Annotated in this window: 62 protein-coding genes and 2 pseudogenes (1 of these 64 only partly in view); 37 read left to right on the forward strand and 27 right to left on the reverse strand. The window is 42.2% G+C overall.

Going from position 1 to position 56376, the window contains the following annotated elements; genetic code table 11:
* Window positions 1-513: 513 nt before the first annotated feature.
* The 9 genes and pseudogenes from IM475_RS09490 to pdxH form a co-directional block, all read right to left on the reverse strand.
* A pseudogene (locus tag IM475_RS09490) lies at window positions 514-684 on the reverse strand (nucleotidyltransferase domain-containing protein); the annotation flags it as partial.
* Window positions 685-869: 185 nt separating this feature from the next.
* Window positions 870-1091: a hypothetical protein gene (locus tag IM475_RS09495; protein WP_012267989.1), complete on the reverse strand. Its 222-nt coding sequence runs from the start codon at window positions 1089-1091 to the stop codon at window positions 870-872.
* Between the two features lie 27 nt (window positions 1092-1118).
* The gene (locus IM475_RS09500; protein ID WP_287727391.1) at window positions 1119-1613 is read right to left on the reverse strand and encodes a PIN domain-containing protein; all 495 of its coding nucleotides are present in this window, start codon (window positions 1611-1613) and stop codon (window positions 1119-1121) included.
* Window positions 1597-1887, reverse strand: coding sequence for a UPF0175 family protein (locus IM475_RS09505; RefSeq protein WP_002780147.1), 291 nt, complete (start codon window positions 1885-1887; stop codon window positions 1597-1599). The genes IM475_RS09500 and IM475_RS09505 overlap by 17 nt, the downstream gene beginning before the upstream one ends.
* Window positions 1888-1969: 82 nt before the next feature.
* The gene (locus IM475_RS09510) at window positions 1970-2239 is read right to left on the reverse strand and encodes a type II toxin-antitoxin system RelE family toxin (RefSeq protein WP_002739840.1); all 270 of its coding nucleotides are present in this window, start codon (window positions 2237-2239) and stop codon (window positions 1970-1972) included.
* Window positions 2232-2480, reverse strand: a complete 249-nt coding sequence (locus IM475_RS09515) for a type II toxin-antitoxin system Phd/YefM family antitoxin (protein WP_002739617.1) — start codon at window positions 2478-2480, stop codon at window positions 2232-2234. Before IM475_RS09515 ends, IM475_RS09510 begins: the two co-directional genes overlap by 8 nt.
* Window positions 2481-2547: 67 nt before the next feature.
* Window positions 2548-6885 carry an NB-ARC domain-containing protein gene (locus tag IM475_RS09520; RefSeq protein ID WP_287727392.1) on the reverse strand — a complete coding sequence of 1446 codons (4338 nt, stop codon included), beginning with the start codon at window positions 6883-6885 and terminating at the stop codon, window positions 2548-2550.
* Window positions 6886-7003: 118 nt separating this feature from the next.
* Window positions 7004-7306 carry a trypco2 family protein gene (locus tag IM475_RS09525; protein ID WP_012267992.1) on the reverse strand — a complete coding sequence of 101 codons (303 nt, stop codon included), beginning with the start codon at window positions 7304-7306 and terminating at the stop codon, window positions 7004-7006.
* A 231-nt stretch (window positions 7307-7537) separates the two neighbouring features.
* Window positions 7538-8182: a pyridoxamine 5'-phosphate oxidase gene (pdxH, locus tag IM475_RS09530; RefSeq protein ID WP_002802042.1), complete on the reverse strand. Its 645-nt coding sequence runs from the start codon at window positions 8180-8182 to the stop codon at window positions 7538-7540.
* A gap of 51 nt (window positions 8183-8233) precedes the next feature.
* On the opposite strand from pdxH, the gene IM475_RS09535 reads away from it, so the two are divergent.
* Window positions 8234-9004, forward strand: a complete 771-nt coding sequence (locus tag IM475_RS09535) for a segregation/condensation protein A (protein ID WP_287727393.1) — start codon at window positions 8234-8236, stop codon at window positions 9002-9004.
* 95 nt (window positions 9005-9099) lie between these two features.
* Here the strand turns inward: IM475_RS09535 and tadA are convergent, their stop codons facing one another.
* Together tadA and grxC are read right to left on the reverse strand one after the other, a co-directional pair.
* On the reverse strand, window positions 9100-9594 hold the full coding sequence (tadA, locus tag IM475_RS09540; RefSeq protein WP_123229874.1) for a tRNA adenosine(34) deaminase TadA: 495 nt from the start codon (window positions 9592-9594) through the stop codon (window positions 9100-9102).
* On the reverse strand, window positions 9579-9896 hold the full coding sequence (gene grxC / locus IM475_RS09545) for a glutaredoxin 3 (RefSeq protein ID WP_002802035.1): 318 nt from the start codon (window positions 9894-9896) through the stop codon (window positions 9579-9581). The genes tadA and grxC overlap by 16 nt, the downstream gene beginning before the upstream one ends.
* Before the next feature lie 32 nt (window positions 9897-9928).
* On the opposite strand from grxC, the gene IM475_RS09550 reads away from it, so the two are divergent.
* The 4 genes from IM475_RS09550 to ccmS all read left to right on the forward strand — a co-directional run bounded on the left by IM475_RS09550 (window position 9929) and on the right by ccmS (window position 13023).
* On the forward strand, window positions 9929-10489 hold the full coding sequence (locus IM475_RS09550) for a 5-formyltetrahydrofolate cyclo-ligase (RefSeq protein ID WP_287703052.1): 561 nt from the start codon (window positions 9929-9931) through the stop codon (window positions 10487-10489).
* A gap of 306 nt (window positions 10490-10795) precedes the next feature.
* Window positions 10796-11113: a slr1957 family protein gene (locus IM475_RS09555; protein WP_002762345.1), complete on the forward strand. Its 318-nt coding sequence runs from the start codon at window positions 10796-10798 to the stop codon at window positions 11111-11113.
* Window positions 11114-11382: 269 nt separating this feature from the next.
* Window positions 11383-12396, forward strand: coding sequence for an aldo/keto reductase (locus IM475_RS09560; protein ID WP_287659350.1), 1014 nt, complete (start codon window positions 11383-11385; stop codon window positions 12394-12396).
* A 186-nt stretch (window positions 12397-12582) separates the two neighbouring features.
* The gene (gene ccmS / locus IM475_RS09565) at window positions 12583-13023 is read left to right on the forward strand and encodes a beta-carboxysome assembly chaperone CcmS (protein ID WP_287727394.1); all 441 of its coding nucleotides are present in this window, start codon (window positions 12583-12585) and stop codon (window positions 13021-13023) included.
* Here the strand turns inward: ccmS and nagA are convergent.
* Complete coding sequence (gene nagA, locus IM475_RS09570; RefSeq protein ID WP_287659348.1) at window positions 12979-14130, reverse strand: N-acetylglucosamine-6-phosphate deacetylase; 1152 nt, start codon at window positions 14128-14130, stop codon at window positions 12979-12981. The genes ccmS and nagA overlap by 45 nt on opposite strands.
* 364 nt (window positions 14131-14494) lie before the next feature.
* Between nagA and IM475_RS09575 the strand changes: the two genes are divergently transcribed.
* The 3 genes from IM475_RS09575 to IM475_RS09585 all read left to right on the forward strand — a co-directional run bounded on the left by IM475_RS09575 (window position 14495) and on the right by IM475_RS09585 (window position 16800).
* Entirely contained in the window at window positions 14495-15289 is a 795-nt protein-coding gene (locus tag IM475_RS09575) for a metallophosphoesterase family protein (protein WP_287659347.1), read from the forward strand.
* 78 nt (window positions 15290-15367) lie between these two features.
* Window positions 15368-16186, forward strand: coding sequence for a SirB1 family protein (locus tag IM475_RS09580; protein ID WP_287727395.1), 819 nt, complete (start codon window positions 15368-15370; stop codon window positions 16184-16186).
* Between the two features lie 149 nt (window positions 16187-16335).
* Window positions 16336-16800: a VOC family protein gene (locus IM475_RS09585; RefSeq protein WP_287727396.1), complete on the forward strand. Its 465-nt coding sequence runs from the start codon at window positions 16336-16338 to the stop codon at window positions 16798-16800.
* Here the strand turns inward: IM475_RS09585 and IM475_RS09590 are convergent.
* The 5 genes from IM475_RS09590 to IM475_RS09610 form a co-directional block, all read right to left on the reverse strand.
* Complete coding sequence (locus IM475_RS09590; RefSeq protein ID WP_287727397.1) at window positions 16797-17564, reverse strand: TspO-related membrane protein; 768 nt, start codon at window positions 17562-17564, stop codon at window positions 16797-16799. The two genes, IM475_RS09585 and IM475_RS09590, sit on opposite strands and share 4 nt — an antisense overlap.
* Before the next feature lie 3 nt (window positions 17565-17567).
* Window positions 17568-18047, reverse strand: coding sequence for a 3-hydroxyacyl-ACP dehydratase FabZ (fabZ, locus tag IM475_RS09595; protein WP_002734156.1), 480 nt, complete (start codon window positions 18045-18047; stop codon window positions 17568-17570).
* Window positions 18048-18140: 93 nt separating this feature from the next.
* A complete protein-coding gene (locus tag IM475_RS09600; RefSeq protein WP_287727398.1) occupies window positions 18141-19280 on the reverse strand; it encodes a SpoIID/LytB domain-containing protein in 1140 nt (379 codons plus the stop codon).
* Between the two features lie 383 nt (window positions 19281-19663).
* Complete coding sequence (locus IM475_RS09605) at window positions 19664-20317, reverse strand: Coq4 family protein (protein ID WP_287727399.1); 654 nt, start codon at window positions 20315-20317, stop codon at window positions 19664-19666.
* Window positions 20318-20387: 70 nt separating this feature from the next.
* Entirely contained in the window at window positions 20388-20678 is a 291-nt protein-coding gene (locus IM475_RS09610) for a YiaA/YiaB family inner membrane protein (RefSeq protein ID WP_008203804.1), read from the reverse strand.
* A gap of 159 nt (window positions 20679-20837) precedes the next feature.
* On the opposite strand from IM475_RS09610, the gene IM475_RS09615 reads away from it, so the two are divergent.
* The 10 genes from IM475_RS09615 to IM475_RS09660 all read left to right on the forward strand — a co-directional run bounded on the left by IM475_RS09615 (window position 20838) and on the right by IM475_RS09660 (window position 30595).
* Complete coding sequence (locus IM475_RS09615) at window positions 20838-21833, forward strand: hypothetical protein (protein WP_287727400.1); 996 nt, start codon at window positions 20838-20840, stop codon at window positions 21831-21833.
* 579 nt (window positions 21834-22412) lie between these two features.
* Entirely contained in the window at window positions 22413-24620 is a 2208-nt protein-coding gene (locus IM475_RS09620; RefSeq protein ID WP_287727401.1) for a tetratricopeptide repeat protein, read from the forward strand.
* A gap of 36 nt (window positions 24621-24656) precedes the next feature.
* Window positions 24657-24869 (forward strand): hypothetical protein, encoded by a 213-nt coding sequence (locus IM475_RS09625; protein ID WP_002760549.1) that lies wholly within the window; start codon window positions 24657-24659, stop codon window positions 24867-24869.
* A 305-nt stretch (window positions 24870-25174) separates the two neighbouring features.
* Entirely contained in the window at window positions 25175-25438 is a 264-nt protein-coding gene (locus tag IM475_RS09630) for a type II toxin-antitoxin system Phd/YefM family antitoxin (protein WP_002796475.1), read from the forward strand.
* The gene (locus tag IM475_RS09635) at window positions 25435-25821 is read left to right on the forward strand and encodes a type II toxin-antitoxin system VapC family toxin (RefSeq protein ID WP_002734288.1); all 387 of its coding nucleotides are present in this window, start codon (window positions 25435-25437) and stop codon (window positions 25819-25821) included. Before IM475_RS09630 ends, IM475_RS09635 begins: the two co-directional genes overlap by 4 nt.
* Before the next feature lie 874 nt (window positions 25822-26695).
* On the forward strand, window positions 26696-28324 hold the full coding sequence (gene hcp, locus IM475_RS09640; protein ID WP_287727402.1) for a hydroxylamine reductase: 1629 nt from the start codon (window positions 26696-26698) through the stop codon (window positions 28322-28324).
* A gap of 85 nt (window positions 28325-28409) precedes the next feature.
* Complete coding sequence (gene hoxU, locus IM475_RS09645; RefSeq protein WP_061430651.1) at window positions 28410-29126, forward strand: bidirectional hydrogenase complex protein HoxU; 717 nt, start codon at window positions 28410-28412, stop codon at window positions 29124-29126.
* A 6-nt stretch (window positions 29127-29132) separates the two neighbouring features.
* A complete protein-coding gene (locus IM475_RS09650; RefSeq protein WP_287727403.1) occupies window positions 29133-29531 on the forward strand; it encodes a hypothetical protein in 399 nt (132 codons plus the stop codon).
* Between the two features lie 4 nt (window positions 29532-29535).
* Window positions 29536-30000, forward strand: coding sequence for a hypothetical protein (locus tag IM475_RS09655; RefSeq protein ID WP_228009545.1), 465 nt, complete (start codon window positions 29536-29538; stop codon window positions 29998-30000).
* 46 nt (window positions 30001-30046) lie between these two features.
* Window positions 30047-30595, forward strand: coding sequence for an NADH-quinone oxidoreductase subunit B family protein (locus IM475_RS09660; RefSeq protein ID WP_002740992.1), 549 nt, complete (start codon window positions 30047-30049; stop codon window positions 30593-30595).
* 477 nt (window positions 30596-31072) lie between these two features.
* Here the strand turns inward: IM475_RS09660 and recG are convergent, their stop codons facing one another.
* Together recG and IM475_RS09670 are read right to left on the reverse strand one after the other, a co-directional pair.
* A complete protein-coding gene (recG, locus tag IM475_RS09665; RefSeq protein ID WP_287727404.1) occupies window positions 31073-33541 on the reverse strand; it encodes an ATP-dependent DNA helicase RecG in 2469 nt (822 codons plus the stop codon).
* A gap of 67 nt (window positions 33542-33608) precedes the next feature.
* Window positions 33609-34502 carry a hypothetical protein gene (locus IM475_RS09670; RefSeq protein ID WP_287727405.1) on the reverse strand — a complete coding sequence of 298 codons (894 nt, stop codon included), beginning with the start codon at window positions 34500-34502 and terminating at the stop codon, window positions 33609-33611.
* 246 nt (window positions 34503-34748) lie between these two features.
* On the opposite strand from IM475_RS09670, the gene IM475_RS09675 reads away from it, so the two are divergent.
* The 5 genes and pseudogenes from IM475_RS09675 to IM475_RS22970 all read left to right on the forward strand — a co-directional run.
* Complete coding sequence (locus IM475_RS09675; protein ID WP_287660394.1) at window positions 34749-35534, forward strand: Rpn family recombination-promoting nuclease/putative transposase; 786 nt, start codon at window positions 34749-34751, stop codon at window positions 35532-35534.
* Between the two features lie 131 nt (window positions 35535-35665).
* Window positions 35666-36736 (forward strand): hydrogenase expression/formation protein HypE, encoded by a 1071-nt coding sequence (gene hypE, locus IM475_RS09680; protein ID WP_287727406.1) that lies wholly within the window; start codon window positions 35666-35668, stop codon window positions 36734-36736.
* A 117-nt stretch (window positions 36737-36853) separates the two neighbouring features.
* The gene (locus tag IM475_RS09685; protein ID WP_002732104.1) at window positions 36854-37198 is read left to right on the forward strand and encodes a hydrogenase maturation nickel metallochaperone HypA/HybF; all 345 of its coding nucleotides are present in this window, start codon (window positions 36854-36856) and stop codon (window positions 37196-37198) included.
* A complete protein-coding gene (hypB, locus tag IM475_RS09690) occupies window positions 37189-38001 on the forward strand; it encodes a hydrogenase nickel incorporation protein HypB (protein ID WP_287727407.1) in 813 nt (270 codons plus the stop codon). The genes IM475_RS09685 and hypB overlap by 10 nt, the downstream gene beginning before the upstream one ends.
* Before the next feature lie 46 nt (window positions 38002-38047).
* Window positions 38048-38128: pseudogene (locus IM475_RS22970) on the forward strand (transcriptional regulator); the annotation flags it as partial.
* Between the two features lie 150 nt (window positions 38129-38278).
* Here IM475_RS22970 and IM475_RS09695 read toward each other — a convergent pair.
* Complete coding sequence (locus IM475_RS09695) at window positions 38279-39283, reverse strand: sulfate/molybdate ABC transporter ATP-binding protein (RefSeq protein ID WP_287727408.1); 1005 nt, start codon at window positions 39281-39283, stop codon at window positions 38279-38281.
* A 284-nt stretch (window positions 39284-39567) separates the two neighbouring features.
* On the opposite strand from IM475_RS09695, the gene IM475_RS09700 reads away from it, so the two are divergent.
* Window positions 39568-40365, forward strand: a complete 798-nt coding sequence (locus IM475_RS09700; protein WP_287727409.1) for a sulfite exporter TauE/SafE family protein — start codon at window positions 39568-39570, stop codon at window positions 40363-40365.
* Between the two features lie 10 nt (window positions 40366-40375).
* Here the strand turns inward: IM475_RS09700 and IM475_RS09705 are convergent, their stop codons facing one another.
* Window positions 40376-40810, reverse strand: a complete 435-nt coding sequence (locus IM475_RS09705; RefSeq protein WP_002782490.1) for a YidH family protein — start codon at window positions 40808-40810, stop codon at window positions 40376-40378.
* A gap of 132 nt (window positions 40811-40942) precedes the next feature.
* On the reverse strand, window positions 40943-41626 hold the full coding sequence (locus IM475_RS09710; protein WP_287727410.1) for a cadmium resistance transporter: 684 nt from the start codon (window positions 41624-41626) through the stop codon (window positions 40943-40945).
* A 146-nt stretch (window positions 41627-41772) separates the two neighbouring features.
* Here IM475_RS09710 and IM475_RS09715 point away from each other — a divergent pair, with 146 nt between their 5' ends.
* Together IM475_RS09715 and IM475_RS09720 are read left to right on the forward strand one after the other, a co-directional pair.
* A complete protein-coding gene (locus tag IM475_RS09715; protein ID WP_287727411.1) occupies window positions 41773-42693 on the forward strand; it encodes a LysR substrate-binding domain-containing protein in 921 nt (306 codons plus the stop codon).
* 244 nt (window positions 42694-42937) lie between these two features.
* Window positions 42938-44410, forward strand: coding sequence for a phosphatidylserine decarboxylase (locus IM475_RS09720; RefSeq protein ID WP_287727412.1), 1473 nt, complete (start codon window positions 42938-42940; stop codon window positions 44408-44410).
* A gap of 315 nt (window positions 44411-44725) precedes the next feature.
* Here the strand turns inward: IM475_RS09720 and IM475_RS09725 are convergent, their stop codons facing one another.
* Entirely contained in the window at window positions 44726-45082 is a 357-nt protein-coding gene (locus IM475_RS09725) for an iron-sulfur cluster assembly accessory protein (protein ID WP_002747572.1), read from the reverse strand.
* 344 nt (window positions 45083-45426) lie between these two features.
* On the reverse strand, window positions 45427-45816 hold the full coding sequence (locus tag IM475_RS09730) for a DUF8738 domain-containing protein (protein ID WP_287660383.1): 390 nt from the start codon (window positions 45814-45816) through the stop codon (window positions 45427-45429).
* A gap of 210 nt (window positions 45817-46026) precedes the next feature.
* Between IM475_RS09730 and IM475_RS09735 the strand changes: the two genes are divergently transcribed.
* Together IM475_RS09735 and IM475_RS09740 are read left to right on the forward strand one after the other, a co-directional pair.
* Window positions 46027-46368: a phage holin family protein gene (locus IM475_RS09735; protein WP_002762655.1), complete on the forward strand. Its 342-nt coding sequence runs from the start codon at window positions 46027-46029 to the stop codon at window positions 46366-46368.
* 301 nt (window positions 46369-46669) lie between these two features.
* Entirely contained in the window at window positions 46670-47596 is a 927-nt protein-coding gene (locus IM475_RS09740; RefSeq protein ID WP_287727413.1) for an RluA family pseudouridine synthase, read from the forward strand.
* Here IM475_RS09740 and bioU read toward each other — a convergent pair.
* Window positions 47593-48594, reverse strand: a complete 1002-nt coding sequence (gene bioU / locus IM475_RS09745) for a (S)-8-amino-7-oxononanoate synthase BioU (protein ID WP_287727414.1) — start codon at window positions 48592-48594, stop codon at window positions 47593-47595. The genes IM475_RS09740 and bioU overlap by 4 nt on opposite strands.
* 310 nt (window positions 48595-48904) lie before the next feature.
* On the opposite strand from bioU, the gene IM475_RS09750 reads away from it, so the two are divergent.
* From IM475_RS09750 to IM475_RS09785, 8 genes are all read left to right on the forward strand, one after another.
* A complete protein-coding gene (locus tag IM475_RS09750) occupies window positions 48905-49120 on the forward strand; it encodes a DUF2997 domain-containing protein (RefSeq protein ID WP_002752708.1) in 216 nt (71 codons plus the stop codon).
* A 44-nt stretch (window positions 49121-49164) separates the two neighbouring features.
* On the forward strand, window positions 49165-49551 hold the full coding sequence (locus IM475_RS09755) for a DUF1257 domain-containing protein (RefSeq protein WP_002762644.1): 387 nt from the start codon (window positions 49165-49167) through the stop codon (window positions 49549-49551).
* Entirely contained in the window at window positions 49551-49958 is a 408-nt protein-coding gene (locus IM475_RS09760) for a ferredoxin (RefSeq protein WP_287660379.1), read from the forward strand. The genes IM475_RS09755 and IM475_RS09760 overlap by 1 nt, the downstream gene beginning before the upstream one ends.
* Before the next feature lie 288 nt (window positions 49959-50246).
* The gene (locus tag IM475_RS09765; RefSeq protein WP_002801972.1) at window positions 50247-50549 is read left to right on the forward strand and encodes a hypothetical protein; all 303 of its coding nucleotides are present in this window, start codon (window positions 50247-50249) and stop codon (window positions 50547-50549) included.
* Window positions 50550-50939, forward strand: a complete 390-nt coding sequence (locus tag IM475_RS09770; protein WP_002794295.1) for a toxin-antitoxin system TumE family protein — start codon at window positions 50550-50552, stop codon at window positions 50937-50939.
* Between the two features lie 533 nt (window positions 50940-51472).
* Window positions 51473-51949, forward strand: coding sequence for a hypothetical protein (locus IM475_RS09775; RefSeq protein WP_002794296.1), 477 nt, complete (start codon window positions 51473-51475; stop codon window positions 51947-51949).
* Between the two features lie 264 nt (window positions 51950-52213).
* Complete coding sequence (locus IM475_RS09780) at window positions 52214-52483, forward strand: DUF4160 domain-containing protein (RefSeq protein WP_002773191.1); 270 nt, start codon at window positions 52214-52216, stop codon at window positions 52481-52483.
* A gap of 3 nt (window positions 52484-52486) precedes the next feature.
* Window positions 52487-52726 carry a DUF2442 domain-containing protein gene (locus IM475_RS09785; protein WP_002773190.1) on the forward strand — a complete coding sequence of 80 codons (240 nt, stop codon included), beginning with the start codon at window positions 52487-52489 and terminating at the stop codon, window positions 52724-52726.
* Window positions 52727-53852: 1126 nt separating this feature from the next.
* Here the strand turns inward: IM475_RS09785 and IM475_RS09790 are convergent.
* Both IM475_RS09790 and IM475_RS09795 read right to left on the reverse strand, forming a co-directional pair.
* Window positions 53853-54584 carry an undecaprenyl-phosphate galactose phosphotransferase family protein gene (locus IM475_RS09790; protein ID WP_002804603.1) on the reverse strand — a complete coding sequence of 244 codons (732 nt, stop codon included), beginning with the start codon at window positions 54582-54584 and terminating at the stop codon, window positions 53853-53855.
* Between the two features lie 530 nt (window positions 54585-55114).
* Complete coding sequence (locus IM475_RS09795; protein WP_287659555.1) at window positions 55115-55906, reverse strand: HpsJ family protein; 792 nt, start codon at window positions 55904-55906, stop codon at window positions 55115-55117.
* A gap of 323 nt (window positions 55907-56229) precedes the next feature.
* Between IM475_RS09795 and pgl the strand changes: the two genes are divergently transcribed.
* Window positions 56230-56376, forward strand: partial view of a 6-phosphogluconolactonase gene (pgl, locus tag IM475_RS09800; RefSeq protein ID WP_287659556.1) — the start only. Its footprint extends 576 nt past the window's final position; the window shows 147 of its 723 coding nt (coding positions 1-147); its start codon is at window positions 56230-56232; its stop codon lies off the right edge, out of view.

The following is a 56376-nucleotide window of genomic DNA, read 5'->3' on the forward strand; positions in this document are numbered from 1 at the left end:
CCAGATCTCAACAAAATTGAAAAGTTCTGGGCTAGATTGAAAAACTATGTTAGTCAGATTATCAATGATAGTGAAAACCTTGTGGATGCTGTGAGTAAAGCCTTCAGGCATCTGTCCTAACTAACTCGTTCTATGCCATATTTCAAAGGTAAATGCTTCTGATTAAGTGATTAAATATACAGATAATTTTGCCTGTTTATGGTTATGATGATCGAATATAAAGGGCATCTCAAAAGCTATTGACAATTGGCCAATTTTGTGATCCGCGTGGGCATTTTAAGTGATACCAGTCAATCAGAATAGTTACGAACTCGACCTATTTGGTCGATTGTTGCTTAACAATTGAGATGGCAAATTCTACTCAAATATGCCTGAATTGCCCTCTGGGTAGGCAACCCACATAAAGTTCATTTTGTCAAGGATTGTTAGGATGCGCTTACCCTGTTTGCTAGAGTGGGAGCATTCCATTTGAGATAATAATTTTTTTCAAGTAATAGGGTGGCCGCTTCTAAGGGAAATGGGCCCCTTTAATACGACCATAATATCAATATCTGAGTCCTCATTAGCGTTACCCCGCGCTTGTGAACCAAAAAGGATCAGTTTTACTAACCGTTTTCCATAAAACTTTGCTAATTCTTGGCGAAATTCTTGTAGTATAGGCATTAGGGTTTGTAATTGAGCCATGGTTTTATTACTTAGAAATTATTTTTTGTAATAAATTGTATTGATGGATGTCACTTATTCACTATTTTATCGGATTTTTGCGATTGCGTAGGGAGTGTGGAAAGATGGGGAGGAATGCGATCGCCAATGAAATGTGGATGGGTCATTCATTCGACGGCTCATAGCGTTCTAAACTTTTAATAAAATCATCGTTTTTCTTCTCGCCATGCTGCTTGACGGATAGATTCAGGGGTGATATTTCTGTTTTCCCACAGTCCTGCTAGGGCAAAGAAATCTTGCTCGTTATCAGATAATGTTGTTTGATCTTCGATGATTTCTACAGAGTCAACAAAATCTAAAGCAGTTAAAATTTTAGAGAGTGTTTCTGCTTTTTCTTGGTCACGAATGTGTACGATTAGTTGTTTCATGGTAGTTTATTTTGCATTAATTTGGTATTAATGATCATTGTCTAATTCTGTTTTTAGCCAATTAAGAATCGGAGAACTAATACGAATTCCATAATCAACTAACTGTTGTGATAAATATAAAATTTCTTGTTTAGATAGATAACCTGCATAAAAACCAACCAAGAGAATTCCTAATGTTCCTTTGACGGTTAATTCCATAGCTTTGGCAACTCTTCTTGCTAATTTCTCATCTATAATTACCCAGTCTGGTTTGATTGAAATTGCCAAGAGAATAACTTCTAATTCTCCTCGATCTAATCCTAGTAATAGCGGTTCAAGAGGAGATGATGATGCAACTTCTTGAGCTTGAATCCAATTGGCATTTTTGAGTTCTTTCGCCCCCGGTTTATTATCTCCAGCGATGACAATTTCTTGATAAACTGCCCAAGGAATAATCACTTCATTAAATAGCTGATTAAGAAGATCTAATTGATTAATCAAAGATAAGGCGATGATCGGTGTAGAATTAACAATTATCTTCATTCTCTTTGATTTTTTTGGCTAATTTACGGCTGGTTTGTATTTCTGATTCCCATTCTTCTGCTGTGTAATCAATAATGGAAAAACCATACTCAGAGAGAAGTGTATAAAATGTATATTTATCGCATCCTAATACTTGTGCGCCGATTCCTGCTGAAATTTTTCCTTCTTGATAAAGATGCCCTAATGTATAAATTATGACTTTACGAGAGAATGCTTCTTTTTCTTCTCTGGCAGCAATGAGGAGTTCTTCGGGAAATGTTACATTAATGCTCATGAGTGTTTAAAGATAATTTGTTTTTCTTGATTTTAGCAGGAATAATATCGCTAATTAATTGATGGTTGATAATTAAGATTCTCTATATTGTTCTCTTTAGTTGTTTATAAATTTCATCATCGTTTCGTTTGTCAATCAGCAAGATTTCTAGTGTTTGCTCCTCAACACGATAAACGATTCGATATTCACCAATATCGGCTCTATGATAAGAGTATCCTTTTAACTTTAGAGAATCTTGGGGATAGGGATTTGTTCTCAGTTCGGTTATTTTTGTGGCTACTTGTTTGGCGTGTTTATCTGGCAGTTTTTTTAAGCGTTTAGTTGCCTGTCGAGATAGGTTAATCTTAAGCATTTAAAATTTCTGACAGTAAAGCCTCACTTTCTGTTGTTCCGATAAAACCTTCTTGATGAGCTTTTTCTGCCTGTAAAGCCAAAAGTTGATTTTCTAACTCGGAAAATCTCTCAAATTCCTCGATTGACAGCACGACTGCAACATTACGTCCCTTTTTTGCTATCTTTACTGGTTCTCTTCGAGCCAAGTCTAACAGTTCGCCAAAGCGATTTTTTGCTTCTGAGGCTCCTAATGTTTTCATAACTAACCTTTATAGAAACTAGCCATTATGACCATTTTAGCTATTATAGCAATTATTGACAGGGCAATCACTTCCACCAGCGACTAACATCCCTAATACTTTGATACACTTCTCTTAAGGCGACCTCTCCCCCAAAATGAAGGATTAAAGGGACTAAGTTGGGAACCGTTTTGAGGAATTTAGGACGAGTGAGAGTACCCAAAGCCTGAAGGACATCTTGCCAGAAAGATAAGTCAACATTAGCAGGGGTTAAGGTGGCGGTTAATGCTTGTAATACCTCTGCACGGTGGTATTCAGACCCAATCCCTCTGGCCGCTTCTAAGGCTTCGGGTAACAAACTTTCCGGTAAATGGGGAGCTAACTCGGTCAATGCCAATGCACGGCTATCTCCATCCCCAATCCCTCTGGCAACCGCTAAAGCTTCGGGTAACACTTCCGGTAAATGGGGAACTAAATTGGTCAATGCTCTTGCACGGTTATCTTCATCCCTAATCCCTCTGGCAACCGCTAAAGCTTCGGGTAACAAACTTTCCGGTAAATGGGGAGCTAAATCGGTCAATGCCAATGCACGTTTATCTTCATCCCCAATCCCTCTGGCAACTCCTAAAGCTTCCGGTAACACTTCCGGTAAATGGGAAACTAACTCGGTCAATGCCCATGCACGATAGTATTCATCCCTAATCCCTCTGGCAATTTCTAAAGCTTCGGGTAACAAACTGACCGGTAAATGGGGTGCTAACAAGGTCAATTCGTATGCACGGTAGGATTCATCCCCAATCCCTCTGGCAGCTTCTAAAGCTTCTGGTAACACTTCCGGTAAATGGGAAACTAACTCGGTCAATACTGATGCACGGTAGGATTCATCCCCAATCCCTCTGGCAGCTTCTAAAGCTTCTGGTAACACTTCCGGTAAATGGGAAACTAACTCGGTCAATGCTGATGCACGATAGGATTCATCCCCAATCCCTCTGGCAACTGCTAAAGCTTCGGGTAACACTTCCGGTAAATGGGAAACTAACTCGGTCAATGCTGATGCACGGTCGGATTCATCCCCAATCCCTCTGGCAACTGCTAAAGCTTCGGGTAACACTTCCGGTAAATGGGAAGCTAACTCGGTCAATACTGATGCACGATAGTATTCATCCCTAATCCCTCTGGCAATTGCTAAAGCTTCTGGTAACACTTCCGGTAAATGGGAAACTAACTCGGTCAATACTGATGCACGGTCGGATTCATCCCCAATCCCTCTGGCAATTTCTAAGGCTTCGGATAACAAACTTTCCGGTAAATGGGGAGCTAACCCGGTCAATGCCCTTGCACGGTTGTATTCATCCCCAATCCCTCTGGCAATTTCTAAGGCTTCGGGTAACAAACTTTCCGGTAAATAGGGAGCTAACCCGGTCAATGCCCTTGCACGGTTGTATTCATACCCAATCCCTCTGGCAATTTCTAAGGCTTCGGGTAACACTTCCGGTAAATAGGGAGCTAACCCGGTCAATGCCCATGCACGGTTGTATTCATCCCTAATCCCTCTGGCAATTTCTAAGGCTTCGGGTAACACTTCCGGTAAATGAGGAACTAACTCAGTCAATGCCCATGCACGGTCAGATTTATCCCCAATCCCTCTGGCAATTTCTAAGGCTTCGGGTAACACTTCAGGTAAATGAGGAACTAACTCAGTCAATGCCCATGCACGGTCAGATTTATCCCCAATCCCTCTGGCAATTTCTAAGGCTTCGGGTAACACTTCCGGTAAATGGGGAACTAAATTGGTCAATGCTCTTGCACGGTTGTATTCATCCCTAATCCCTCTGGCAATTTCTAAGGCTTCGGGTAACACTTCCGGTAAATGGCGAGCTAACCCGGTCAATGCCCTTGCACGGTAGTCTTCAGACCCAATCCCTCTGGCAACTTCTAAGGCTTCGGGTAACAAACTTTCCGGTAAATAGGGAGCTAACCCGGTCAATGCCCTTGCACGGTCAGATTTATCCCCAATCCCTCTGGCAATTTCTAAGGCTTCGGATAACAAAGTAGAAGTAAGATAGGGACTAATTGCTTCTAATCCTTCGGCTCTCCTAAAATCATCCTGATTTTGCCTTACATAAGCTAATCCCTGGGCAGGTGTCCAGATTTCATGCTGAATCAGTGCCGCAATCAATTTTGATGGAATATTAGCCGCCAAACTATTAAGAGAAGTGGTGATTAAAGCATAACGAACCTGTAACCCAATCGACTCACTGGGATTCTCAATAAAATGCCCCTCCGCCAATTGCCACGCCCGGGAAACATCCTTAATAAAAATTGCCGTTTTCCCTTCCCTTTCACACTGACTATACCAACCATTATGACCTTCTGCCGTTTCTTCCCTCAGTAATAGATGAATCTGGGCTATCTGTCCCGCTTTTTCCAAATGCCAGAGCAATTGATTATAAATGTAGCCATCATCCTCTAAACTGTGCCAGTTTGATCCCCCTAAATCCCCCTTAATAAGGGGGACTTCCACCTCTTTTCCCCCCTTTTCAAGGGGGACTTCCACCTCTTTTCCCCCCTTTTCAAGGGGGGTTAGGGGGGATATCTTAATTTGTTTTTGATACCGTTGTAAAAGCTGATGATGTGCCTCAGCCATTGATAACCCTAACCCCGGTAATTGATAATCCGTTTCAGGATGAGGAGACGCTAGGATCAGATTTCGGGCTAAATCATGTAACAAATCATGGACGCGATAACTCGTTAATAGTTCACTAGAAACCCCCGTTAATAATAAAGCTTTACCCCGTAAATATCTTAAAGTTTGTCTCGCTTCTCTAACCTGACAATCCCATAAAGTCGCCGCCATTTTTTCGGTAATGGTAACATCATCCGGTAACACCCCTAACCAGCTAAATTGTCTCAATCTTTGCCGATTTAACCGCTTTAAACTGAGATTAAAGCAAGCAATTAAACTATAATGTTTTCGTTTTTCTTCATTGACAGTATCTCCAGCTTCCAAGCGATCTAAAATTTCTAAATGAGCGATTTCTGCTCGTAAATCTTCGATTAATTCAGCCCAAAGAATCCCATCTTCAATTTGTGCCGCCGTCAACTCCAATGCTAAGGGTAAATAACCGACAATTTTGGCTAATATTTTGGCTTGTTTCTGATCTGCTAAATTTAATTCATGCTTTAAATAACCCGTTAATAAGGCTAAAGATTGGCTTTCCGTCATCACATCCAAATCATAACGAATTGCCCCTTTAACGGGAACTTCCCTAGTGGTTACTAATAATTTACATTGATTTACTGCTACTCTAAAAGGATCAATATCTTCTACATTCCAGAGATCATCTACTACTAATAAAGCCTTTTTATCTGCCAATAAAGTCCTCAAGTGTAAGGATGCCGCATCAATACCCGTCGGCTTAAAATCATAATCTCCTAAAGCTTGAATCCAGCCATGAAGAAAGGATAAAATATCTGGTTGTTGTCCTAATGTTGCCCAGAAAATGCCATCAGGAAAAAAAGCTTGAACTTCTTTTTCTTGTGCTAATGCCGCCGCTAAAGTGGATTTACCAATCCCTCCTAATCCATAAATCGCACTAATAACTAAAGTTCCAGTTTTTTCCGTTGTTTCTGACAATAAAAGTTTTTTTAACTCAATACTAACCTCTGGACGTTCGACAAAATAACTCGGTTTAGGAGGAGCTTGATTGCGATAGGAAGAAGATTTTAAAGAAGCGGATATAACGGGTTTAGGTTCAGGATCAATATCATGGGTTTCTAATATCTCACACCATTCAGGATTGTCATAAACCCTGGCCAAAGATTCAGCTTCTAAAGATGCCGGACGATCTCTAATTGGCTGTTTAGATTGTACCCCAATCACTAACCCATAACAAACAATTGCTGATCCCGATGTTCCTTGCCAAGGTGACTGATCTTCTGCTAATCTTTCTAATTGTTCATCGGTGGGTTGTATGTCTTGACTATCTTTAATATTTAATAACAAACGGTGATGAGGAACACGATTAGCTACATCGATAGTTCCCTCAATATGTAACCCTGTGGCGTATTTTATCTCATCTTCAGCATACCGTAAAAATTGGGGAAAGCCCAAACAGTCAAATTTAACTTTTTTTGTGGTATTAGCATCAGGTAACACCCCAAAACCTACAGGATTACAAGTTTCGATAGTTTCTGGTAATTCTACTAAGGCTATATCGATATTATCGGGAGCTTTCCAAATTACCTTAGCGTCTATATCTTGCTTATCAGAATAGTTTGATGCTGATCTAAATCGTACTTTACAGTTGTTACTATTATCAAATAGATGCCGACAAGTCAAGAGTAAACGTCCCCCAATTCGATAGGCAGTGCCGTATTTAGGGGCAACAATTTCTAAAGCGCGAAGGGGTTGGAATTGGGGCATAACTTATCGGATTGATGTAACCTATTCTTCTGGGATGGCGATGGGTTACGCTTCGCTAACCCATCCTACAAATTAACTGCTTTGGGGGCAAGCATTGCGTCCCTAGTGGTATAAAATTCTAATCGGGAATATCATCACTTCCTGTCTTGATAGGTCCTCCATCTTTCCCAATGGGTTTAAGGGGAATTTTAATTCTATGGGTTATCGTATCTTTATTGGTGACACCCCCACCCATTTCTACTACCCAAAATTTCAGCCCACCTTTGCCTTCTTTCGACTGCTCAACCACAAATTGAACCTCTAATTCAATTTCACCCACTTCAAAGCGAATCTGCTCACCCTCAGAGGCTAAAATAGATTTACTCAGTTCAACCCGCAATGCTTCTAAGGTTTCTCGAAGTCCAACTTTATTGATGTCCATAATTCTCTAGTTATTTTTGAAGGATGCAGACAAAAACCCTTTCAATTCTATCGTTTTTCTGAAACTTTAGGGCGGACGGGTTGCCTTTATCCAATTGATATAATAGCCCAACCCGATCGCTAAGGTAAGCGCGGGTTGGGAAAAGAAATCGACCTAATATTATCTCAAGACTAAAATGACAAATTGAATTAGCATCGAGCTATTTTGCCAATACAAGGTGTCAAGATCAAACTAAGGAGCTAAACGTTGCCTTTGCCAACTGCCATCTTCTTGACGATAATAACAGAGACGATCGTGGAGACGACTGGGGCGACCTTGCCAGAACTCGATTAAACTAGGAATTAGGCGAAATCCGCCCCAATGAGGAGGACGGGGAACTTCACGACCCGCATATTCTTCTTTTAGTTCTGTCAGGCGTTTTTCGAGTATATCTCGCCCGGAAATCACTTCACTTTGATTGGAGGCCCAGGCCCCTAAACGAGATTCCCAGGGACGGACAAAAAAGTAATTATCCGATTCCTCCTCGCTGATTTTTTCTACAGTTCCCTCAATCCTAATTTGCCGTTGCAATTCTCCCCACCAAAACACTAGGGCTGCATTGGGATTGGCGATTAATTCCTGTCCTTTGGCGCTTTGGTAGTTGGTAAAGAGAACAAAACCGCGAGGATCGAAGTCTTTTAACAGTACCATGCGGGCCCGGGGTTTACCCTCCGGGGAAATAGTGGCTAAAGTCATAGCGTTGGGTTCCAATCTTCCCGAAGATACCGCCCGTTCTAGCCATTGTTTAAATACAATGAAAGGATCGGCAGATGTTTCTGACTCTAGCAATTCTTCGAGATTGTAGTCCAAGCGCAGGTCAGCGATCGATATGTCCATGGTTTTGCTTGCTAAATTTTATCCTTTGAGATCCTACAAGATTCTACAATCATGACTATCACCTCGGCCAGTGACGCGATCGAATCTCTTTTAGAAATGGCGGAACAGGGAGAAATTGACCCCTGGGATGTGCAGGTTATTGATGTGATCGATCGCTTTTTGGCAGAATTGGGGTTATTAAATGATCTAGATTTAGCCATGGCCCAAGCTAATTTACCCCAATCGGGACAGGCTTTTTTATGGGCTTCTATGTTAGTTTTATTTAAGGCTGATACCCTAGAAAGATTGTCTTTGGAACAGCAAGAAGAAAGTCTGATAGATGAGGAAATTAGCGATTTAGAACGGGAATTAAGAACTTTACCCCGTTATCTAGAAAATCATATTCGCCGTCGTACTGCTGCCCCACCACCGCGAAAAAGACGGGTAACTTTGCAGGAGTTAATCACTCAATTACAACAGATTGCCCTAGAGATTGAAGCTTTACCGAAACTGCCTGTAGTTGTCCCGAAACCCCGGCCCCAATCCCGACGGGAAGCGGTACAAATTATCACGGAATTGGCCCACCAAGAAAACCTGACGGAATTGGCAGCGGAACTGGACTTTTTTTTGCAGAGAAAGTTTTTTCAATTAGAGAAAAATGAGATAGAGTTTGAGTATTTATTAGATTTATGGCAAGCGGAAAAACCCTCTAGTCACTCGGCAACACAGGAAAAGGTGGCGATTTTTTGGGCTTTACTTTTACTGGCTTCTCAATCAAAAGTGGAGTTAAAACAGGAGGATTTTTATCAGGATTTAACTATTTCTTTAATTAGGGTTTGCTGAAAAAGTTTTTTCTAGAGGCAGGGTGTGCGGTGTCGGGTGTGGGGTTTTAAGCTAAGAGGCATTACAGCTTATTGACTCCTATCTCCCTGACTTCTTTAAACATTTCTTTTTTTCTCAAACCATGTTTGTAATAATTCCCCCGATTCCTTGGCTAAAATTCCCGCAATTACCGGTAAACGATGGTTAGAAAAAGGACTATCTATAAAATTAGCCACAGTGCGGATAACTCCTGTTTTGGGATCGTCAGCACCGTACACTAATAATCCTAGCCTAGCCTGAATGATTGCCCCGGCACACATGGGACAGGGTTCGAGGGTGACGTAGAGGGTACAATCATTTAAGTGCCAATTGCCTAAAACCTGACTAGCGGCACGAATCGCCAGAATTTCGGCGTGAGCGGTGGGATCATGGTGTTTTTCCTTGCAATTAGCCCCTTGAGCGATTAAATGTCCCTGTTTATCCACGATAACCGCTCCCACAGGTACATCACCCCGATCCCCCGCAGTTGCAGCTAAATTTAAAGCTAACTGCATCCATTGCCGATGTTTCTCATAGGCTTTTTCATCAATAGACTTTAGATAGTCCCACATTTAGCCAGTAAATTATCTAATTTTTTCTGACCATCCAAAGCATACAAATCATCACAACCACCGATATGTTCATTATTAATAAAAATCTGTGGTACACTGCGTTTACCGTTGGCACGTTCGGCCATGGCTTGACGTGCGCTTTCATCCCCATCAATCTTGTATTCGGTGTATTTTACTCCTTTCCAACCCAGCAACCATTTAGCACGAATACAGTAGGGACAAGTTGCCCAGGTGTAAATTTCCACATTGGCCTTGATATTCTCGTTATAACGCCCAAAAAGCGAGTTAAATAGATTTAGCATCTTGTGACTACAGAAATATTTATCTTTATTTTATGGATTCTGCTACCAAAAAAGCCCAATTACGCAAACAACTAATTGTCCAAAGACGATCGCTTCCTAAGCATATTTGGCAAGAAAATAGTCAGCAACTTTGCAAAAATTTACAATCTTTACCCCTCTTTCAGCACGCTAAAACCATTCTCGCTTACTTCAGTTATCGTCAAGAGCCGGATTTAAGTTCCTTATTTTGTCAACACCATCGCTGGGGTTTTCCCCGTTGTGACGGAGATAGCCTGACTTGGCACTGTTGGACTGCCGATGATCCCCTAGAATTAAATCGTTATGGCATCTACGAACCAACAGCGATCGCTCCTCTCATTTTACCGGCCGAAGTGGACTTACTGTTAATTCCCGCCGTCGCCTGTGATCGCCAAGGTTATCGCTTAGGTTACGGGGGGGGTTATTTTGATCGTCTCTTACATTCCCCCGAATGGCAAGCTATCCCCTCGATCGGGATTGTCTTTGACTTTGCCTATCTCGATACCCTTCCCCTCGATACTTGGGACCAAAAATTACAGGCAATCTGTACCGAATCGAGAACCGAAATTTTTTAACAATTATTTTCCTATTCCCTCACACCCAATCCCCAAGCTGATCCCTAGAAAGCAACAAGCTGATGGCTGACAGCCGATGGCTGCAAGCTTACACTAAATCCAGTTATTAAAAACTGATTATTTATTTCCCCTTTTGCCTCTTGCCTCTTGCCTTTTGCCTGTCCTGATATGTAGCCTATACTCAACGGATTTAGTATTATATTAAGTTTTATTGAATCCGATCGACCCTGAAGATAGCTTTGCTAGGATGAAATTCACATCAGGAGATGTTTATAGTAATCACTGGAAAAAGTCAACAGGGAAGCAATGAAACACTTTCACGAACCATGGATTCAAGAATGGTGTCAAGAAAACGGCTGGACAGAGCTATTTCTCGAACGCTACAGTAATTATTGGGCATTCCCTCCCAATGCCGTGATGCCAGAACCAATTCCCACCAAAGTGTTACAAAACATTAAGCGCCAAAAAGGTCTATCCCCTGCCGAAAAACTTTGGTTAGGAGTGGCGATCGGATTGACTTTGACAGCTTTAATTCTCTGTATCACCCTCGCTTGTCCTATGCCTATAGTTCTCGCTTTCGCTTTTGATGCTGTCACCGCAGCGCGATTGGAAGTGGAATATTAAACCAGCAAAAATTGAGTAGCAGAAACCCAAAAAGGGGGAGATTTTTCCGAAAGTCTTCCCCTTTGCCGCTTTTTTCTGGACAGGTACAATCGATCTGTTCAACGAAACAGGGTAAAATCGGGCGATAATTTAAGAAAGTAAATTCATCGGTTTTTTAGCCTTCAGGAGTCAGTATTTAGGAGTCAGGAGATTATTTTTATTTATTCTCCCCACTTCCTTCTCCCCCCACTCCCCAATTCATAATTCATAATTCATAATTCATAATTCCCATGTCCGAATCTCGTCGCTTACAGTTTACCCCCGATCTGGAAATTTGTCGTATTTTGAACGGAATGTGGCAAGTTTCAGGCGCCCATGGTTCGATCGCACCCCAAAAAGCGATCCCTAGTATGTTCTCCTATCTAGATGCCGGTTTCACCACTTGGGATCTGGCCGATCATTACGGTCCGGCTGAAGATTTTATCGGTGAATTTCGTCGTCAATTAGTCGCTCAAAGGGGCATTGATGCTTTAAATAATCTGCAAGCTTTCACTAAATGGGTTCCCCGTCCGGGTAAAATGACTAAGGAAATAGTCGCAAAAAATATCGCTATTTCCCTCCGTCGCATGGATGTGGATAGTCTCGATTTATTGCAGTTTCACTGGTGGGATTATCGCGATAAAAATTATCTAGATGCCTTATATTTTTTAGGAGAATTACAACAGGAAGGCAAAATTAAACACCTGGCCTTGACTAATTTCGACACGGAACATTTAAAAATTATTCTCAGCACCGGGATTAAAATAGTCTCCAATCAAGTCCAGTTTTCTCTAATCGATCGCCGTCCCCTCGTCAAAATGGCACAATTTTGCCAAGAACATAACATCTATCTACTCGCCTATGGTACTCTAGCAGGAGGCTTATTAGGGGCAAAATATCTCGGTCATCCTGAACCCAATGCCATGAGTCTCAATACCGCTAGTTTACGGAAATATAAAAACATGATCAATGCTTGGGGAAACTGGCAATTATTCCAAGAATTATTAACTGTTCTTAAAGCGATCGCTGATTCCTATCATGTCACCATTCCTAATGTGGCAGTGCGTTACGTTCTCGAACAAAAGGCCGTAGCCGGGGCAATTATCGGGGTGCGTTTGGGTGTTGCTGAACATATCCAAGAAAATGCCCGTATTTTCGATTTTCAATTATCCCCCCAAGACTATCAAAAAATTGATCATGTCTTGCAAAAATCCCGGGATTTATTGCAGTTGATCGGTGATTGCGGTGATGAGTACCGTCGTTAAGTAGGTAGGTGTTAAAAATTGTCAGCTTTCCCCCCTTATTAAGGGGGGACTAAGGGGGGATCGCCACCCCTTATTAAGGGGGGACTAAGGGGGGATCGCCACCCCTTAATAAGGGGGGATCGGCACACCCCTTATTAAGGACTGATAACTGATAACTGATAACTGATAACTGAAAAGAGGCTAATAATGAGATTTGAACAACCAATCCCCGATGATCCCGCTAATCAATGGCGCTATCAATTAGATCAATTCGTGCAAGAAAATCAACAGGAATTAGCCGGTTTAATGTGGGGTTTACTCTCGGAATGGGGAGAAGATGCTCAGGAAATCTTGGGCATTGATCTTAAACCTCAGCCCCATTTTGTCTGTTGTTCTAGGGAGTCCCTAGAGAAATTAAATCGCAAGGTTAATTGTAAAATTCAAGAGATGCTTGGGATTATTTATCGCTATAATCCCAGCGAAGAAGTGGCTATAGTCGCTATCGGTGATGGTCAGGTAAAATTGATTTATTTTCAACCCGATCTTTCCCCTCCTGAATGTTTTGATCGCCTCGAAGTGGATCTCGATACCCTCATTCAACAGTTAGAGGCCAAAATGCTGGCGCAAATCCAATCTTTCCCAATTTGATGCCGATTGCCAGCGCAAAAAGTTAGCAGGTTGTCCCACCGATAAACCCGCCAATCCGATCGCTTTTCTGGGGGATTCTGTCCCTAGAAGAATCGCCGTTTCTAAATCACATATTCCCCAGTTAACTAAATTGGCTACTCCTTGTAATAAGGGTAAGGTTGTTCCCGCTAAAGTACCGTCAAAAAGTCTTGCTGTTCCCTGTTTAACTTCAATTTCTCTCTCGTCCCAAGGATAGACACCATCCTCTAAACCAATCGGCGCTAAAGCATCACTAACTAAGAAAATTCCTTGATGATAATTACTGGCTTTTAGTAATAATTCTATCATGGTTGGATGGATGTGTTGACCATCGGCAATTAACCCACAATACACCTCGCGATTGATAATTGCTTCCCCTAATAACCCCGGTTGACGATGGTGTAAAGGAGGCATGGCATTAAAAGCATGAGTAACCATTTTTGCCCCCTGTAAAAAGGCTTTTTTGGCTATTTCTTGACTCGCTTGCGAATGTCCTAAGCTGACGGTAATTCCTCGATCGCTTAGGTATTTAATCACCGTACCGCTACTATCTAATTCTGGGGCTAGGGTGATAATTTTGACGATCGATAAGTAGTCCCCAAAGATTTTATCTATTGTTTCTATACTTGGGTTTAAAAGATATTGTCCCGGATGCGCCCCCCTTTTTTCATAGTTTAAAAATGGTCCCTCTAAATGTACTCCTAAAACCTGCGCGCTCGCTCGATTTTCCTGTTGCTGTTTCTCGATATATTTGGCAATTACTGAGAGGGATTTTTGAAATTTCTCCACAGACGTGGTGACTAGGGTGGGAAGATAACCATCAATTCCTTGATTCCCAAGATAATCGCTAATCTTATCTAATTTTTCTAGATCTGTTATTTCTAAGTCGGGAAATGCTAATCCTAATCCCCCGTTGATCTGTAAATCTACTCCTCCTAACGATAGCCAATCCCCTTCCATATCGATAATCTTTTCCCCTTTTTTCCTTCCCCCCATCTCCGTGATTCTCTCGATCTTTCCCGCAGCATTTATCTCTATTTGTTGTCGCTCCTGATGGGTGGGAATTCTAGCGTTAATTAGGGTTATCATAGCAGCAGAAAACTAATTTTTTTTTATTATAATCTCAAAAAAAAACTTTTTTTTTGATTATGCTTGACAAAGGAGCATTTTTTTGAGATAGTTTTTATATAATGGGAATCTTTGCACTTACTCACAGATGCTTAGATCCAATTGTATAAAAACTGATCATAAAAAAATAATACCATAACCTGCCCGCTTCCTGTCCAGAAATTGCAAAAATACTTTACAAAACAATTACAGCCTTGCTGCCGCAGTTCTTAGGAGGGAGTGACTGTCAGAAGGAAAGCTTTGTCCTATAATAAAATTAAGACTTGATAAAAACTACTTTTTTAGCAATAAAAGAGTAGCAATCTCAGTGATTAGGGAGGGGTGTGTGTTTTTTAGAAAAATAGGGAAACAGACTCAAGAACCGTGTCGTATTATTATCGGAGATGTGCATGGCAGTTTTCAGACACTTTTGCGACTATTAAACCGAGTTGCTCCCGATAGTGAGGATAAGGTTTATTTTCTGGGAGATTTAATTGATCGAGGACAGCAGAGCTTGGAAGTGGTGGATTTTGTCATCAAAAATAACTATCAGTGTCTCCTAGGCAATCATGAATATATGCTCTTAAAAGCTCTGGCAGGAAAAGAAGTTTCTGAAAAATGGCTAAACGTCTGGATCGAGAATGGCGGGGCGGCGACACTACTAAGTTATAATAACAATATACCCGCCGAGCATATCAATTGGTTCCAATCCCTACCCGCTTATTTAGACCTAGGAGATATTTGGTTAGTTCACGCGGGAGTACACCCAGAATATCCCCTTGAACAGCAAACAAACGAGCAGTTTTGTTGGATTAGAAACGAATTTCATACCATGACCCAACCCTATTTCAAGGATAAACTAATTATCACAGGTCATACTTTAACCTTTACCTTTCCCGATGTCAAACCGGGACAACTAGCTCGCGGCAGCGGTTGGCTAGACATTGAAACTGGGGTTTATCATCCCCAAAGTGGTTGGTTAACTGCTTTAGATTGGACAAATCAATTAGTTTATCAAGTGCAGTCTCAAAATAAAAATTGTCGCACGATCCCTTTAGAAAAAGCCGTGGTTAATCTAGATCTTGACAAGATTTCTCGTTACTCCTCCAGGGAAAGCTCATCTAAATCACTGAACCTTTAATGGTGATCGGAAAAGAGAAGCGATAAAACCGGAAGCATCGGTTAAAATAGTTGATAATCTGATTAATACCCTTTTCTAATGACCCTTGAACTCTTATACCAAGCCTTCATCGAAACAATTCAACATCCTGACCCTGAGATAAATCTAGCTCGGGCAGCCCTACAAATAGCCAATTTTGAATATCCGCGCCTCAAGATTGATCAATATTTAAATAGAATAAATTTAATGGCTGACGAGGTAAAAAAACGCTTACCCGATAGATTATATCCTTTAAAAATAGTCAAGATTATCAATCAATATTTATTTGAAGATTTACGATTTACCGGTAATACCCAAGAATACTATGACCCCCGCAATAGCTACTTAAATGACGTAATTGATCGCCGCACAGGTATTCCGCTCACTCTCTCGATTATCTATTTAGAGATTGCCAAACAGATCGATTTTCCCATGGTAGGAATTGGTATGCCGGGCCATTTTATTATCCGTCCCGATTTCGAGGAAGTGGAAATTTTTGTCGATCCCTTTCACGGTGGTGAAATCTTATTTAAACAGGACTGTCAAGAAAGATTAAGTCAAGTTTATCAACAGCCAGTTAAATTAGAAGAACATTTTCTCAATATTGCTACCAATCAGCAAATTTTATTACGTTTGTTGACTAATTTAAAATATATTTACCTGAATCGTCAACAATGGTCTCAGACAATTCGGACAATAGATCTACTACTTTTGCTCATTCCTAATCATCCCCTAGAGCTGCGCGATCGAGGTTTAGTTTACTATCAAATTGGACAATTCAGCCGAGCGCAACAGGATTTAGGCTTCTATCTTGCCCTCCTACCCAACGCCCAAGATGCGGAATCAATTCGGCAATTATTGCAAAAAATTAACTCTTAAGTCGCCAATCAGTTATCAGTTATCAGTTATCAGTTAACGGTATTAAATGAGGAGTATTAAATGACATTAATAGTGCTGTCTTTTCACTGATTACTGATTACTGTTCACTGAAAAATCCCCCAATCCTTTACTGATAAATGATAACTAAAATGACTATTAGCCCTTCCTTAACCACAAAAAAACTCAAAATTGGTCAACTGCGAAAAGTCCATCATATCGCTTTCAACGTCAAAGATATGGAGGCTTCTCGTCATTTTTATGGGGAAATATTAGGCTTAGAGGAATTAGTGGGGGAAAAAATTCCCACCACCTTAAAAGAATTAGTTGCCCAGGGAAAAGTGGCCAATTTTATCACCCCCGATGGTACAGTAATTGACCTATTTTGGGAACCAGATTTAAACCCTCCCGACGACAATCCCGAAATCGCTTTTACCCGTGCCAACCATTTAGCCTTCGATATTGCCCCCGAAGGCTTCGATTTTGCCCTAGAAGTGCTACAAAGTCAGGGAATTACTATTGCTAGTGGACCCGTGACCCGTCCGACTGGGAGGGGGGTTTACTTCTACGATCCCGATGGCTTTATCGTCGAAATTCGCTGTGATCCCGCATCTTAACGACTCAGAGGACGAAAACTGCGACTAAAAACCAGAAAAGTTAGGATAATCGCTAATATAATCGCCGTTATCGCAATTAGAGGCAGAGAAATCTGTTTAACAGCGATCGCCAAGAAAGCCCAGATAAACACCCCGATAAAAGCCCGATCTTTTCTTTTTAAACCGACTAAAATCGCGATTATCGCCCCGATAAGCAGGATTATTACCGTCCAGCTCTGGTCAGTTAGACCCCATCGCTGCCAGTCGATCCAATCTAGCAGCGAAGCGACGTTGACAATCGTGGCTACGGTAATCCAAGCGAAATAAATACTAATAGGAGCATTAACTAATAAACCCTGTTTACGATTGACAATCAAGCGATTAATTTCTAAGCGGAGATAAAGCCGGATGAGAGAAATTAAAATGCCTAGCATTGCCAGTAAAGACAGGGTAAAAAAACGCAATTGAAAGAGAATTACCCAGAGAATCTGACAAGCACTAGCGATGGCTAATTCGTAGCCTAACCGACGCAAACGCGGTTCAGTTTTATTAAAAGCCAAAGCTTGGTAAATTCCCAGACTAATTAAACCCAGATAAATTAATCCCCAAATTGCAAAAGCATAATTAGCGGGAACAATTAAGACATCTTGAAAAACTGTATTCGAGATAGCCCCGATATTTTCGCCCTTGAGAGGAAAAATATTAGCGAAAATATTGGTGATAAAAGCCCCTAGAATAGCAAATAAATTTAGTTCTTGTCGGAGACGATCTCGATCAAAATTCATAGGTCAATCAAAGACGGAAAACATCATTTCGCCCTGGGCGGCCAATTGCCCATCGACTCTTGCTTCCCCTTGCATTTTAGCAATTTTATTCATCTTGAAGGATAATAATTCCACCGTCATGATTAATTGATCCCCCGGCACCACAGGACGACGAAAACGGGTTTTATCAATGCCAGCGAAGGCAAAAAATTTCCCTTTCATCCCGGGTAATTGGGTCAAAATCACTCCCCCGACTTGGGCCATGGATTCCACAATTAACACCCCCGGCATCAAGGGACGACTGGGAATATGACCGGGGAAAAAAGGCTCGTTAATCGTGACATTTTTTAGGCCAACGGCTTTTTTACCTGGTACATAGTCAATAATCCGATCAACTAGGGCAAAGGGATAACGATGGGGCAGTAGTTGGCGAATTTCCTCGACGGTAAAGGTAGTTTTTATGACTGGTTCCAACTCGGTTAAGGCTTCGGTAACGATGGTCATGCAAGTCAAAAATTACAAGTGAGATCAGACATTATCTCACAATCAGTTATCAGTTATAAGTGATCAGTTTACTGGAAACGGCTGACAGCCTTTTTAATTGGGCATTTCAGTTAAACGAGCATTTTGATAATAATGGCTGAGAATGCGGTCATAAGTCACCCCTTGGTCAGCGAGGGAAAAAGCGCCCCATTGACTTAAACCGATCCCATGACCGAAACCGCGACCATTAATGGCAAAAGTACCGTTATTAGCTGAAATCGTGAATAGGGTACTACGCAGCTCGAGTATTCGCCGTAATTGGGTATCAGAGATTAATTTAGAGCCTTGATCGCCCACTATACGCATTCTAATCACCCGTCCGTGGGGAGTGGTTCTTTCGGGAGATAGCGATCGCACACGACCGACACCACCGATTAAACGGCCTAATTCACTGGCGCTAAAGTTTTTTGACCATTGGAATACCGGGGCGACTTGGTCGTAATCGACGACACCGCGCAGGTAGGGTAAGGGGGAATTCCAAACATCCTCGACATTTTCCGTATGACCCCCGGAGGAGGAGTGAAACACCGCTAGAATCGGTTTGCCGTTGAAGCTCATAATTTGTCCGGCGGTGGCCTTAACTGCCTCGTGGGTGCTAGTAAACTCGCTTTCTAGACCCTTATAAACTTGGGTGCGGGTGGTAGTATCGAGATCGTAGATGCGATTGCCGGAAGTCTTCATTTGGTAGAGGGCATAGGTACGCGCCGCCACGGATTGGGCTTTTAAGGCCTCTTGCGGCCAGGAGGGAATCGCCTCCGCACCGACGACACTATAGAGATATTCCTCTAAATCGACTAAATTTAGGGCTGTCACCCCAGAACCCTGCCGAATGATCCTTGTTCGTCCTCGATACCAGCGATCATTAATCCAGACGTAACCATCATTCTCCGGTTCGATGATCAATTGACTGGCCTGCCAATCGGCCAAACCCACCGCTTTTCCTCTGGGATTAGCATTGAGGGCATTCATGGCGGTCAATTCTCCTAGGACTCTCCCGGCCCCATCTTTCACCACAGCATCGGTGGAACTGCCCACGGAGACGGCACTAACACCTTTACTGATGGCAATGCGTAACTCGACAGCAGCTTGGACTGGAGCGATAATCAAAGCCCAAAAAACTAGGATGAGCCAACTATGAGCAGGCAGGCGCTGCAGGCAACTACCCAGCAGCCTTGCTGTGTGTTTATTGGTCATGGGGATCGGACTCCTCACACAATCGATCGATAATCAATTTTACCCGGACTGGGATTTTTTGGCTACTCTGGTTCGGAAAAATTTTTCCCCTGTCACTTTTTCCCGATTGTCTGAGAATTTTTCTATCCTCTGGCCCCTGAATGGGGAAATTGCCTTATTTTGTACCATTAATCGGGATTTATTCGGTTTAGTCGATTATTCTAAGTAGGGAGGCGTTAAAAATTATCATATTTCCCCCCTTATCAAGGGGGGATTAAGGGGGGATTAAGGGTAGGGTTGATTCATGAATCAACCCTACTATGAATAAACCCTAGGATTAAGGGGGGATCAAAGACAAAATCTATCTTCAAATTATAACCACTTACTTAAGTAGTCCAGCAAAATTAATTTCCTAGGTTCGAGTGGACAATCGCCAATTCTTGCCGCCAAACTAGCAGGGATTTCTCCCAAGCTAGTTCCCATTTTTGCGCTAAAAAAGGTCGAGTATTTTTGCCCAAATTATAGGCGAGGACAATCTCTTTCCAGAGAGAATGTAAGGAAAGTGGCGAAGAAAATAAAGCTCCCAATAATCCCCCTAAAAGTAGTACAATAGCTAGAGGGCGACGAGTTTGACTTAATTCAAAAGCTTTCAGCTGCAATTCTCCCATGCCATCGACACCAAAACCTGTTACTATATGCCAGATATCGTGAGTTTGCCGTAGGCGAAGCAGCAGATAATCTGTATCAGAATTGACCTGAATAGACCGATAAAAATTAGGATCAAAATTGAGACTAATTAGGTGAGTAGCATAATGATAACCCAGGGAATCTTCAGGGAGTTTTAGCAGGGTTTCTAAACAGGGACTAGCGGCTAGATATCTTTGGGCAATCATTTGGGCGGTAGCTCGATCGCTTTTAACATATTGTAAAGATAATCGCTGTAACCAACTCTCTTTTAAGCCATCTTCAATATCATATACAGACATCGTATTACCGGGATTTTGTAAAAGAGAAATTATTCCTTTGGTCACACTGATTAGATTAGTTATGAATAGCATATAAACTCTCCTAAGCAAGTAAAAAGAGTGAGAATAATCGAAAAAACTGATAACCAATAACTGGGAAAAACTACTCCTTATAGGGATCGTACTGACTCAATATCCGTTCTAACTTTGCTTCGTCAATGCGATTAATTAAGCGTTTAGATTCTTCGATATCGCGGACAGTTTTTGATAAATTAATGGTGGAACCGACGGTAAATAGTAAACCCATGCCTAAATAACCTTTAATCCACGCATCTACTGGTAGATAAATAACTCCTAAAGAAGTGGCAGAAATAGAGACAATAAAAGATAACCAAGTTTGAAAAATCCACGCTTGAGTATGACTGGGAGCAGTACCGTATTTTTTATCGTTCATAATCGTCTCCTAAATGTTTCTACACCCATTCTGTCTCTTCTAGAGGTGCAACAACAATGAGCGCTATCTAGTAGGGGGAGGGTTGAGAACTGGGGTGAAGTGGGGTGAAGTATGGTGAAGTATCAAGTATAATCGTTGTCAGAATCTAGGACCAAAAAGATGGAGAGCAAACACCTGAAAATTTGGTATTCTTGGGAAAAACAAGAACAAATGATCGAGCGCTTGGTGGGGAGAGTGGGATTAACCCGGGTACGTGCCACTTGTTTTCTGCGTCTCTGGATTTATGCGATCGCCAAGGAAGGACAGGCAAAACCCCCTTTATCCCAGTTAATTTTTCCCACCACTGCCATTATCTGTACCCATCGGCAAGCATCGGATTTATTTTATCAGGATCAGGACCAGGGCAGCGATCGCTCTGCCGGTATGATGTTAGATAAATTAGCAGCCCTTGGTTTAATTGAAAAAATTTTTGACGGCAACACAACCAGAATTAAAATCAAGCCAATTACGGGGATTTTAGAGCCTGATAGCTCGGAATCATCTGTAGAATTGCAATTAGATCAATTTAATCCCCGTTGTGATGCGATTCCTGTGGCTAACTTGCTGACACGCAATTATAACTGGATGAATCGCAATGCTGAAGCAATTCCCCATCGCATTTCTCGTCTGTTGCGGGGTTGGTCAAAAGATTACACCACAGGTATGCGAGTTTTGCGTCGGGTAGATAATCTTAATCCCGTCGGTTTTTATCTCCTCTATCCCACCGCAAACGAGTCGGAAGCGAATTTTTTTACCTCTCCTAACAAGAGTTTACATCTAAGTGCGATCAACGAACAGGATCCTTTTAAAATGGCATCTGTGGGAGATGAAAATTGTCTTTCGGTATTTATTCGCAGTTGGATGATTGATGCTAATTATTTAGAAAAATATCGTTTAATCTTCCTGCAAGATGCCCAAAAAACTCTCCAGAGAATGACCTTAGATTTTCCTAATCTCTGCGATTTACATACTTTGATTATTCATCCCGATTATGAGAAATTAGCCGCCGCCTTGGGATTTCAAAAAACTATTCAGGAATCCCCAAACTCTATTTATTGGATGTATTTAGGACTCGATCGCTTTTTATCCCTAGATATGAGTGCAATTCAATTTTAATCGGGAGTGGGGAAATTATGAATTATGAATTATGAATTATGAATTGGGGAGTGGGGAGTAGGGGGAAAAAATCCATAACTGGGTTTTTAAAGTTCGATCGAGAGTTAAGTAGGTAGGCGTTAAAAATTATCAGATGCCCCCCTTATCAAGGGGGGATTAAGGGGGGATCGGCACTCCCCTTATCAAGGGGGGATTAAGGGGGGATCGGCACTCCCCTTATCAAGGGGGGATTAAGGGGGGATCAAGGACAAAATCTATCTTCAATTTAATTAGAACCACTTACTTACAAGCAGCTAAAATGGCTCTCCCAGCTTTGGTGGGTAAAATGTATTCTAAGATACATTTCTCAAGAGCGAGGGGGTGGAACGAACCACAAAGACACAAAGGACACAAAGATCGATCGATCCTATGTCAATTAAACTTATCACACAGAACCTAGAAGAGCCCTAAAATTTGTCTTATCATGGCGAGGAGGAAGAATATTCTCGCCGGTGAAAAGAAGTCGAATTAATTTTCTACAAATCTTTAGACACACATTCCGCAATCTCAAATCGAAAATCTCAAATCTAAAATAGGCTTATGTGGAATTCTATAATACAATTCTATCAAACTAATAAAGACTGGATTGACAATCTCCTCTCCGGTGCATTAGTGACTGTTGTTCTGGCAATAATCAGTTTCATTTGGTGGTATCGAGAGCAAAAACGAAAAGTCCGAATCATTGAACCGTCCTTACCCTTTACGAAAATTGCCCCCAATAGCAATGTAATCCCGATTATCTACAAAAGGGATGAAAAGGATAAATCTCCTTTAGCGGATCATAATATTATTTACCAACACCGAATGGCTGACCGAAACTTTACTAACGAACTTCTGCAAAATCTGGAGGAAAATCGCTGGTTAATTATTCTCGGACCCAAAGGAATCGGCAAAACTAGAGAAGCTGCTGAAGTAGCGCAACGCTTGAATCATGAAGGCTGGACGGTATTAGTATTAAAATTAGGAGAATGGTTAGAGCGACCTGAAAATAACCAATTAGAGGCGATCGGAACAGATAGAAAATTACTATTTTTCCTCGATGATCTTAACTCATATACGCGCCGCAGTTTGGAAATAGACCAAAATCCCCAAGCAAAAGATAGTCCTCTTGCGGCAATTAATATTCCCTTACAAGAACGACTATTAAAAACCCTAGAAGCTTATGAAACCCATTGTACTCGTCCCGAAGAAGTGCGAGTAATTGCCACTGCGAGAGATGAAAAAGAACCCGAATTACCGGGACAACCGAGTGAATGGGATAAGTTACAGTGGAATAAATACCCAAAACTGTGGAACCGTTTTCACTTGGTAGAATTGCCATCACCGGAAGACGGTGCAATTGTCGAATTATTGCAGGATACTATCCCGCAAACCAACATTAAAGCCGAAACTGACTACAGCAGCATTGCTGCCTATAATGATTCTACCTTTCGCAATGTGGTAGAAAATCTGGTGCGCCTCGACAACCGACAATTATCCCTCAATCGTACCAACTATGAAGCTACTCTGCGAGGCAACTGGCAAAAACGTTATCAGGATGCAATTAACAGGGATACTCTGGCGAAATATATCTATGCTGCGGTGGATTTGTTGCGCCAGTGTAATGTTTCCTTAGAACCGTTCATTGTTGAACCCACTGCCAGATTTATCACCAAGGGAAATATTTGGCAAAAACTCTGGTATCGCTGGCAAATCAAGCAAAGTTTAGCTGATTTAATTGCCAGAGAAAACATTTTAGAACCTCGCGACGGACAAATTGAAGCCAAGGGAAAGCAGGTAGAATTAAATGACTATTTGCGTCCTCTAAAACAGTTAATTTGGCAGTTATTTAAACAAAAACCAGAGGAAATGTTGCCCTCTCTAGCAGGATTTACTCTTAAACTATATGAATTAAAACGCTATCGAGATGCCTTAAAAGGGTTCAACCGTCTAGTTAGTTTGCTACCTCAATGGGAAGACGGTTGGTTTTATCAAGGTACTACTTTTGATTATCTCGAACAATACCAAGAAGCGATCGCATCCTACGATCGAGCTTTAGAATTTAAACCCGATTACCATGAAGCTTGGTACAACCGAGGGATTGCGTTAGGTAATTTAGGCAGATTTGCAGAAGCGATCGCATCCTACGATCGAGCTTTAGAAATTAAACCCGATTTCCATGAAGCTTGGTACAACCGAGGGATTGCGTTAGGTAATTTAGGCAGGTTTGAAAAAGCGATCGCATCCTTTGATCGAGCTTTAGAAATTAAACCCGATGACCATGATGCTTGGAACTACCGAGGGTTTGCGTTAGCTAATTTAGGCAGATTTGAACAAGCGATCGCATCCTATGATCGAGCTTTAGAATTTAAACCCGATGACCCTGAAGCTTGGAACAACCGAGGGAATGCGTTAGCTAATTTAGGCAGATTGGAAGAAGCGATCGCATCCTGCGATCGAGCTTTAGAAATTAAACCCGATTTGCATAAAGCTTGGGATAGTCGAGGAGCTGCTTTAACTTTTATGGGACGATATAAAGATGCATTAGAATCCTATGATCATGCTATTAAAATTAATTCAAATTATGCTAATGCTTACTACAATAAAGCTTGCTGTTATGGCTTACAAAATAATGTGGAGTTAGCTATCGAAAACTTACAAAGCGCCATCAATCTTGATGTCAAATATCAGGATATGGCAAAAACGGATAAGGATTTTGAGCAGATTCGGGGAGATGAGCGGTTTCAGAGTTTCCTAAATCGAGTATAATAATATATATTTGTATTTTAGCTAAGGAGATATTCTATGACTAACACCTACACAGCTATCATTCAGCCAGACGGAGATTGGTGGATTGGTTGGATAGAAGAAATTCCGGGAGTTAACTGTCAAGAAGCATCTCGTGATCAGTTATTAGAAAGCCTAAAAATTACTCTTAGTGAAGCATTAGAATTGAATAAACAGGAAGCAATTTCCGCTACTAGGGGAAACTACCAAGAAGAGAAAATTGTTGTATGAAACGCAAACAGTTTATCGATCACGTCCTGTAGGGGCGAAGCATTCGGATAGGAAATCTACGGTTTCAGCGATAAGTTATTGCCCGAATCTTCGCCCGTACTTTTTCAGCAAGTCCTAGCCATTCTTGGTGGTTTAACCCCCAATTAAATAAAAGATCTGCGATTCCAAGACATACCGGAGTGATAATTATCACAATTGGTCAATTCAGCAATGGGAAAAAGTTGCCAAACCTTTATTAACTTGTGAGGCAGTTATCACTGAATCCTGTTTTATTTTGTGAAGTAAATAAAGAGAGAAAATTATTCATGTCAAACAAAACTATTGATCTCAATCAAGTACAGTTAACTTTACAAGAACTACTTGCCTTAATAAAGGTAGATACTGAAATTATTATAACCGAAGGAAACAAGCCTGTAGCTCGTCTAATTCCTTGGGGAGATACTGAAAAAACAACGTCTGAAACTCCTTCTCCTAAGTTACGACAACCAGGACTACACGCTGGAAAAATTGGGACTAGCGAAGATTTTGATGAGCCACTTCCTGAAGAATTTTGGACAGGTGAATCATGAAATTTCTTTTAGATACCCATACATTTATTTGGTGGGATAGCGAACCAGAAAAACTCTCTCAAAGAGCTTTAGAACTGTGTAGAGATCCTAGTAATACGCTATTACTTAGTATTACAAGTATTTGGGAAATGCAAATCAAACTACAACTAGGTAAACTATCACTCAAGATACCTTTAGCAGAAATGATTAATACTCAGCAGGAAACTAACCAAATTGGACTTTTATCAATTACAGTCAGCCACGTTTTAGCTTTAAATACTTTACCTAACATCCATAAAGATCCATTTGACCGCTTGTTAGTTGCTCAAGCTAATCTTGAAAATGCTAGACTGATTAGCCATGATTCAATATTAGCAAAATATCCTGTTCAGATAGATTGGTAGATAGGACTTGCTGAATAAATGTTAAATATAGACGAGGTAAGAGTTTTAGGGTTCTGTTTTGCTCTCACAGGTGCAAGATTTTGAGAGAATCGTCGTTCAAAACCTTGCGTCTTCATCGGCCCGCGTCCTGTAGGGGCGAAGCATTCGGACAATAACCTATCGGTGAAACCGTAGATTTTCTATCCGAATGCTTCGCCCGTACTTTTTCAGCAAGTCCTAGCCATTCTTGGTGGTTTAACCCCCAATTAAATAAAAGATCTGCGATTCCAAGACATACGGAAATTAGGGATATTCTCGCTAATAAAATCTGCAAAGATATCGGAATACCACTAATAAAATAAATCGTTCATCAGTCTTGATGTCAAATATCAGGATCTGGCAAAAACAGATAAAAATTTTGAGTAGATTCGGCGAGATAATCGGTTAAGTTAAGTAAATAAAAAAAGAGATAACTATCTATGTCGAAAGCAATCCCATCATCAGAGTTAGGGTATAATAACTCTTAAGTCACAACTTTCTATCCTAATCAGGAGACCGATTGCTATGACACTGGCAAATACCCAGCTAAAAATCGAAAATCTCGCTCATTATATCATAAAAATCACAAAAAATACTTAATTTAATAAGACAACTAAATAATTGTTTAATCGGTAATTCTTGAGGAAATCTAAAATCAGAACCCAACCGGCAAAAAAAGTGAGAGAATAAAAACATAGTTCAGAGAGTAGAGGCTGTCAAGACAAGCTTTCCAGTCGTAAAATCCACAATTCCTGCCGGGTGAGGGCTGATAACTAACTTTCAAAAAAGCAGAATTCAATTTAGTAGAAAAAAATCGCAACAATCTGTCAATCTACTGAAAAAAGAGAGAAAACTTATGTTTTGTGAACAATGCGAACAAACCGCTAGTGGTAATGGTTGTCATCAGTGGGGAGCCTGTGGAAAAAGTCCCGAAGTCAACGCCGTTCAAGACTTATTAGTTTATTGTTTGCGGGGATTAGCATCGGTGGTTTTAAAAGCCAAAGAAGCGGCAATATCTACTCGCGAAGCCGATATTTTTACCTGCGAGTCGCTTTTCGCCACCATGACCAATGTGAACTTTGATCAAAGACGTTTTACCGATTATATTCAGCGTTGTTTAGAGATTCGGGAAAATTTAAAAGCACAATTGGGATCGCTGGACTGGTCTGCACTTGCTAACTATCAGCCTAATTTTAATGAGAGCCTAGTCAGTCAAGGTCAAGAAGTATCCTTAGAACTAATTGAAAAAGTACAAGACCTCGATATTTTTTCCCTAAAGTTAACCGCTATCTACGGAGTTAAAGGTCTTGCTTCCTATACTTTCCACGCTCAGGAATTAGGTCAAGAGGATGACTCAGTTTATCAGGTTATCCAAGAGACTTTAGCGGCAATTGATCGCAGTGATTTAAACCTGAATGATTGGGTGGCAATCTGTCTAAAAGTTGGGGAAGCAAACCTGCGAGCCATGGAATTATTAGATCAAGGTCATACCGAAACCTACGGTCATCCCATACCGACAAATGTTCCCTTAAATCCACGTTTAGGTAAAGCCATTTTAGTCTCCGGCCATGATATTAAACAATTAGCGGCTTTACTGGCACAAACTGCCAATACTGGGATAACAGTCTATACCCACGGAGAATTATTACCTGCCCACGGTTATCCAAAACTCAAAGAAAAATATCCCCATCTCTACGGTCATTATGGCACCGCCTGGCAAAATCAAACTAAAGAATTTGCTAAGTTTCCGGGGGCAATAGTTTTAACTACTAATTGTCTCATGCCCCCCCACGAAAACTATGAAAGTAAACTCTTTACCCTCGGACCTGTGGGTTATGCCCATATTAACCGCTTAGAAACAGTGGACGGTGCGATCGATTTTAGTCCCGTGATTGCTAAAGCGCAATCATTGCCCGGATTTACTGAAATAAGCGAACCTCGGCAGGTAATGGTGGGATTTGCCCACAATACCGTTCTCAGTGTCGCTGATACGGTGGTTAATGCCCTTAAACAGGGTAAAATCCGTCACTTCTTCCTAGTTGGCGGCTGCGATGGGGCAAAACCCGATCGCAATTACTACACCGAATTTGTGGAACAAGTCCCCGAAGATTGCATCGTTTTAACCCTTGCCTGTGGAAAATTCCGCTTTTTCGACAAACAATTAGGTAGCATCGAAGGATTACCCCGGCTGATGGACGTGGGACAATGTAACGATGCCTATAGTGCCATCAAAATCGCCCTAGGATTAGCCAACGCTTTTAACGTTAGCGTCAACGAGATTCCCCTCTCCCTAATTATCTCTTGGTACGAACAAAAAGCGATCGCTGTACTGCTCACCCTGCTACATCTAGGGATGCAAAATATCCGTCTGGGACCAACTTTACCGGCATTTATCTCCCCCAACGTCCTCAAATTCCTCTCCGATACCTATCACCTGCAGCCGATTACTACCCCCGCAAAAGACTTAGCCGATTGTCTAGGTTAAAACTTTCTGTAAAAATCCCACCCTTGGCCACAAACCGTGGCCTATGGGAAGGAGAGGGATATTATCCTCAAGGAGAATAATTTTTATGTCCGTAATCACTTTAAGCATTGATGGTAAAGATGTAGCGATCGAAGCGGGTTCGCGAGTTCTCGCAGCCGCTAGTCAGGTAGGAATAAAAATTCCCGCTCTCTGTCATCTCGATGGGGTTTCTGAAGTGGCCGCCTGTCGCTTATGTTTGGTAGAAGTTGAAGGTATTAATAAATTATTACCCGCCTGTGTAACGGAAGTGGCGGAAGGAATGGTGGTCCATACCGATACCCCAAAACTGAAAGAATATCGCCGCATGACGGTGGAATTATTATTCGCTGAAGGCAATCACGTTTGTGCGGTTTGTGTGGCTAATGGTAACTGTGAATTACAAGATTTAGCCATCGAAGTGGGTATGGATCATAGTCGTTTTCCCTACCGTTTTCCCAAGCGAGAAGTCGATATTTCCCATCATCTTTTTGGTATCGATCATAATCGTTGTGTTCTCTGTACCCGTTGTGTGCGAGTCTGTGATGAAATTGAAGGGGCGCACGTTTGGGATCTGGCTTATCGCGGCGAAAAAGATAAAATTATTGCGGGAATGGATCAGCCTTGGGGCAGCGTTTCCGCCTGTACTTCCTGCGGCAAATGTGTTGCCGCTTGTCCAACGGGGGCCATATTCCGCAAGGGTTCCGCCGTTTCCGAAAAAGAGGAAGATCGATCGAAGTTGGAATTTTTAGTTAACGCCAGGACTGAACACCAATGGACGCGTTAGCGAAAAATGGTAGATTCTCAAAACGCTCGTTGGGGACATCTAAGTATTTATGCCAAGTATCTGCGGGCGGAAATGGCTCTGTATGACGAGATTATGGGGATGAATGAAGATATTCGCTTGATTTCCGATTACTGCGGTATTTCTGCTCGGGAAACTCAACGAGCAAAGGACTACGCTTTCGGTAGCGGTGTCAGTCAGTATGAATTTTGGCCTAGTATTGATATGGCAAAGGCGTGGTTGAGGATGGCGCGAGGACAGGGAAAGGTGATTGATCGTGTCTTTTTAGAACACGAAATCTTAGAATCGGATTTAGTGATTAATCAGGGTATGAATCAGCCTTCTGCTCACGAAATCGCTCAAGCTCAATATGGTTGGTCCACCCTACTGCGTCAAGCGAATCAATAATGTTATGAATGATACAAATCTCGAACAGATCTTTCTGCAAGCCTTGGATCGCTGTCTATCCCTGCTGGATTATCAATCTCAACCAACCAATTTAGCTTGGTCCGCGATCGAACTTTTCGCCGAAGTTGGGCGATTTCCCCAGATGCTTCGCCAATTCTGTGATCAATACCGAGAGCGTGTGGCGGCCGCAGATCGGGCGATCGAGGATTACGCCAGTAGTGTGGATAATTGGACAGTCAAGGGGACTATTTTCGGGGCGCAGGATCAATGTAATATCTTGCATTTTTTTCTCAATGTCCACACGAAAAATTTTAAGTTTTTTAGAGGTGAAAATTGGACACCACAGCTAATCTGTGAATTTTTGCAAGAATGGAAGGGGATCGATCTTTTTTCTTTAATTGCAGATAATCAGGAACTTGTCGAGACAGGCAAAAACCCGCCCCTCGGTAAACAGCCGCTTTTCTATTAGCTAGTAATCACTATTGCCAAAACCTAACAAACAAGGAATTAAAATTATGAGTAAAATTCGCTTCGCTACTGTCTGGTTAGCTGGTTGTTCGGGATGCCATATGTCCTTCCTCGATTTGGATGAATGGCTGTTAGAATTAGCCGAAAAAGTTGACGTGGTGTATAGTCCCGTCGGCTGCGATCTGAAAACCTATCCAGAAAATGTCGATGTCTGTTTAGTGGAAGGAGCGATCGCTAATCAGGATAATTTAGAACTAATTCATCTAGTCCGCCAAAATACCAAAACCGTCGTTTCTTTTGGTGATTGCGCCGTGACTGCTAACGTTCCCGCTATGCGGAATATGTTAGGAACTGCCGATCCCGTGCTAAAAAGGGCTTATTTAGAGTTAGGAGATAACACACCTCAACTACCAGAAGAACCCGGTATCGTTCCCGAATTATTAGATCAAGTGCTGCCCGTCCATCAAGTCATTCCCATCGATATTTTTATGCCGGGATGTCCCCCCGATGCGGACAGAATTCGCGAGACATTGATTCCCATTTTAAAAGGGGAATTACCCGTGATGGCAGGACGAGAAATGATTAAATTTGGTTAATTGAATCAGTTATCAGTTATCAGTTATCAGTTATCAGTTATAAGATTTGAGTTTTAAGTTTTGAGTGAGCAGTATGTATTAAGTGAGCCTCATCAAATGCCAGTTTGCTGCTGTCTTTTCGCTGATTATTGATTACTGTTTACTGATTACTGATTGGGTGCATCTCACATTTGTAGAAATACCGACAATCAGCAATTATCAGTGACTCCTAAATTATTACAGATGTGTCAGCAGCCGCGTGTAAGCATCCCACCGAAAAACTAATGCGCGGGGGGTTTGGGGGCGGCGCCACGCCCCCAACGGGGGGTTTGGGGGGTAGAACCCCCCAAAAGCTTGGATTGAGTAATCAGATCTGAAGTAATACTAAATCCCTTGAGTAACATATCAGGAGAGGCACTCATGCAAAACGGAGAATAAATAATCAGTTTTTAATAACTGGATTTAGTATTACTGTTTACTGATCACTGAACATCTAAATCAAGTTAAAATATCCGCTCCTAACATCCGTTGATATTTAGCTTCTAAGGCTTGTTTCAAATTGGGCAAAGTGATTAAATGGGGATCATCTAACATAACTTTTTCGGCGGCATCTCTTGCCAAAACTAACACCTCTTGATCCTCGACTAAACTAGCGAGGGCAAAATCTGGTAAACCCGATTGTCGTTGTCCTAAAACTTCCCCCGGACCGCGAAATCGCATATCCATTTCCGAGATAAAAAAGCCGTCTTGGGATTGTTCCAAAACCGTCAATCTTTGACGGGAATTAGCACTATTAGTCCCACTTAAAAGTAAACAGTAGGATTGATGGGAACCTCTGCCCACGCGCCCCCGTAATTGATGCAATTGTGAAAGGCCAAAACGTTCGGCATTTTCAATTAACATCACCGTGGCATTGGGAACATCCACCCCCACTTCAATAACCGTAGTTGAGACAATAATTTGCAGAATATTATCGCGAAAAGCTGTTAAGATTTCCTCTTTTTCGGCGGAACTCATGCGACCATGGAGTAAACCGATATTAAAATTGGGAAAAATCTTTTCTGATAAATTTTGATATTCTTCCACCGCAGCCCTCACATCTAATTTTTCCGATTCTTCAATCAAGGGAAAAATCACATAAGCTTGTCTGCCTTGAGCAATTTCACGGCGAATTAAATCATAGGCAGCCCTTCTTTGATTCCCATTTAAAGCGGTGGTTTGAATCGGTTGTCTGCCGGGGGGTAATTCGTCAATTTGACTCACATCCAAATCCCCATGCAGGGTTAAAGCTAAAGTACGGGGAATCGGTGTTGCTGTCATGGTTAAAACGTGGGGAGACTCTCCTTTGCTTAATAATCTTGCCCTTTGTTGTACCCCAAAGCGATGCTGTTCATCAATAACAACTAAACCTAATTTGCGGAAATTAACTGCATCTTGAATTAGGGCATGAGTTCCCACTAAAAGTGGTAATTCTCCTGTCTCTAATTGGGCGTGAATTTCTCGCCGTTTAGCGGTTTTTGTGGAACCAGTTAATAATTCTACGGGTAAATGTAAGAGATTAAACCAGCTAACTAACTTACGATAATGTTGTTCTGCTAAAACTTCCGTGGGAGCCATTAATGCCGCTTGATAACCAGATTGTAGGGCTGCTAAAATAGCATAAACTCCGACAATTGTTTTGCCAGAACCCACATCCCCCTGCACAAGACGATTCATCGGGGTGCTAGAATCTAAATCCTCTAAAATTTCTTCAATAACTCGTTTTTGAGCATTAGTTAATTGAAAGGGAATTATCTGATTAAATCGATCAATTAATTGACCCTTAGCACTAAACACAGCACTTTTCTGTGTCTGACGATACTGTTGCCGCCGCCGCAGAAAACCCAATTGTAAAAAGAAGAATTCATCAAAGACTAATCGCCGTCGCGCTTGACTTAGAATCTCGGCATTATTAGGGAAATGAATGTTAGTAATTGCTGTTTTTAAATCGATTAATCCGTATTGTTTTCTTAGACCGAAAGGCAAGGGATCTTTTATCGCCTCTACTGCCCCAAAAGCGGCGACTACAGCCTTTCTAATTAGGTCGGCGGGTACTCCATCGGTGAGGGGATAAACTGGCAGAATACGCCCGATGTTTAAGGACTCAATACTTGCCCCAGAACTGTCTAATAATTCAAATTCAGGATTTTCTAAAGTTAACCCATATTTACCCGCTTTGACCAAACCACTAACCGCCACCACCGAACCGACCAGATAGAGTTTTTTTTGTCCTTCTTGCCAAGCACGATTAGTATAGCGAGTTCCCGCATAAAAACGGTTTAATTTTATCTGTCCAGTGCGATCCTGTAAGAGCAATTCAAAGATAGCTAACTTGGTATTTTTGGGGCTAGTAAAACAATTACAGCGCTTGACATTCCCCACTAAAGTTACCGTTTCCCCCTCGGTTAAATTAGCGATATTGACTTGACGACTGTAATCAATATGATCCCGGGGATAATAATATAATAAATCTTCAACTTTGTGGAGGTTTAATCTTTCTAAAAGACCAGCTTTTCTCTCTCCCACTTCCGCTAGATATTTCAAGGGTTGTTCGAGGGTAACTTGCCGTGGAGAATTAGCCTTTGCCGTGATGGGAGTAGTATTAATAATTTTCGCCGCGGCTGGTTCTTTTGGGGTGGGGGTTGCTTCTAAAGTTTGCCGTAATTGTTGCAAAAAATTGCGAGTTTCGGCGACTAATTTTTGTCTTTCTCTGGGATTAAATTGGGGATATTGGGCAAATTTTTGGGCTAATTCTCGCCAGCGATTTCTCTCACTGGTGGCAATTCCCACGGGAGGATTATCCCCGAAACTAAGACACAAAAACTCGCTAAAACGGTATTGATTTCCCTGAAGATCAGGATAACCTTTTTCCGCTTCTACAGATAAGGCTTTTTGTAATCTCACCCAGTCGGGTATTTCCCCTTTCATAATTGCCTCTTGACTCCAAATTTCCCAGTATTATGCTTCCCTGATACCCCTGTTTGATGATAACTGATTAATCGTACCAACTACTGCGCCATGCCGCTTCCGCTTGAGCGATAGTATATTCTTTGCGAATACGATGATATTGTTCCCCTAGACGATGTAATTGTTCCCAAAGGGAGCGAATTTGATTTCTTTCGACACTTAAGCGCGTATCAGCAAATTCCAGTTCAGCCATTCGTAGATGAATCGCCGTTACTTTAGTGACTTTGCCACTTGAAAAATCATGATCATCCCCATCATCTTCATCTTCATCTTTTTCTTCCTCTGGTTCAGGGTTTTTAGCTTCCACTAGAATGTTTAACATATTATTTCCTCCACCTAGGGATTGTCCTTCTTCTCCCGCTTGAATTGCCATATCGATAATTTGACTGGGTAGATGAGGGGGAAGAATATAAGCTTTTTGTAGTTGCTGATTAATTTGTTTAGAGAGATGATTGAGAATCTCGATACAGTTTTTTTCCAGCACTCGACAACAATGGAGTAAAATATCGGGGTTATTAATCTCTCCAGTTGCGGCTAGATTTTCCCGTTTGTCTAGAAAAAGTTTCAAGAAATCTGGGGTATTTTTCGTCTCTGCTGGACTTTTAGAGAATCCTACCCCTGAAAATGCTCCTCGATCGAAGCTCTGCTCGCCCAATTGCTGTAAACTGGCTTTAGCCTCTTGTCCTAGAGCTTTGATCTCCTCTTGTAGTTTCTGACGATTGCTGTGGGAGAGGGCCAGAAATTCCCCCCCATAGTAACGGGTACAGATATAATACACTGCCCCGATCGCCTGTTTATAGAGAGATTCACCGAGTAAATCAAGATAAATTCGGTATTTTTCTCGCATTCTTTCGGCTAAATTTGCCACTTCCGTTTCTATGTTCTTTAAATCTTGTTGTAGCTTGTTCAGTCTTCCAGTCATAGAAATTTTACCGAGGGAGAAGTTAGCGATCGGCGAATTCTATTATAGCGACTCACTGTCAGCTATAGCGCCCTGACATGGGGGAGATGTTTAGACTCGATCGGTTGTCAGTTATTTTAGCTATTAGCTTTTTGCAGACCAGCTTTTAGCATTTGTTTTGGCAAAGATAACTGCTATAATCAGGCTAATTAGTAGGAAAACTCTCTATCTCTATATTTTTGCATAGTTTACACCACAAGTCCGGGCATGAAAACCGACAGTATTTTTTATGATCTTTTTCAATCTTATCCGTCAATTTTCTTTGAATTAATCAACCTTTCCCCCGGAGAAGCCGAGAATTACCGCTTTGATTCCGTCGAAATCAAGCAACTAGCTTTTCGTATTGATGGCGTATTTTTGCCCAATATTACCGATCCTAGCATTCCTATTTATTTCTGCGAGGTGCAATTTCAAGATGATCAGAATTTTTATGGCCGTTTCTTTGCTGAAATCTTCTTATATCTCAGTAAAACTGCTTTTAACAATGATTGGCGCGGGGTGGTCATTTATCCCCATCGTCGGGTAGAATCAGATCAGGTTGTACGTTATCAAGACTTATTGACATCTGGGAGAGTGACGCGAATCTATTTAGATGAACTAGATGATATTAATCAAGATTCCCTGGGTATTGCCACCATAAAATTAATTATTGCTAAAGAAAATCAAGCAGTGGCAACAGCCAAACAACTTATTGAACGAGTGCGAACTGAATTTACCCAACCGCAAAACTTCCTACAATTAATAGAAACGATCCTTATCTATAAATTACCACGTCTAAGTCGCCGGGAGATAGAAGCCATGTTTAGTTTAGATGAACTGAAACAAACCCGTTATTTTCAAGACGTTCGAGAAGAAGGTAAACTGGAAGGTAAACTGGAAGGTAAACTGGAATCTGTGCCGCGTTTATTGGCTTTAGGTTTAACGGTAGAACAAATTGCTCAAGCCTTGGACTTAACTGTAGAAAAAGTGCGAGAAATACCAGAAACCCATTAAGATAATCTAGCAGTAAGCTATGACAGTGTTTCTCATCAGGATAAAGTGTAACCTAATTTGCTATCGACCACCGACTCGACAAAACGACAACTTCGCACCTCACCATCAAGATAACTGCTGTACTTAAATTTATGACTAGCACTCCTTCAGCTTCTTTAAAATTTAAAAAAACAAAAATTACCGACACAAATATCACTCTCTCCCATGGCAGTGGTGGCCAAGCAATGCGGGATTTAATTAACGAGATATTCGTTAATAACTTCGATAATAACTTACTGGCAACCCTTGAAGATCAAGCCCGATTTGAGATTAAAGATTTAGCTAAAATAGGCGATCGCTTGGCATTTACCACCGATTCCTATGTGGTTTCTCCCCTATTCTTTCCGGGGGGTGATATTGGCAGTTTAGCAGTCAATGGAACCGTTAATGATTTGGCTGTCGGTGGGGCAATTCCTCTCTATCTCAGTTGTAGTTTTATCCTCGAAGAAGGTTTATCTATCGACACCCTAAAAACCATCGTTACCAGCATGAAAATAGCCGCCGACAAAGCAGCGGTAAAAATCGTCACCGGGGATACAAAAGTCGTTCCCAGGGGACAAGGGGATCAAATATTTATTAATACCTCTGGAGTGGGGGTAATTCCGGCCCGAATCCATTCCAGTGCTAATAATTTACAAGTTGGCGATCGCATTTTGATTAACGGTTTTCTGGGGGATCACGGCGCCGCCATTCTGATTGCCAGGGGCGAATTAGACCTGCAATGCACAATCGAAAGCGATTGTCAAGCCCTGAATTCTTTAATTTCTGCAATTCTGGCCGTTTGCCCAGAAGTTAAAGCGATGCGGGATGCCACTAGAGGCGGATTAGCCACAGTTTTAAACGAATTCGCCCAAAGTTCGGGGGTGGGAATACAGGTGCAGGAAACGGCGATCCCCATCCGGGAAGAAGTGCGCGGAATGTGCGAATTATTGGGCTTAGAACCGCTTTATCTGGCAAATGAGGGAAAATTAGTCCTTGTCGTGCCTCCGGAGGCAGAAAATCGCGTTTTAGCAGTGATGCGTTCCCATCCTGACGGTAAAAATGCCGCTTCTATCGGAGAAGTCGTCGCTTCTCCCCCCAATTTAGTTTACTTAAAAACCCCTTTCGGCACTAAAAGGATTCTCGATATGTTAGTCGGTGAACAATTACCGAGAATATGTTAATTAGACAGGAGACAGTTTTAAAGAAAAAAGTGAAAAGTAAAAAAACAGATAGTTGGGGTTTTGGGGTTTTAGTGGAAATTTCCCTGATAACTGATAACTGATAACTGATAACTGAAAATGCACGAACTAGGAATCACCCAAAATATTATCGAACTTGCCTTAGAACATTCCCGAGGAATGAAAGTTAAGCGCGTGGTGTTAGAGATTGGTAAACTAACGGCAATTATGCCAGAATCGATCGCTTTTTGTTTTGATACCTGTTGTCAAGGTACTAATATAGAGGGGGCAATGTTAGAGATTCTGGAAATTTCTGGTTTAGGACAGTGCCAAGATTGCGGAAATGAGCTAGAACTAGAATATCCCTACGGAATCTGCGATCGATGTGGTAGTCGCAATATAATCATTTTACAGGGACAAGAATTAAATCTCAAATCGTTGGAGACAGAATCCTTATGTGTATAACCTGTGGTTGTTCTGATAACTCGGAAGTAACGGTAACTAATCCGCAAACGGGAACCCATGAACATATTTTAGCCGATGGTACTGTTATTAGTCATAGCCATCACGATCACGATCATGAACATCCCCATCATCCCGCAGAAATTCACGCTCAAATTCATGGTAACATTCTCCAAGTTGAGCAAAATCTGCTGGCAAAAAATAATCTGTTAGCGGCACAAAATCGCGGTTGGTTGAAGGGTAGAAAAACTGTTGCCCTTAATCTGGTTTCTTCCCCCGGTTCGGGAAAAACTACCCTGTTAACTCGCACAATTGCCGATTTAAAAACCGCTATTCCTATCAGTGTGATTGAGGGAGATCAAGCTACAGCTAATGATGCTCAAAAAATTAGTGAAACCGGTTGTCAGGTTATCCAAATTAACACCGGAACAGGTTGTCATTTAGAAGCATCAATGGTAGAGAGAGGATTAATCGAACTCGATCCACCGATGAATTCTTTAGTCATGATTGAAAATGTCGGTAATCTAGTTTGTCCTGCTTTATTTGATTTAGGAGAAAATGCCAAAGTCGTCATTCTTTCCGTCACCGAAGGAGAAGATAAACCGATTAAATATCCCTATATGTTCCACGCTTCTCAAGTCATGATCTTGACAAAAATAGACCTACTACCCTACGTTAATTTTAACCTTGATCGCTGTTTAGATTACGCCTATCAAGTTAATCCCAATTTGAAAGTTTTTCAAGTTTCCGCTACCACAGGAGAAGGTTTAGATGCTTGGTACAGTTGGTTAAAATCGCTGGTTTAAGTTAAGCAGTAACACACCCAAAAAGTTCAGTCTAACCGAAAGAAAAATGACCCTAGCACTTGATCAAAATATTTATAATCAACTGTTGACTAAATTTCAACCCAAGATTATTGAAAATGAGGAAGAATAAGTAGCCTATACTCAACGGATTTAGTCTTATTTGCATAAGACTCCTAAGGGTGTGCAGGTACATGATGCGAAGCTAGTAGCAGCCGTGTGCATTCATGACCCTACACCTATTAGGACTTTCGTCAGGTGCTAACAATAAAGCTGACTTTTAGGCAAAAACGCGAGCATCCCGAGGACGAACATAAACTTGTTCCCCGACCTTGAGATGCAATTGATCCAGTTGTTCTCGATTCAGATGGGCAATCAGGAGAGAGCGATCGGGTAGAATTAATTCCACATCGATGGCCCAACCCAGATGGATAATGCGCTCGACTTTTGCCGCAATACTAGACCCATTGGGAGAAGAGAGAATTTCCAGGTCGTGGGGACGAATAAAAATCTTGACTCCGTTAGTACCCCCTCCGAGCTGCTCGAATAGTGCAGCCGAGGTCGGTGGTAAAACATTCACCCGGCCGATAAAACTCATCACAAAAGGAGAGGCAGGATGATCGTACACCTGATCGGGAGTCCCCACCTGTTCGATTTTACCCTCATTAAAAATTACGATCTCGTCGGCCACTTCCATGGCTTCCTCTTGGTCGTGGGTGACAAAAACACTGGTGACATGGACCTCCTCGTGTAACTGCCGCAACCAAACCCGCAGCTCTTTTCTAACTTTGGCATCCAAGGCCCCAAAAGGCTCATCTAATAATAATACTTCCGGTTCCACCGCTAAAGCCCGGGCCAGGGCAACCCGTTGACGTTGACCCCCAGATAGTTGGGCCGGATAGCGATCGCCCAATCCCTGCAATTGAATTAAACTCAAGAGACTGTCCACTCGTTTTTGAATGTAGTCGGGGGCAGCTTTGCGAATATTTAAACCGAAAGCGATATTCTGACGCACCGTCAGATGTTTAAAAAGCGCATAATGCTGAAAAACAAAGCCAATATTCCTTTTTCTGACATTTAAATTGGTTGTATCTTTGCCGTTGATGATAATTTTGCCTGTGTCTGGGGGTTCTAATCCTGCGATCGCTCTCAGGAGAGTGGTTTTTCCCGAACCGGACGGTCCCAGCAGTGCCACCAGACGATTCGATTTGATCTCTAGGTTGATGTTGTCTAAAGCGGTAAAGGTGCCGAATTGTTTCGATACCTGCTCGATGATGATACTCACGGTGGTTAATCCTCTGGCAAAAAATGTATAGGGTTTGACCGTATTTTAACCATGATTTAATCTCAATCGTATTAAAATACACTTACATTTTACAAGATAGCAAGAAAATTAAGTTTCGATTCGGGAGATTACTGGTTGTAAACAGAGACTAAAAAGATTAAACAGCGATAAAAGCTTAATATTACTTTTTTTCGCTCTTTTAGTCGGTTCTAAAGGCTTAATTAATCAATTTTGTCTCTTAACCACCAGAAACGCACCGGAGAAAAGAGACAACTGAGGCAAAAATGGACTATTCTTTATTGACAATATTTAGCTTTTTTATCGGAATTGTCGTGGGATTAACGGGAATTGGCGGTTCATCCTTGATTACACCCCTATTAATCTTTGTATTTCAGGTTCCCGCTACCACCGCAGTGGGTTCCGATGTGGTCGCGGCCGGGTTGATGAAAGTGGTCGGCACCGTTCGTCACTGGCAACAGCAAACGATCGAGTTAGAAGTGGTAAAATGGCTAGTAATTGGCAGTGTACCCGGTTCTCTGTTAGGATTAGTCGGTTTTCGCTATTTTCAGCAGAATAGCTCTCTCAATCTCGATCAATGGTTGCCTCCTATCATCGGTCTTGTCTTGATGATCGTGACTGTCCTAGCGGCCCTGGAACTACTAATCTCCTTATTTTTTCCCGATTTGTCCCCTTGGTCCTGGCCAAAATTAGATTTAACCACTCGCTCTGGTCAGATAAAAACAACGATATTAGGGGCAGTTTTAGGCTATTTGGTCGGTTTAACCAGTATTTCCAGTGGTTCCTTATTTGCATTGGTCTTGATGACCTTTTTTCAGCTTGATTCTCGCAAATTAGTCGGTACAGATCTATCGCAAGCGTCCATCCTCTTAACCTGTACTTCCATCGGTCATCTGGGATTAGGAACGGTAGATTGGAATCTGGTACTTCCCATCTGGTTGGGTGGGATACCGGGGGTAGTAGTGGGAGCAAGATTATCGGAATATTTGCCCAAAAATGCCCTAAAAATACTGCTTTATACTGTTCTAGTCACGGTCAGTTGGCGCTTACTTCAACCCACCTAATCCCCAGAGTTCACTCGAAAGTCATCATACTACCGATCAACAGATCGGGACTGGTGGCGACAAAATAGATAATTCCCGCACCGAGAATAACGATCGCTAAACTAAATAGTAGCACCCATCGATCGGCTGGTTCGTAGGTATCTTCATCTATATCTCGTCTGACTGTAAAATAATGGGCTGTGGTCAAAAATACGGTCAATAAACCCACTAAAGCAAACATTAAGCCTAATTTCCACCCATAACCGGGCCGGGGAACCAGAGGAGGATGAAAGGCCCGTAAACGCAGGATAACCATACCAAAACCCATTAATGCGATCGCTGTTCGCATCCAAGACAGATAGGTGCGTTCATTGGCCAGATGATCGCGGACTCGATTGGGATTGACTTTTTTCGGTTTAATGCTGGTCTTGCTTTCCGTCACTGGCGATTTGAGAAAAAATAACATGATCGAGATGACTAGGGGTCCGTTTCAAGTTGATCGCTTGATAAGATGATGTTATTCTATGGCACTTGAGTTATAGATGGTATGGAAAAAATCTAAAATCTCTTTTTAGATGTATTTGTATTGAATCAAAAATTAAATAGATTCTGCTTGTTGCTGGAAAAGCGCCCATCCATAGCTTAAGGATAAGGCCAAGACAGCCAGGGGAAGACTTTCCTTGATCATAAACACACCCAAACCGATCAACACACAGGGGACAAAGTGGCTGCCGTGACTGGTAATTAAATTAGCGATCGCCGGTAATTGGGTTAACTGATGAGCAGTAAAACACCAAACACCCACCAAGATCAGAAAAACGCTGACGATAGTAACTAAATTTGGCCAGGTATTACTAGCGAACAGCGGCAGATAAATCCCTATATTATCACTGCCATTGGCGATGGTAATTGCCGCCACAGCACCGGTTTGAGGGGAAAACCAGGCCAGCAAAGGAGAAGACGGTGCTGATTCTACAGCCATCTCCACATTATTATCCGTCTCGGTTTCTTCTCGCTGCCAGAGACTCCGAATCCCGAAAATCACTGGCAAAAGACCGAGAAAACGAATCCACTGAGCCGGAATCAAGAAACTCCCGAAAAAGCCGGTTAAACTCGCCAAAATCAGCAGGATAAAGCCTAAATACTGACCGATAACGATATGACGACGGCGAAAAAGTTTATTGACCTGGGTAAAAAGAATCGTCAAAATCAGGATGTCATCGAGATTAGTGGCAATAAAGGCCGCTATTGCTGTGGATATGGCAGTAATCATGGTAGTCATAGGATTTTTTTCTTAATCGGCTCTTCTGATCTCGATCGCCCTACTTCTACTCTAGAAAGAGCCATTAATAAAATCAAATATTCTTTCTTGTTGATTTAATAAATTAAAATGATGGAAAGACCAATAGAGACAAAAAACCCCTTGCCATGGCCAGAATGACCCTAGATCAACTGGAAATCTTTCTCGCGACTGCTGAACATCTCCACTTCACCAAAGCAGCAGAAGCTTTATATATCACCCAACCGGCCGTCAGTGCCGCCATTGCCTCCCTAGAAAATGAATACGGGGTGAAATTATTCCATCGCGTCGGTCGTCACATCGAGATCACGGAAACAGGACTTTTATTGCAATTAGAAGCGCAACGCATTCTCACCCAGGTGACTTTGACAGAAAGGGGATTGGCGGAATTCAACGACTTGCAACGGGGAGAACTACAATTAGGATCGAGTTTGACTATTGGTAACTATTGGCTCCCGGCAAAAATTAGCGATTTTCAGGAGCGCTATCCGGCAATTAAGATCAACTGCACCCTAGCTAATACGGAAGAAATCTGTCTGGGTACGGCTAACGGACGTTTTGACCTAGCATTAATCGAGGGAGAAGTCAAGAGTGATTTAACAAATTGTTTAGAACAGGAGATCGTCGGCAGCGATCGCCTATTAATTATTGTCGGACGTTCTCATCCTTGGTATAAAAGAGAAGCGATCGAATTACCCGAATTAGTGGAAACCCCTTGGGTAATGCGAGAATCGGGATCGGGAACTCAACAAAGATTCGAGGAAGCGTTACAGAATTGGGGCATCGATTTACGGACATTAAAGGTGACTTTGCTGTTAAATACGGGAGAAATGGTGAAAGCAATCATCGAGAATAGTTCGGCAGCTGCTGGGATTTCCGAATTGATGGTTCAAAAGGAATTAGAATTAGGCACATTGCGATCGATTCGAGTCATCGATACTTCCGGTTTATCCCCTCGCTATCTCGAATTTATGCGCCCTTTTTTAAAAATAAAACACCGTCAGCGCTTTCAACCCCGCGTCTGTAAAGTTTTCGAGCAGATGTTGTAATCTGATAGCAATCACCAAAAATTAACCGGAGAGAAAATAAAGCTATGTAACGGAAATTATCTTTGGCAAAAAAGAGAGATTAGGTATAGACCTCGACCTAATATTATCTCAGGCAATTGGGGTTCGCATATGAGCCAGAAGCTATAATTAATAACGTTTCCACCGATAGGAAAAAACAACTAAGTTTCTCCTGTCTGTGGAGATTCTAGATAGATAGTTTGATCTTCAAAAAGACGAAAATGGTATGAACACAAATCACAACCAGAGTTATGGCCGGTTGAAATGGAAAGCGGTGTCGGCGCGGGAGGCCCAGCACCTGAACGAGCAGGGAGTTTCATCGTCAATCCCGCAGGGGCCGAAATTCCTTAAAGAGCTGCCCCCCAATAGCGCGGTGTACGAGCCGAAGCAGCCGATCACAAAGAAACTTAAAAAGCTCATCGACGATTACGCCTATGGGGGAGCCTTCCAGAGCGCGATCTGGACAGTAAGTCAACAGCGCATCCCTGAACTTGATAAGATACACAACCTCTACCAGTTTTACTATTACATCGATGCCCTGGTAACGTGGATCCCTGGGTTGCGGGTCTGGGAATGGCAGGGCGACATTTACCACGAACGCACAGATTATCTCCGCCTCACGCAGTTCTATTACTACTTCAATCAGCCCGAACTCGTCTCCCTGCAAAGCCCCATCGCTCCCTTTACCGGCGAGGCTCTCACACCGCTATCCCTCTGGCTTCGAGAATTCGCGGTCGAATCGGGGGAATTTCTCGACACACCCGAATCGGCCAAGTATCTCGTAACCTATAAGTTCGGGCCAGAATATACCTACCAGGACTACAATGGGGGCGAAAACGGGATCGAGAACTACAAAACATTTAACGAGTGGTTTTCCAGGACTTTCAAGGATATCGATCGACAGCGGCCGGTCGCCCAGCCAGACGATCCTCGGATTATCGTCTTCCCAGCCGAGTCCACTTTCGTCGGCCAATGGACTATCACCACTCCGGCGGGCGAGCCGATGCCCGCAGAGTCCTCAATCGTGGTCAAGCACGTCGAATGGCCTATCCCAGAACTGTTAAAGGGTTCCAAGTATGCCCACGATTTCGAGGGCGGCATTTTCGTCCACAGCTTTCTCGATGTCTTTGACTATCACCGGCAGCACGCCCCGGCAGCGGGCAGGATAATTGAGGCCAAATTTATCCCTGGACAGGTTTACCTGGATGTCCAACTTGATCTACTCGATGCTGAGGGACGTGCCGATGAAAACTCATCCTTGGCCAACCTGGCCATGCCGCACCGTTATCTGGATGCACAGGATGCCACCGACTATCAGTTTGTGCAGTGCCGTGGGCTTTTTGTCCTGGAAACCGCTATCGGCAAGATCGCCGTGCTGCCCATTGGAATGGCACAAGTATCGTCCGTTGTGTTCGTCAAACCAGGGACGCAAGAACTTATCCGTCTTACCCAACAGGAAAAGAAGGGGCGATCTTATGACCAGCAGGTGGCACTGATCAACGAGAAGGTGCGCCAGGAGGTAGTGGGGAAAACGGTGTCCAAGGGCGAGATGATCTCGAGTTTCCTCTTCGGCGGCTCCGACATCGTGATGGTATTCGAGCGTCAGTCCAACGTCAACATCACGGCTACGGTAGGTGTTCACTATCCGGTGCGGAGTCAGTACGCCTATTCAAATATCGCCAAGCTGCTGTCGTTTTGAATGATGGGTTGAAGCAAAGGTTCTTCGAGTGCCTGGTTCACATCCAGGCGCAGAATTCCGACCCTTTCCAGGGGATGAAAATTAAAATAAAGCCTTTGTGATTTCAAGCTACCTACAAGAGCGGCGATCACACTAAATCACTAAGGTGCTTTCCCCCTCGTCGATTAGTTGCGTGGTCAATGAAGGGTTCGCAGGCAGGCACGGATTCCCATTATACAAAAAGTATATGTCAAGTCTCCGATTTTGTCAAGGGTTTTGGCCAAAAAAAATCGCCTCTGGGAGGCGGAGGTGAAAGGTATCACCCCAGAGAAATAATTAAACGCCAAAAGACTTACCACAGCCACAGGTTTGACTGGCGTTGGGATTAGTGAATTGGAAACCACCGCCGATCATCGCGTTGCTGTAATCTAACATGAGACCGTAGAGATAGAGCAGACTTTTTTTATCAGAGACAATTTTAAAGCCATCGTAATCGAAAACCTCATCTTGGGGGCCAATATTGCTAGGATGCTCAAAATCCATCATATAGGACATTCCCGAACAACCACCCTGACGCACACCCACGCGCAGACATAAATCCTTGCCCTGTTGCTCTTTGAGCATGGTAAGGTGTTTGAGGGCAGCCTCACTGAGTAAAATTCCTTTTCCTTGAATCTGAGTAGCTTGTGTCATCTTTAGCAGGAACTCCTAAACGCAGTTGAAGGGGACATATAAAACTTTACCTTCTCCTATCCATCTTAACGATAGTTGAGGGCTGATGACTGGATTACTGTTTACTTTTCCCAGCCTCGCAGGATTTGTAAGGCAAAAAAAGCAAAAAACTGGGATTATTAATTAAATAGGGTTGCCAGGGACGACTAGGTTCTTGAAACAAACCCTAGAGCCATTATCAGCCGATTTTCATCACCCAACGGGGTGCTTGAGACAATTCACCTTCCCTGGGGGGAGGAAAATCAAATCAGGACAGCGCTGCTTTGAGGATGCCGAAAAAGCAGCCGGAAAATATCAAAAGAAATTTACTTTTCTAAGCGGAGATTAGCACCACTGCTATCGGTGCGATAAACCCAAGTTTTTTGCTTATCAGTCAGAATAATTCGCCATCCTTTCACCAGTGCTTGAGTACAGAATTCTCCCGGGTTAGCTAATCCTAAACAACCATCGGGCCAGGTTTGTGGTTGTGCTGCTTGAATTTGCAAGCGATTAACGGATATATTGGTTTTCCGACTCAAATCTTGACGGGCAGCCGCGATGACTGAATTAGGTGGCTCAGGAGATGCTAAACTGGGTTGCGCTAAGAGGAGAGAAAGCAGACTCATTAGCATTAGAGTGCCAGTTGCTCCCTGAATAATTCTCGTTTTACCGATTTCTACTTGCTGGCTCTGGCTAAAATTTTTTCTAGATATCATCTTGAGTGCTGCCTCTTTCCGGGGGTGATAGTCTGAGCAAATTTTCCTTTTTATTATCAGTGTAACCGATACTATGTTCCCTCTCTGGTTTTCGAGTAGAAGCAGCAGTCACTCTCGGTTTTCGTTGTCATCTCCTGAAGACTTCCGTCTCTTTAAGTGGCGATGGCGATTAAAATAGATGAGGATGAACTATCTTAGATGGATGGGCTTATGTTATCTTTTTTCCTCCGTTGGTTGATTACCGCCGTCTCTTTATTGATTACAGCGCGAATAGTACCAGGTATAGAAATTAAAGATTTTACCGTGGCTTTGATAGCTGCTGTCGCTTTGGGTTTAATTAATGCTATTATTAGACCCCTGTTGATTCTTTTTACCCTGCCTTTAACTATTTTAACCCTAGGGTTATTTATTTTTGTGGTCAATGCCATTTCCTTTTCTTTAGCCTCCTATTTTATCCGTGGCTTTGAGGTAAAATCATTTTTTGCCGCTTTATTCGGTTCGATCGTGGTTTCGATCATTTCAGGAGTTTTAAATGGCATTTTCGTTGACTAAAGTGGGCAATAATTCGGTTGTTTAAAACAGCTTGGCTTACTCTCATTGATTAATTTCTGATCTAGAGACGTTGATTATAGCAACGTCTCTCTATTTTTTGGAGATGAGGAAATCTCTACTGATTTGCTGTGGCTTTTGTCGTTAAAAATCAGGAAAATTTAATCCCAAGATTTCCATCTCAAGCAGCCAGACCAAGTTCAATTACTGTTAAAATAACTGGAATTGTTGAGCTAAGTTTAAATAATCTCAAGTCAGTTTTTCTCGATTCTCCTACACCTTACACCCTGATCACTAAAAATCGATGAACCAATTAAACTTAGAAGTTGCGGGAAAAAAAGAACGTTTAGATGCTTGGATGGGGTCACAATTGCCCGATTTATCGAGATCGAGACTGCAAAAACTGATAGAACAGGGATATATACAGTTAAACGGTCAAATTTGCACTAATAAAAATACTAAAGTTGGTCAAGGTGATCACTTAAAGATTACCATTCCCGACAGTCAACCCCTCGAATTAACCGCCGAGGCGATCGATCTTGATATTCTTTACGAAGACGAATATCTGATTATTATCAATAAACCTGCCGATTTAGTGGTTCATCCGGCCCCCGGTCACGAATCGGGAACCTTGGTCAACGCTTTACTACATCACTGCCCAAATTTAGCCGGAATTGGTGGAATTCAACGCCCTGGTATAGTTCACCGCTTAGATAAGGATACCACGGGCGCGATCGTTATTGCCAAAACCGACCAGGCCCATCAACACCTACAGGCACAATTAAAAACCAAAACTGCCCGCCGGGAATACATGGCCCTCGTCCACGGTGTCCCCAAAAGCGAAACAGGTACAATTGATCTGCCGATCGGTCGTCACCGCAGTGATCGCCAAAAGATGGCTATTATTGCCGTGGAAAAAGGCGGTAGAAATGCCGTCACCCACTGGCAAGTCAAGGAAAGACTAGGCAACTACACCTTAATGGAATTTCGCCTAGAAACTGGCAGAACTCATCAAATTCGCGTTCATAGCAGCCATATCGGTCATCCGATTCTTGGGGATCCCCTCTATAGTTCCGGTCGTTCCATCGGGATTAATCTACCCGGGCAATTACTCCACGCCTATCGTTTAATCTTAATACATCCGGTCACGGGGGAGAGCCTAGAAGCGATCGCTCCCTTACCCGCTATTTTCCCGAAAGTTTTAGCTATTTTACGGCAGAGAAACCCCTAGCGCACAAATTGCGGCATAATCTCCGCTGCGGTCCATAATCCGTAGATACCGCGACGATGCAGGGAAACCCCCGCTTTCAGATAACCAAAAGCTGGCCCGCAGACATTAGCCGCCATACTGGTTTCATCACCTAAGGTGAAGGTATGGGTGGAAATTTTGCCTTCAAAAGTCCGCCCCGTGACCTTAACATTGGTACTTAAAGGCTTTTTCGGGTTGCGCGTATCCACCACACCCCCGACGGAAACGCGATCACGTCCACAAATTCCAGCCAATTCCAGCATAATATCGTCTGCGTGTTCCATATTTTCGAGGCTGAGAATGCCATTGGTTTTATTTAACAGCATTTCCACTTCCGCATCACTCATCTGGTGGGCTGTTTCTGGGTCGTAACCGGGTAAATGGGCGATATCTTCGCGAATAGTGGCACGATAAGCCTCCCAGTTGGCAATTCCCACGCCAAAGGTAATTTTAACGCTATGAATCTCTGCATAACTCTGGGCAGCTAGGGCAGCAGCCGCAGTTAACAGTCCGGGGGTAGCACCGCAGCCGGTCATATAGGTGATGCCGGCGGCTTCTAGGTCTGTTTGTAGTGCTAGGATTTGTTCCATGGCGCTGGTACGCTTGAGAGCATCGACTAAAACCCCGCGCCAACCTAAGCGAATGAAGGTTTTAGCGATATCGGCCATGAAATTGTTAGGTAAATTCGGTAAGGCGAGAAAATAGCCTTCTACGTCGGCAGTTTTGATTAATTCCTCGATACTGTTCTCGCTGAGACTGCCGTAATTCTCCAGATAACCGATGGAACCCCGGTCATGATAAATTTTGTTACAGGTATTGACATCTAGACCGTCTTTGTGGTATGCAAAACCAGCTTTATCGGCGGCGGCAGTCCAGAGCATTTCCTGTTTGGGGGCGAGAATTCTAGCGGCGGCCTGTCCCAAACCACCAAAACCTAAAACACCGATCCGAAGGCGATCGCTGGCTGTTTGTTTATTCATATCTGTTCTGATTCCTATAGACAAAATTCTATGATCTCGGCGGTCGTGGTTCGCCGTTGCATCTCCTTTATTTTCAATTTATCGCTTCAGGTCGTCTTTTTTGTGTAGTTTTGTGAAATTATGCCCTCCGGGGACAGGTTCGCCCTTGACGGTAAAGAAAAGTTACGCGAAACTGACAAAAAATGAAAGTGGTTAGGTGACGTAATATAAAGTTTTGCTAAAATTTTAACCAGATTGCTACGATTAGCAAACTATCGTAAATTAAAACGATAGGGAGCTTTGCAAACCCCAGATCACGCCGAGAAGAGCTATGAGCATGGAAAGCCTAGAGTTTATTATCTATCCCGATGGTCGCGTCATGGAAAAGGTGACAGGCATAGTCGGTTCATCTTGTCAAGAGGTGACGGCGGCGATCGAGGCACAACTCGGGCAGCTGATGTCTCAAGAGAAAACCTCGGATTATTACCATCAAACCGTCAGCCAGTCAGAGAAAGTCAGCAACGCAGCCACTTTTAGCGACTGGTAATTTTTCATCTTTCCCAATCCCTTTATTTAAGCCACTGAAAAACCATGTCACACTTTAGCAATATCAAAACCAAAATCCGCGATCTATCCTACCTAAAAGCCGCCCTCAGCGATATGGGGATGGAATGGAAAGAGGGTTCCCACCCCGTCAAAGGTTATCAAGGTCAAACTTTAACCGCAGAGGTGGTAATCGAGCAAGATAACAATTACGATATCGGGTTTCGCTGGAATGGTAACGAGTACGAGTTAGTTGCCGATTTGCAATACTGGCAACAACCCCTAACCGTAGAAGGATTTTTAAGAAAAGTAAATCAAGGTTATGCCTACCACACCATCCTGGCAGAAACTGCTAAACAGGGTTTTCAGGTGGCAGCACAGGAAAAAAATACTGATGGTTCTATTCGTCTAGTGGTACAACGTTGGAGCGCCTAATGGCTGATTTTTCTCCCGAACGCTCTGGTTTTGAACCAGAGTTAGGGGGATTCCTAAGAGATTCCCCTGATCGCACTGGTTTTGAACCCGAATTGGGCGGTTTGCTGCGCCAGAAAGCGGTTTACGTCGATGAGGTCACTTGTATCGGTTGTAAACACTGCGCCCACGTTGCCCCCAATACCTTTTTTATTGAAGGCGAATACGGTCGCTCTCGCGTCTATAATCAGGACGGTGACGAAGAAGAAATTATTCAAGAAGCGATCGAGACTTGTCCAGTTAACTGTATTCACTGGGTTAATTATAATAATTTGCAATTCCTTGAGGAAGAACGCAAACATCAAGTGATTAAACAGTTAGGTTTTCCTCAGATTCACAAGAAATTTAGCCCCGCAGATTTAGATCTCTAGGGTGGATAGGTGCAGCCTCATCCACCCATTATTTCCTAGAAGTCATGGCAGCGGTTCTCGATCGAATCTGCTACAGTTCTTAAATAGACATCTCCAAAAATTATAACCCAGTCACAGCTTGCTTTTAGTTTATATACTAACTAAGCAGTTCGATGGCTGGAATGTATATCTATCGTTGCTAATTCAATTTTACTGAAAAAATATGAGGCAATTAAAATAATTTTTATTCGGATAGATTCCTTAACTAAAAAGACTTTTAGTCTTGAGATAATATTAGGTCGAGGTCTAATGAATATCCAACTGATTGATTCTCTCGCGCGAATAATTCTCTCTCTCTCCGAGGAAGAAAGAGAGTTACTGAATCGAAAAATTGAGAGCGAACAACGGGAAAATTTGCAGATTAACGCTCAAATTTTGGATTTAGAAACCCGTATCAAGCAATACGAAAATCAATATCGCATGAGTTCGGAAGAATTCTATCCTAGATTTCGTTCCGGTGAGCTAGGGGACGCTATGGATTATTTCGAGTGGAATGTTTATTATGAAATGCTATTGGCAGCTAGAAAAGAGATAAGTTTACGATCAAATTAGATGGAGATAGCCGATTATATTCGCAAGGTTAAACGGAAATTATCTGAGAGTTCGATTGTGAACTCTTTCACGATTGTCGATGAAAGAATTTTATTCGATCGAGGCTACTTCCGAGCGAGAGTCCTTTTAACGAACGGAGATTTTTTAGAAATTGCGGAGGCTTTTACCTCGATCGATCAACGCATCGTTACGATAAGCTATCGCTATCAATGGATGGACGCAAGCAAACAGAAGTTAAGAAAACGCTGGGATAACGTGGAACATTTTCCCGATTTACCGAATTTTCCCGATCATGTTCATGTAGGAGACGAGTTAAACGTTCAACCTGGGGAATCTAGAAATATTTTACAAATTATCACCGTAATCGAGCGCGAGATCGAGATTTTGTAAACCGAACGCCTTCTAGAGCGAATCCGCACCCTAAAACTCGCCGAATACCGAGGAAGTCGCGAGAATTATTCGGCAGTTCGCGGGGTAGGCTTCGGGTGGAGTGGTGGCGATCGGTCGAGAAATCTGTATAATGTTCCTAGGAGAGGGTTGTTATACGGAAGATTTCCATTCATGTTTCCCGTCGAGGGTGAGATATGAAAAAAATCCTTAAAAATACCTCTACAGGGGTTTTATACGGATTTTATCCGTATAATATATAGCACTGTTCTATCAGACTAGAAGGAAGAGAGATAGAAACCCCGTGGGAAAATTGCATCTAACAATTTGATCGCTGATCTTGGTCGAATTAGTTTATAGATTCACTCGCTTAAAGCACTCTTCTGTGTTGCAGTGCATTCGCTACCGTCCTAGTAGAACTCAAATGGTTCAGATTCTTGTCCGACAAAGGAGTCACTGTCCTAGACGGATGTAGAAAGTGCTGTAACGTTGCGGACTAACTTTTACAAATTCCCTCTAGCTGGAGAAATACGACAATGTTAAAAATTAAGAGTGGCTTGCTTTTTACTGCAATTTTCATGAGTCTAGGTTGTTACCCTGATAAAGTTTTAGCCCAACGTTTATCACAAGATCAATGTGCCTATTACCTTATGGAAATTGCAATGTATTTTGTGAATAATAGACCATCATCTACTTCTGCTCAGGATTGGGAAAATTGGCACAATGTTCAGAACACAACGCGAGAAAGATTCTTAAAGAAAAATCCAGAGTGTAAAGCAAATCAAGGGACAGGGAGCGTTAGTGAGTATCATAGACGACAGTCGCAACAGCAACAGTTGCAAATACAATCTGATTCCCAAAGGCGAGGACAACAACTACAACAATGGTGCTACCAAGGATATGCCGACGCTTGTAGGCAAATTGGTGATAGGGCTGGATACCGAAGTGCGAGGAGAAGAATTTGTAATCTAGCTAATTTAAAGTATGATGCAAGATCGGATTCATGCTACTGATTTTTCATCTTCAGATAAATTTTTGAGAAATTGACAGTTTGATCGAGCGATCTATCATATCGCGTGTTCCGTAATAAAACCCGACAACTTCGCATAAAATTAACGAGATGGGTGTTAGGTTTTGTGCCTCTACATTCATTAATAGTGCGATTGCGGCTCTGGTAACTATTGTAGAGTAGGAAGCATGAAAAGTAACGCGCCGACTTATCGGATTTTCCTTCGCTATAATAAACCTATCCCTCTCAAATAACCACAAGGATACAAATGCCAGCCATATCCATGTTTTACGGAATTATTATTTATATGTACTTCATGGATAATAAACAACACCATAAACCTCACATTCATGCTAAATATCAAAATTCGGAAGTCATTGTCGCCATTCCAGATGGAGAAATCCTTGAAGGAGCTATTCCTCATGCTAAAATGAAATTACTTTCCGCTTGGATCGAGATTCATCAAGATGAATTGATGGCTAACTGGGAACTCGCTATTTCAGGACAACAACTGTATAAGATTGAACCACTGAGATAAATCATGAATCCTAGAGTTAAAGAAGTTATCCCTTTGCCCAACTATCAATTACAACTCATATTTACTAATGAAGAAAAGAAAATTTATGATTGTTCACCACTGCTCGATTTTGGCATCTTTCAAGAACTTAAAAACAAGCAGTATTTTAATCAAGTAAAAATTTTAGATGGTACGGTAACTTGGCCGAACGAACAAGATATCTGTCCGGATACTCTCTATCTTGACTCCATTTCCCAAACCTAGAACAGTTTGATCGAGGAAACCCAACAACAAAAGTAACGCTCCCACTGATCAGATTTTCTTTCGCTACAGCCTTTCTCAGAAAGATGAGGTTAGTTATTGTTGCTAAAATATTTGATGAGTAAGGATTAGTCTGTACTTCATCTCTAGGAGAAAGAATGAGAAATTTTCTACTTACCCGGTGATTGCTGTGGGGAGGGAAAAGTTAGAGGCAATCGGGGCAAAATGATAAGTATTTTATATGCAAATACCTTCAATACTTAAAAATATTTAAATTTACAATTAGTAATATTTATTTTTACTCAAGAATTTATTGAGAATAATTTCTATTTATTTACGAGGTGGCAATACTTCCAGCGATTCTGGTATAATTTCGCATTATGCTATGGTGGAGTTTTCTGTGCTTTTTTGAAGTTCTCAAGTTCTAGCTTGCCTTGAAACCATTGCTAAATCTAGACTTTTCCTTTTAGCCAAACCAAACACTTCCGCTAATTCTCCCTTTTTTCCCGAACAACGTTGATCTAATTTTTGTGTAGTTTTGTTGCAAAGTCAAAATTTTTTTGACAAAATGCCCAAATTGTGGTGTGGACGAAATGACGGGATTTAGCATCACCTCTAGCTCCAGTGTTTCCTAAAACCAGAAATTTCGTACCTCACCCTTAAGATAACAGCTAAGTAGGGTTTGTTCAAAAAGGCCTAGGATGGGGTCAGGCAGAAGGCAGGAGTTTAAGGCTTTGTTGCTCTCCTTTTTTGTACCAGTTTGCCTACTACAAGAAGGATAATGCAAGGTTTTTGAAGGTCTCAATCTATTTTCTGGCACTAACATCGGATTTTAAAAGGTCAAAAGTCTGATTTTAAAAGGGTTCTACCATTATCTAGCAAGCCCTAATTACTATAGCGTTTCCTAAGCTAGTGAGGTACACCTATTTTCTTCCCTTTTGCCTTTTGCCCCTTGCCTTTTGCCTAAAACCCATAACTTTTGTACCTCAGCAGACTGAAAAACGCTATATCATAATGTTTCTTCTCAAAAAAAGAGGAGAAAAAAGCAAGTTCTGCCTTTCTCTCCTCCAGTCTAGCGATTAATTACATTGAAACAGTAGTAAGTAATCTTGAATTACTATTCACCGATTTAGTAAGCACCGTTATTTTTGGGAAAAACCACAACACCGATAGTTCTAAAGATTACCCAGATATCGGTTAACCAGTTACGCGAATTAACGTAATACACATCCATCTGCACCCGCATGGGATAGGGGATGTCATTACGTCCAGAAACTTGCCATAAACCAGTTAAACCGGGGCGAATAGTTAAAACTTTGTCGATGCGATTGCCATATTTCTGCAATTCTTCGGGAACTAAAGGCCGCGGACCGACGACGCTCATATCTCCGCGCAGGACGTTGAAGAATTGGGGAAACTCGTCTAAACTGGTTAAGCGGAGAAACTTGCCAATCCAAGTTATGCGGGGATCGTCCTTCAGCTTGAAATTATCCTCGAATTCCGCTCGCAGTTGGGGAGAGTCTTCCATCAGTCTCTCTAACACCTTATCCGCGTCCATTACCATAGTACGGAACTTGATACAGTTGAAATGCTGGAAGTTTTGACCGACGCGCTTCTGCATATAGAAGACCGGACCGGGGGAACTAATCGCGATCAATAAGGCTAAGATCAAATAAAGCGGCGAAAAGAAAATTAGAACCGATAGGGAGAAAACGATATCGAATAATCGTTTTGAGGTATCGCCGTCTAAAGCTATTAACCAAGATTTTTGATGCCGTCTACCAGAGACCGAAGGTTTGAACCCTCGCTTCATCAAAGCTTGTAGAGCCTTGACGGAGATAAGTTGGCTATTAGCAGTCATCTTACTCCTTCACATCACACACACCACACAGTACCTATGATAAAGCCACAAGACTGAAAAAACAAGTCTTCGGGCTAATAACTGGCACTGGTCATTTTAGAGCCTTTGTACTGAAAAATCTCTAATTAGGGTTTGCGGCAAAAAGTTTGTTGCTGGGGTTAGGAGTCAGTAGTTAGAATTCAGGAGTCGGTATTCAGGAGTCAGGAGATTATTTTTATTTATTCTCCCCGCTCTCATCCCCCTTACTCCCCGCTCCCCTGCTTCCCGCTTCCCTGCTCTCCTATACCTTTTAAACAGGATTTAGTAATACAGGACGGTTTTGAACCACCAAAAATTAATTATGCAAGAGGTTTAATAAAAAATAAAAGAGCATCATTTGCTGATGCTCTTGGTGACTGAATATTTAAGTAGTTACAGCTTTGATCCTAAGGACGAAGTATGATCTCGTGTGCGCTCGTCACCTGACTCGGAGAATTCTGGCTCCCGAAAACGAAAACTTTATACTTCATCATTTAAGATAAATCCCATACTTAGGCGGTGCGTTTTTTCATACTACCTAGTTCTCGAATGCCTAACCAACCGATCAAACTATAGGAAATCGATAGCAACATACTTTGAATACCAATTCTTAACCACTGTTTCAAAGCCTCCAAGTTGGCTTGGCTTTCTGCCTGTTTTCGCCGCTCTTGCAGCTGAGTTTGTAGCTGATTTTTGATCTCATCTAATTTCTGTTTAAATTCCTTCGGGCTTTTGGATAAATCGCGTAAATTAGTTAATTGCTCTCTTTGTTGACGGAGGGTCTGTAACTGTTCCGTGTTGATCGGTTGTCCTTGGAAACGACCAGTTTCAATCACTTGAGTTCTCTGAGAGATCTGCTGGTCTAATAGTTGGGGATTTTGCGATAGAGTATTTATCTGGGCTAAGAAAGCTTGAATTTGTCCCTCCCCCTGGTCAACACCCTGTTCAATTTGAGTCAAAGCGTTGTTTTTAATCTGGTTGATATTATTGATGTGAACGGGAATCATCAACAGAAAAACTAAACCTAACAGTGTAGAAAGAATAAAGATCGGCCAACGCAATTCAAAACGGGATTTTCTAGGAATGACATCTTTATTGTTAGCGTCAATCCAGTAAGCGATTAAAACGAGAATGATACCGAGGAGAGGGACAATTCCTCGATCAACAAAGGTGGTGACGAACCCTACCTGCCATTGGGATTGACTGAATTGATAGGGCAGCGGCAGGATAAACCCATCCAAAAGGAAGGAAATAATGAAAACCAATCCCGTTAATTTCAGGGACAAAGAAGTAAAACTGTTCATCGCTGTTTCTGTAATGGTATGTCAATGAATAGATTCATTAGTCTGTTTAAAAGTTCTCGCTGGGGATTCGTGGAAGGATTTTGCCGAGAGGCAATCTGACAAACTGCAATTTCTAATTAACTTTCGCTCAGCCCCCCCGCTAAACCCTACTTTAAATCGTTCTGCTTGTCAACCCCCTTCGAGAATCGACTCTAGAAATATTACCTCAATATGGCATCGGTAAACCTATCCCTGTCAAAGAATAAAATTTTCCCAAGCTCTCAGATGAGTCCTGAATGGTTAGCCTATAGTAAAGACAGCCCCCTGAGTTGATAACAAAACCCATGCAGAAATTGGTGGAAGTTTTAGCTGATAAACAAGCTCTGATCGCAAAATCTCTGGCGCTGGTTCTGGAAAAAATCACAACCAGCCTTGACCAACAGGACTATTTTACGATCGCTCTGTCCGGCGGTAGTACTCCGAAACCTCTC

It is taken from the genome of Microcystis sp. M061S2, from assembly GCF_020245605.1.
Classification (GTDB): Bacteria; Cyanobacteriota; Cyanobacteriia; order Cyanobacteriales; family Microcystaceae; genus Microcystis.

Excerpts from the sequence above, each read along its gene's own strand:
- IM475_RS09505 (WP_002780147.1), bottom strand. The coding sequence starts at position 1,887 with ATGAGCATTAATGTAACATTTCCCGAAGAACTCCTCATTGCTGCCAGA.
- grxC (WP_002802035.1), bottom strand. The coding sequence starts at position 9,896 with ATGCTAAATCTATTTAACTCGCTTTTTGGGCGTTATAACGAGAATATC.
- IM475_RS09620 (WP_287727401.1), top strand. The coding sequence starts at position 22,413 with ATGTGGAATTCTATAATACAATTCTATCAAACTAATAAAGACTGGATT.
- hypB (WP_287727407.1), top strand. The coding sequence starts at position 37,189 with ATGTGTATAACCTGTGGTTGTTCTGATAACTCGGAAGTAACGGTAACT.
- IM475_RS09500 (WP_287727391.1), bottom strand. The coding sequence starts at position 1,613 with ATGAAGATAATTGTTAATTCTACACCGATCATCGCCTTATCTTTGATT.
- IM475_RS09700 (WP_287727409.1), top strand. The coding sequence starts at position 39,568 with ATGGACTATTCTTTATTGACAATATTTAGCTTTTTTATCGGAATTGTC.
- IM475_RS09715 (WP_287727411.1), top strand. The coding sequence starts at position 41,773 with ATGGCCAGAATGACCCTAGATCAACTGGAAATCTTTCTCGCGACTGCT.
- IM475_RS09585 (WP_287727396.1), top strand. The coding sequence starts at position 16,336 with ATGACTATTAGCCCTTCCTTAACCACAAAAAAACTCAAAATTGGTCAA.
- IM475_RS09515 (WP_002739617.1), bottom strand. The coding sequence starts at position 2,480 with ATGAAAACATTAGGAGCCTCAGAAGCAAAAAATCGCTTTGGCGAACTG.
- IM475_RS09775 (WP_002794296.1), top strand. The coding sequence starts at position 51,473 with ATGTTAAAAATTAAGAGTGGCTTGCTTTTTACTGCAATTTTCATGAGT.
- IM475_RS09520 (WP_287727392.1), bottom strand. The coding sequence starts at position 6,885 with ATGCCCCAATTCCAACCCCTTCGCGCTTTAGAAATTGTTGCCCCTAAA.
- IM475_RS09705 (WP_002782490.1), bottom strand. The coding sequence starts at position 40,810 with ATGTTATTTTTTCTCAAATCGCCAGTGACGGAAAGCAAGACCAGCATT.
- IM475_RS09510 (WP_002739840.1), bottom strand. The coding sequence starts at position 2,239 with ATGCTTAAGATTAACCTATCTCGACAGGCAACTAAACGCTTAAAAAAA.
- IM475_RS09615 (WP_287727400.1), top strand. The coding sequence starts at position 20,838 with ATGGAGAGCAAACACCTGAAAATTTGGTATTCTTGGGAAAAACAAGAA.
- IM475_RS09795 (WP_287659555.1), bottom strand. The coding sequence starts at position 55,906 with ATGAACAGTTTTACTTCTTTGTCCCTGAAATTAACGGGATTGGTTTTC.
- IM475_RS09710 (WP_287727410.1), bottom strand. The coding sequence starts at position 41,626 with ATGACTACCATGATTACTGCCATATCCACAGCAATAGCGGCCTTTATT.
- IM475_RS09650 (WP_287727403.1), top strand. The coding sequence starts at position 29,133 with ATGGTAGATTCTCAAAACGCTCGTTGGGGACATCTAAGTATTTATGCC.
- nagA (WP_287659348.1), bottom strand. The coding sequence starts at position 14,130 with ATGATAACCCTAATTAACGCTAGAATTCCCACCCATCAGGAGCGACAA.
- IM475_RS09600 (WP_287727398.1), bottom strand. The coding sequence starts at position 19,280 with ATGACCAATAAACACACAGCAAGGCTGCTGGGTAGTTGCCTGCAGCGC.
- IM475_RS09770 (WP_002794295.1), top strand. The coding sequence starts at position 50,550 with ATGGAGATAGCCGATTATATTCGCAAGGTTAAACGGAAATTATCTGAG.
- IM475_RS09735 (WP_002762655.1), top strand. The coding sequence starts at position 46,027 with ATGTTATCTTTTTTCCTCCGTTGGTTGATTACCGCCGTCTCTTTATTG.
- pdxH (WP_002802042.1), bottom strand. The coding sequence starts at position 8,182 with ATGGACATATCGATCGCTGACCTGCGCTTGGACTACAATCTCGAAGAA.
- IM475_RS09625 (WP_002760549.1), top strand. The coding sequence starts at position 24,657 with ATGACTAACACCTACACAGCTATCATTCAGCCAGACGGAGATTGGTGG.
- IM475_RS09755 (WP_002762644.1), top strand. The coding sequence starts at position 49,165 with ATGTCACACTTTAGCAATATCAAAACCAAAATCCGCGATCTATCCTAC.
- IM475_RS09725 (WP_002747572.1), bottom strand. The coding sequence starts at position 45,082 with ATGACACAAGCTACTCAGATTCAAGGAAAAGGAATTTTACTCAGTGAG.
- IM475_RS09685 (WP_002732104.1), top strand. The coding sequence starts at position 36,854 with ATGCACGAACTAGGAATCACCCAAAATATTATCGAACTTGCCTTAGAA.
- IM475_RS09525 (WP_012267992.1), bottom strand. The coding sequence starts at position 7,306 with ATGGACATCAATAAAGTTGGACTTCGAGAAACCTTAGAAGCATTGCGG.
- IM475_RS09660 (WP_002740992.1), top strand. The coding sequence starts at position 30,047 with ATGAGTAAAATTCGCTTCGCTACTGTCTGGTTAGCTGGTTGTTCGGGA.
- IM475_RS09610 (WP_008203804.1), bottom strand. The coding sequence starts at position 20,678 with ATGAACGATAAAAAATACGGTACTGCTCCCAGTCATACTCAAGCGTGG.
- IM475_RS09760 (WP_287660379.1), top strand. The coding sequence starts at position 49,551 with ATGGCTGATTTTTCTCCCGAACGCTCTGGTTTTGAACCAGAGTTAGGG.
- hoxU (WP_061430651.1), top strand. The coding sequence starts at position 28,410 with ATGTCCGTAATCACTTTAAGCATTGATGGTAAAGATGTAGCGATCGAA.
- IM475_RS09630 (WP_002796475.1), top strand. The coding sequence starts at position 25,175 with ATGTCAAACAAAACTATTGATCTCAATCAAGTACAGTTAACTTTACAA.
- hypE (WP_287727406.1), top strand. The coding sequence starts at position 35,666 with ATGACTAGCACTCCTTCAGCTTCTTTAAAATTTAAAAAAACAAAAATT.
- fabZ (WP_002734156.1), bottom strand. The coding sequence starts at position 18,047 with ATGACCATCGTTACCGAAGCCTTAACCGAGTTGGAACCAGTCATAAAA.
- IM475_RS09635 (WP_002734288.1), top strand. The coding sequence starts at position 25,435 with ATGAAATTTCTTTTAGATACCCATACATTTATTTGGTGGGATAGCGAA.
- IM475_RS09495 (WP_012267989.1), bottom strand. The coding sequence starts at position 1,091 with ATGAAACAACTAATCGTACACATTCGTGACCAAGAAAAAGCAGAAACA.
- IM475_RS09555 (WP_002762345.1), top strand. The coding sequence starts at position 10,796 with ATGAAACACTTTCACGAACCATGGATTCAAGAATGGTGTCAAGAAAAC.
- ccmS (WP_287727394.1), top strand. The coding sequence starts at position 12,583 with ATGAGATTTGAACAACCAATCCCCGATGATCCCGCTAATCAATGGCGC.
- bioU (WP_287727414.1), bottom strand. The coding sequence starts at position 48,594 with ATGAATAAACAAACAGCCAGCGATCGCCTTCGGATCGGTGTTTTAGGT.
- IM475_RS09740 (WP_287727413.1), top strand. The coding sequence starts at position 46,670 with ATGAACCAATTAAACTTAGAAGTTGCGGGAAAAAAAGAACGTTTAGAT.
- IM475_RS09785 (WP_002773190.1), top strand. The coding sequence starts at position 52,487 with ATGAATCCTAGAGTTAAAGAAGTTATCCCTTTGCCCAACTATCAATTA.
- IM475_RS09720 (WP_287727412.1), top strand. The coding sequence starts at position 42,938 with ATGAACACAAATCACAACCAGAGTTATGGCCGGTTGAAATGGAAAGCG.
- IM475_RS09780 (WP_002773191.1), top strand. The coding sequence starts at position 52,214 with ATGCCAGCCATATCCATGTTTTACGGAATTATTATTTATATGTACTTC.
- IM475_RS09790 (WP_002804603.1), bottom strand. The coding sequence starts at position 54,584 with ATGACTGCTAATAGCCAACTTATCTCCGTCAAGGCTCTACAAGCTTTG.
- IM475_RS09750 (WP_002752708.1), top strand. The coding sequence starts at position 48,905 with ATGAGCATGGAAAGCCTAGAGTTTATTATCTATCCCGATGGTCGCGTC.
- IM475_RS09655 (WP_228009545.1), top strand. The coding sequence starts at position 29,536 with ATGAATGATACAAATCTCGAACAGATCTTTCTGCAAGCCTTGGATCGC.
- recG (WP_287727404.1), bottom strand. The coding sequence starts at position 33,541 with ATGAAAGGGGAAATACCCGACTGGGTGAGATTACAAAAAGCCTTATCT.
- hcp (WP_287727402.1), top strand. The coding sequence starts at position 26,696 with ATGTTTTGTGAACAATGCGAACAAACCGCTAGTGGTAATGGTTGTCAT.
- IM475_RS09730 (WP_287660383.1), bottom strand. The coding sequence starts at position 45,816 with ATGATATCTAGAAAAAATTTTAGCCAGAGCCAGCAAGTAGAAATCGGT.
- IM475_RS09560 (WP_287659350.1), top strand. The coding sequence starts at position 11,383 with ATGTCCGAATCTCGTCGCTTACAGTTTACCCCCGATCTGGAAATTTGT.
- tadA (WP_123229874.1), bottom strand. The coding sequence starts at position 9,594 with ATGTGGGACTATCTAAAGTCTATTGATGAAAAAGCCTATGAGAAACAT.
- IM475_RS09765 (WP_002801972.1), top strand. The coding sequence starts at position 50,247 with ATGAATATCCAACTGATTGATTCTCTCGCGCGAATAATTCTCTCTCTC.
- IM475_RS09590 (WP_287727397.1), bottom strand. The coding sequence starts at position 17,564 with ATGAATTTTGATCGAGATCGTCTCCGACAAGAACTAAATTTATTTGCT.
- IM475_RS09580 (WP_287727395.1), top strand. The coding sequence starts at position 15,368 with ATGACCCTTGAACTCTTATACCAAGCCTTCATCGAAACAATTCAACAT.
- IM475_RS09675 (WP_287660394.1), top strand. The coding sequence starts at position 34,749 with ATGAAAACCGACAGTATTTTTTATGATCTTTTTCAATCTTATCCGTCA.
- IM475_RS09670 (WP_287727405.1), bottom strand. The coding sequence starts at position 34,502 with ATGACTGGAAGACTGAACAAGCTACAACAAGATTTAAAGAACATAGAA.
- IM475_RS09605 (WP_287727399.1), bottom strand. The coding sequence starts at position 20,317 with ATGCTATTCATAACTAATCTAATCAGTGTGACCAAAGGAATAATTTCT.
- IM475_RS09535 (WP_287727393.1), top strand. The coding sequence starts at position 8,234 with ATGACTATCACCTCGGCCAGTGACGCGATCGAATCTCTTTTAGAAATG.
- IM475_RS09550 (WP_287703052.1), top strand. The coding sequence starts at position 9,929 with ATGGATTCTGCTACCAAAAAAGCCCAATTACGCAAACAACTAATTGTC.